Genomic DNA, 57671 nt, shown 5'->3' with positions numbered 1-57671 from the left:
GCGACTGCCAGCGGAAGGTGCGTGACGGCGTCGTGCGCTGCGTCAACGAGGGTGACCGTGCTGCCGGCGGCGATGCGGAGGGTTCCCCCGCCGGTCAGGCTGGCGAGGACCAGGGCGGGCACGCCAAAGTCATCCCGCTGCAGCTCCAGCTGGTGGATTTCCGCTGTCCGTTCACCGCCGGGCAGGAGGATGTGGCTGCCGGTGGTCAGTGATCCAGCCTGCTGCTCGCGATATTGCCGGGCCGGTGTTTCGGTCATGGGAGTCCTTAAGTTCTCTTGCGGTCCGCCCTACAGTCTACAAAGGCCGGTGCCTGAAACCGGGGACCCCCACGTCCCGGCGGGATGTCAGAAGCCGACGCCCGCGAAAGCCAGTGCCTGGCGGATGAGGCCGCCGCGGCCGCCGCTGAACTCGAGCTGGACGCCCGGGCTGAGGACTTCGTCAGGGGTCATCCAGGTCAGCTCCAGGGCGTCCTGGCGCGGTTCGCATTCGCCGGTGACCGGGATGACGTAGGCCAGGGACACGGCGTGTTGCCGCTCATCGGTGAAACCGGTCTGGGACGGTGCCGGGAAGTATTCGGCCACGGTGAAAGGCACCGGGCTGATGGGCAGCTGCGGGAACGCCAGGGGGCCCAGGTCCTTTTCCATGTGCCGCAGCAGTGCGGCGCGGATGGTTTCGCGGTAGATCACCCGGCCGGACACCAGGGACCGGACCATGGTGCCGTCGTCGTCGGCCTGCAGCAGCGTGCCCACTTCGTTGACGTAGCCCAGCGGGTCCAGCCTGACCGGGACCGCTTCCACATAGACCATGGGCAGCCGGCCCCGCGCCTCAAAGAGGTCTTCTTCGGAGAGCCAGCCGGGATTCGGGTCAGGGGTGCGCACGTTCATGGTTAAGTTCTACCCCATGGGGCGGCGCTCGGAGATCCACACCGTGGCGGGCACGCTGGCGGCGAACACGGTGGCGTCCGGGTTGGCCACGTGCAGGGTGCTGCCGAACGCTTCCTCCGTGACGCTCACCTGGAACCCTGCGGAGGCGAGCCGATCCCGCACCGGTTCCAGTCCGCCGTCGTACTCGAAACCCAGCCCTGAACGGGACGGCCCGGAGGCCGGGCGGACCATCAGGACTCCGCCGTTCTTGGCGGTGAAGTCGGCGGTTTCGTCGTCGTCCGGCACGGGCCGCGGGCGGGCGCCCACGTGGCGCAGCGTCCGGGCGGCGCCGTCGGCGTCCTGGGTGAACCAGACCGCGACGACGGCCAGCGCCTGATCGGCGTCGGCGCACTGGGCGCCGTGCCCGGCAGGGTCCGCGAGGAAGCTGAAACCGTCCGGCCCGGTAATCCGGCAGGCGTCACCGTGGTCCGCGGTGACCAGTTCTGCGGGGGCGCTGCCGTCCTCCGCCGCGGACTCATTCGTGCGCCGGGCGAATTCAGCGAGGTCGCCCACTTCCACCGCAAAGGTGGTGGTGCCGTCCATTGGATCTCCCTCGGGGACGCTGTGCAGGGCCAGCCGCCCGGACGCGGAGTCGAACACGCGGAAGCCGCCGTCCCCTTCGGTCAGGACCAGCCCCAACGCAGTGAGGAACCGTTCCCAGTGGTCGATGCGTGAGGTGAAATGCAGGGGGCGGACGCGAAGCATTTGGGGGTCCTTAAGCTCGGAATCGGGGCTATACGCCCATGATGGCACAGGGCCGCCGGGGCCGCGCCGGCGGACGTGGCTGCTGGGCTGGTGCGTTCGCGGGTGTTGTTGCCGGCCTTGTGATGTCGGAGGGCGGGGGCACAATAGGGCCATGGCTGTTGAACTCGACGAACTGCTGGTGCCTGATGCCGCTGCCTGGCGCGCCTGGCTGGAGGAGAACCACCGGAGCAGCCCGGGGGTGTGGCTGGTGCTGCATAAGAAGGGCGGCGCGGTGACGGAACTCGATTATGCCGCGGCGCTGGACGAGGCTCTGTGCTTTGGCTGGATCGACGGACAGGGCAGGAGGCGTGACGACGAAACGTCCTTCCAGCGCATGACCCGGCGGGGTCCACGGAGCCCCTGGTCCGCACGGAATGTTGGCCACATTGCCCGGCTGGAGGAAGCGGGCAGGATGACCGAGGCCGGCAGGGAGGCCGTGGAGTCTGCGAAAGCGGATGGCCGCTGGGACAAGGCCTACGGCGGTCAGGCCACGGCTGAAGTTCCCGAGGACCTGGCCGCCGCCATTGCCGCGGTTCCGGCAGCGCAGGCGATGTTCGATGTCCTGACCAGGACCAACCGTTTTGCCTTGATCTACCGGACCAACTCGGTGAAGCAGGCGGCCACTCGGGAGCGGAAGATCGCGGGATTCGTTGAGATGCTGGCCCGCGGCGAGGCACCGTATCCACAGAAGAAGCGTCCCGGGGACGCTCCGCAGCCCTAAGCGGGCCACTGACCCATGTCCCTGGAACCGCTGGTGCCAAAACGTTACGCCACTGACGTGCGGCGATGGCTGCGCAGTTGGGTTCCGGGCAGCGGACAGGTAAATTTGATGGCTTACTTGCGCTGGTGCCGTTCCCCTAACCGGGACGGCACTTGCGCGTTCAGCGACGGATTGAAACCATGCCCCGAACATCACCCCGTACTGTCCTCCCTGCGCTCGCCACGGCTGTGAAGCGCCGCCCCGTCCTCTGGGCCGCGGTGGCGGTGGCGGCCGTCGTCGTGCTGGTCCTCTCCCTGGTCCTGGCCGGGCGGGCGCGCACCGGCCCGGAAGCCACGGCCGGGCGGGTGCTGGACGGGGTGGCGGCCGCACAGGAGACGTCGAAGGACCGGTCCGGCGGTTACGCCTCGCTGTGGCTCAAGGGCAAGGACCGGACGCTGTTCGAGCGCGGGGAAGAAGTCCCGGCGGACGGCGCAGAGGATGTCCGGAGCATCGAGTGCGGAGCGGGCTGGCTGGCCGGGGCGCGGGTGGAGGGCAGGGCCTACCTGCGGAGCAGTGTGTCGGACACGGTGTCCGCGGATGCCGGCAGTGTCCGGTTGCCGGATTGCATCAGCGCGGAGGCCCGCGACGCCCTCCTTACGGACTTGGGCAACAGCAGGACTTTCCCCGCTCCCGACGCCGCCGCGCTCGCGGCCCCGGCGAAGGATCCCGGCTACCGGCCCGCCTACCACCTCACCCCGGACCAGCGCTGGATGAATGACCCCCAGCGGCCGTTCCTCAAGGACGGGCTCTGGCACTACTACTACCTCTACAACGCCGACTACCCGGAAGGGAACGGCACCGAGTGGTTCCACGCCACCAGCACAGACCTGGTGCACTGGAAAAACGAGGGCGTGGCCATCGAAAAGTTCCGCAACGGACTGGGCGACATTGAGACAGGCTCCGCGGTGGTGGACACGGAGGGGACTGCAGGGTTCGGCAAGGGCGCCGTGATCGCCGTCCTCACGCAACAGGATGCCGGCGTGCAGCGCCAGTCGCTGTTCTACTCCACGGACAACGGCTACAGCTTCAAGGGCTACGACGGCAATCCCGTCATGGACAACCCCGGCGCCGAGCACTGGCGCGACCCCCGGATCGTGTGGGACGACGCGAACAACCGTTGGCTCATGCTGCTCGCCGAGGGCCACAAGATCGGCTTCTACACCTCGCCGGACCTGAAGAAGTGGACGTACGTTTCCGCGTTCGAGCAGGACGGAATGGGCGTCCTGGAATGCCCGGACTTCTTCCAGATGGACGTGGACGGCGACCCCGCCAAGCGCACCTGGGTCCTCGCTGCAGGCGCCAACGGGGCAGGGGAAGGCCGCACCACCGGCCTGGCGTACTGGACCGGCAGCTTTGACGGGGAGGCCTTCACGCCGGAGGGCGGCCACCAGTGGCTCGACGACGGCGCGGACTTCTACGCCGCCGTCACCTGGGACGATCCCCGCCTGACGGACGGCCAGCGCAAGGCATCACGGCATGCCATCGGCTGGATGAACAACTGGGCCTATGCCCGGGACCTGCCCACGGACGGCTGGTTCGGTACGGCGTCCGTGGTGCGGGACATCCGTTTGGAGTCCGACGGCGGCCAGCCGGCTTTGGTCTCGGCACCCACCCCCGCGCTGCAGTCGCTGGAGGGGGAGGCCAGCGAGGTGCCGGCAGGGAGCCTGGGCGCCGGGAAAGCACTGCCTCTACCGGAAAGCGACGCGTTCAAAGTGGACGTTGAGCTCGAAAAGCCCGCCAACGGAGCGGGGGAAGCCCGGGTCCTCCTGCAAAATGCCGGGAAGACCTACGCCACCGTGGGCTACGACTTCAGGGCAGGCAGGGCGTTCGTGGCCCGCGACGGGGATGCTGTCGCCACCGCCGATTCCAAGGTGGACGCGGCCTACAGCCAGGTCCGGACCGGAGCCGGCGGTTCAGCGGAGGCTGCGCCGGCAGCGGCGGCCGGCAGTGACACGGTGCGCCTGACCGTGTACGTGGACCGGTCCTCGGTAGAGGTTTTCGCGGACGGGGGCCGGCAGACGCTGACGTCCCTGGTGTTCCCGCCGGCCGGTGCAAAAGAGGTCCGGCTTGCGGCGGACGGCGGTGACGTGACGGTGCGGAAGGGCACCGTCACGCCGCTGGCCTCGATCCGCTAGGACTTCCCGGGGGCAGCGCCGCCTGCCGCCGGGCCCTGATCGGCGGGAAACGCCACGCCCTCGCCCACGACGCGGAGGCAAAGTTCCATGCCCGGCCGGGCGATGGAGGCGTTCCAGTGGCGGATGGTGATGATTTCCCCGCCGCCGGGATAGCGGTGGTCGGAGCGCCCGGCCAGTTCGGGCGGGACCGCCAGCTTCAGCCGGACGGTGGTTTCCGGGCCGAAGTAGTCCGTGTCCACCACTACGCCGCGGATGTCGCCGTCCTCGGCGATCCGGATCTGCTCTGGCCGGAGCATGAGCTGGACCGGGCCCTGGGCCGGCGGCCGCCGGACGGGGATGCCGCCCAGCGAGCAGGTGGCAAGCGATCCCTCCATCCAGGCGTCCAGGATGACGGCGTCCCCCAGGAACTCCGCGGTGGCCCGGTCTGCGGGGCGGGTGTACACCACGAACGGGTTGCCGATCTGGGCCAGCTTTCCGCCGCGCATGACGGCCACCTGATCCGCGAAGGACAGTGCTTCGGCCTGGTCGTGCGTGACCAGGATGGTGGTGACCCCGGCCTCGGCGAGGACCTTTGCCACGGCCCGGCGGGTGGCGACGCGAAGCCCGGCGTCGAGCGCGGAAAACGGTTCGTCGAGGAGCATGAGTTCCGGTTCGCGGGCCAGCGCCCGGGCCAGTGCGACGCGCTGCTGCTGGCCGCCGGAGAGCTGGTGGGGCCGGCGCTTGGCCATCGCCGGGTCCAGCGACACCATTTCCAGGAGGTCGCTGACGCGGCCCGCCACGGCACGGCGGCCGCCGGACAGTTTTGCGGTGTCCAGTCCAAAAGCGATGTTCTGCCCCACCGTGAGGTGCGGGAAGAGGGCACCGTCCTGGGCCACGTAGCCGATGTGGCGCTTGTGGGCGGGAACCCAGACGCCGTCGCCGGCCACAGTGGTGCCGTTCAGGGCGATGCGGCCGGCCAGCGGGTGTTCGAACCCGGCGATGAGCCGCAGCAGCGTGGTCTTGCCGGAACCGGAGGGGCCCACAATGGCGGTGGTGCCGCCCTTGGACACGGCCAGGTTGACGCCCTTCAGGACCTCCTGCGGGCCGAAGTTCTTGGTGACATCGGTGATCTGCAGGTGCGGGTTGGTGCTGGCCGCCACCGACGGGGAGACCCGGGGCTCCGGCAACCTCGATGTGGATGGTGCTGTCACTGTCCGGCTACTTTCTTGGACTGTTGGAAGAGGAGGTAGGTCATCGGTGCCGAGAGCAGGATCATCAGCAGCGCGTAGGGGGCGGCGCCGGCGTAGTCGATCTCGCTGCTCTTGCTCCAAAATTCGGTGGCGAGGGTGCGGGTGCCGTTGGGGGACAGCAGCAGCGTGGCCGTCAGCTCATTGGCGATGGCCAGGAACACCAGGGCGGCGCCGCCGGCCGCCGCCGGTGCGGTGAGCCGGAGGGTCACCCGGATGAACGACGCCAGCGGCGGCTTGCCCAGGGACTGCGCGGCCTCGTCCAGTTCCTTGGGCGCCTGGGCGAGCCCGGCGCGGAGGCTGACCAGGGCACGCGGCAGGAACAGCAGCACGTAGGCTGCCACCAGCACGCCGGCGGTCTGGTACACGCCCGGAACCAGCCGGATGCTGACCGTGACGAAGGCCAGGCCCACCACGATGCCCGGCAACGAGCTGGTGATGTAGTTGGACAGTTCCAGGGACTTGCTGAACCAGCCGGGATGCCGGACCGCCAGGTAAGCCATGGGGAAGGCCACCACGATAGTGGCCGCCGCGCCGGCAAGGCCGTAGCCCAGGGTAGCCAGGAGGGCGGGGAGGAACTCGTCGGCTGCCCACGCCGGGGCCCCGCCGAGCGCGGTCCAGCGCAGGACGAAGAACAGCGGGAGTCCCAAAGCCAGTGCCGTCAGTGCCAGCAGGAACAGCTGGGACGGCAGCTGGTAAACGTGCAGGGGCAGCCGCAGCGCCCGGCCCTGGGCGCCCGGCCCGATCCGGGCGTACCGGGCGGTGCCGCGGCTCCGGACTTCGGCCACCAGCAGGAGCAGGCAGAAGAACACCAGGACGCTGGCCAGCATGTTCCCGGCGGCGCCGTTGAAGGTGGACTGGTACTGCACCATGATCGCGGTGGTGAACGTGTCGAACCGGATCATCGCGAAGGCGCCGTATTCGGCCAGCAGGTGCAGCGAAACCAGCAGCGCGCCGCCGGTCATCGCGATGCGGAGTTGGGGGAGCACCACCCGGAAGAACGTGGCCCAGTTGCCCAGGCCCAGGGCGGCGGCGGACTGTTCGATGGCCGGGTCCAGCCGGCTCAGGGACGCCGCTGCCGGGATGTAGACCAGGGGGAAATAGGAGAGCGTGGCGATCAGGACACCGGACCACAGCCCGCCCATCGAGGGCACCGCCGAGACCCAGGCGTAGCTGTTGACGAACGCCGGGATGGCTAGCGGGGCGGCCAGGAGGACCGCCCAGATCCGGTGGCCGCGGAGGCTGGTGCGCTCCACCAGCCACGCACCCGCCACCCCCAGCAGCAGGCAAAGCGGCACCGTGATGATGGTCAGCAGCAGCGTGTTCAGCAGCAGCTCCATCACGCGCGGCCGGAAGATCAGGGCGACGGCGGTGTCCCAGCCGGTTGCCACCGTCATGTAGGCCACGTACCCCAGGGGAACGAGGGAGAACAAGGCGATCAGCACCGCCACGATGGACACTGCGGAAACGCCGAAAGGCGGGCGGGGGCGCTTGCCCCGGCCCGCCGTCGTCGTGCTCCCGCCCGAAGGGGGAGCCGATAGATCGGTGGTCACGGAATTAGAGGAGTCCTGCCTTGGTCATCAGGTCGGTGACCTTCTCGGAGTTGAGCTTCGCGGCGTCCACCGTGGGGGCCTGCAGGTCCTTGATGGGGACAAGCTTGTCGTTGGCGGGAACGTCGGAGGCGATGGCGTACTCGAAGGACGTGCCGGTCTTCAGGACCTCCTGGCCCTTCTTTCCGGTGATGAACTTCAGGAATTCCTGCGCGGCCGCAGCGTTCTTGGAGGACTTCAGCACGCCGCCGCCGGAGACGGACAGGAACGCGCCCGGGTCCTGGTTCTTGAAGTAGTACGGCGTGACGTTCTTGGAGTTCTCGCCGGTCTTCGCCTGGTCGCCGTAGTAGTAGTAGTGGTAGATCAGGGCGGCATCCACTTCACCGGCGTTGACGGCCTTCATGGCGGTGCTGTTGCCCTTGTAGGCCTTGAAGTTCTCCTTCATGCCCTGCAGCCATTCCTCGGTGGCGTCTTCGCCCTTGAGTTCCAGCAATGCCGAGACGATGGCCTGGAAGTCCGCGCCGGTGGGGGAAGCGGCCCACTTGCCCTTCCATTCCGGCTTGGCCAGGTCAAGCATCGACTTGGGGAGCTGGTCCTCGGAGATCTTGGTCTTGTCGTAGACCAGGACGGTGGAGCGGGCAGCGATGCCGGTCCACTTGCCGGTGGAGGGCTGGAATTCCGTGGGGACCTGCTCCAGGGTGGCCTTGTCCACATCGGCGAACAGGTCGGCGTTTTCCACCTGGGTCATTGCCGGGGAGTTTTCCGTGAGGAAGACATCGGCGGGGGAGGCCTGTCCTTCCTGGATGATCTGGTTGGACAGCTCGGTGTCCGACCCCTGGCGCATGGTCACCTTGATGCCGGTCTCGGCGGTGAAGGCGTCAACCCATTCCTTGGTGAGGCTTTCGTGCTGGGCGTTGTACACGGTGATTTCGCCGGATGCCCCGGCGGCGCTGCCGGATGCGGAGGACGTAGCTGCGGGCGTGGTGCTGCCGCCACAGGCGGTCAGGCCGAGGACAGCGGACGCGGCAAGGGAGATGCCGGCCAGGGCGCGGTTGCGGATCTTCATTGAGGAGCTGCTTTCTGGGAAATGTCAGGGGGACCGGTGGTGCCGGTCCGTGTGGGCCGTGGGGAAGGGCCCTCGCAAAACTGTAGGGTAGGCAACCCTAAGCAGCCACAGGGAAAGCGCTTAAGGTGACCAGCATCACAATAATTACGGAAGTATGGCGTGACTTAATTCTAGGGCGCAGTGAGCAGCGCGGCGGCTTCGATCGTCATCCAGGCCTGCAGCTGGGTGGAAAGTTCGACGGCGGCGCCCGCCGGGTAGGTGCGTGCGGCGGGTGTGTTGGCGTGCAGGGAGAAGACGCTGGCGTCCGGCATCGCCCGGGCTGATTCGCCGGGCTCCACGGTGCGGCGGCCGTCCCAGAATGCCTCTGCCGTGTCGGTGACCAGGCGGGCCGCGGTGCGGCGTGTCCCTTCGGGGAGCCGGGCGTCCCTCGCGGCCAGCGCCAGGTATCGGCACAGGATGCCGGTGAAGAGGCCGCCGTCGCCCGTTCCTTCGCAGCGGAGCACGCTGCCCTGTCCCGGTGTGGGGGTGGCGACGGTCAGCAGCCGCTCCACCCCGTCCACCACCGATGCCGCCCTGGCCAGGTTGGCGTCTCCGCCCAATTCGAGCAGCGCGCCCAGCGCCGGCCCCTGGTTGTAGGTGTAAACGGTGCGCTCCACCAGCACTTCCCCTGCCGTGCCGGCGCGCGCCCCATCGAGGTACAGGTGCTGATCCGCGTCGAACAGCGTGGCGTCCAGCCAGTCGATCAGCGCCTGGGCCTTGGCCGTCTCGCCGGTACGGGCGTAGTACAGCGCCACGGGGCCGTTGGCCGGGGTGTTCTTGAAGTCCCGCTTCTTGCTCCAGAACACGCCGCCGCCCAGGTCATCGGTTCCGGCGGCATCGAACTGCAGGGTCAGGGAACGGCGGACCCGCGCGTTGCGGCCTCGTCCCGGCCGCCGGGTTTCCTCGGCGAGCCGGTCAAGGCGGTGGGTGGCAAGGGCCAGCCAGGCCATGTCGTCGTAGTAGTTGTTGACCACTGTGAAGGCGTTGCGCAGCCGGATGCCCGTCACCAGGCGGGACGCCAGGTGGCCGGCGCTGGGATTGGCGGGGCCGTTAAACCGCGCCGCCGGAGTGGCGCCGCTTCCCAACTCCCGCCGGCCGGTGTCCACCAGGCAGTCGACGTAGTGTGCCTGCCACCAGTAGTGCCAGGGGTTGAGCAGCGCCGTGCCTTCGGCGAGAGTGCGCAGCTTCCCGCGCCAGCCATGCGTCCGCCCGCCGCCCTGCCAGGTCACCGCCGCCAGGTGCGTATTCGGCAGGAACAGCAGCTTGCGGCCGAACAGCGCGGTGACGGACCGTGCTGCATGATTGGCACGCTGCTGCCAGTCGGGAGGGGAGGCATCACTGGACGTCATGGGCCCAGCCTAGCCATGCTGCCGGTCCCGATGCTGCCTGTCCGGACCCGGGGCGTCCGGAGCGTGCAGTGCGGCGGCATTTCAGTTAACATTGACTAACTGATACGTCGCGGTCCGCCTGCGCTTTCGGGGGCCACATCAAGGAGGATGCATGGATGTCAGAGGCAGTGCAGCACTGATCACCGGGGGTGCATCGGGCCTGGGGGCTGCCACGGCCCGGGCGCTGTTCCAGGCCGGAGCGTCGGTGGTGCTGGTGGACCTCCCGTCCTCGGCCGGCGCGGAGCTGGCACAGGAACTGAACGCGTCCGTGGAAACGCACGCATCCGGCCAGTCCGCAGTCTTCGCCCCCGCGGACGTGACCAGCGAGGCTGAGGTGCGGGCCGCCGTCGCCACCGCCTCCGGGCTGGGGCCGCTGCGGATCGTGGTGAACTGCGCGGGCATCGCCACCCCCGGCAAGGTTTTGGGCCGCGACGGCGTGCTGCCGCTCGAAGCGTTCAACCGCGTGGTCCAGGTGAACCTCATCGGGACGTTCAATGTGCTGCGCCTGGCCGCCGAGGCGATGGTGGCCACGGAGCCGGCCAGCACGGAGCTCGGCGGTCCCGAGCGGGGCGTCATCATCAACACCGCCTCCGTGGCCGCCTTCGAAGGGCAGATCGGGCAACCCGCCTATGCCGCCTCCAAGGGTGCGGTAGCGGCCATGACCCTGCCCATCGCCCGTGAACTGGCGCGCTCGTTGGTCCGGGTGGTCACCATCGCGCCCGGCATCTTCGAAACGCCCATGATGGCGGGCCTGCCGCAGGAAGCCCAGGACTCGCTCGGAGCGCAGGTACCGCACCCGTCCAGGCTGGGCAGGCCCGGCGAGTACGCCAAACTGGTGCTGCACATCGTGGACAACGCCATGCTGAACGGCGAGACCATCCGCCTTGACGGCGCCATCCGGATGGGGCCCAAATGAGCGACGCCGGGCGTTCGGCCGCCGCTGGGCTGCCGGACGCAGACTTCTTCGCCGTCGAATCCCTGCTCAGCCAGGCGGAACGGAACAAGCTCGCCGAGCTCCGGGACTTCCTCGCCGCGGAGATCGCCCCTTACGCCGGGGACTGGTGGAACAGTGCCGAGTTCCCCGCCCACATCCTGCCCAAGCTCGCCGCCCTGGAGCTGAGCACCCCGTCCCAGCGCGGCTACAGCCACCTGTTCGCAGGGCTGGTTATCGCCGAAATGACCCGGGTGGACACCTCGATCGCCACGTTCTTCCTGGTGCACCATGACCTGTTCGTCCAGTCCCTGCACGCCTTCGGATCCGAGGGCCAGAAGGAACGGCTCCTCGCCGACGCCTCGGACCTCCGCATCACCGGAGCATTCGCGCTTACGGAGCCCCTGCACGGCTCCGACGTGGCCGGCGGCATGGAAACCACGGCGCGGCGGATCTCCTCCGTCACAGGCGAGGACGACGACGGCGGCGACACCTGGGTGCTCAACGGTGCCAAGCGGTGGATCGGCAACGGGACGTTCTGCGACTACATGCTCGTGTGGGCACGCGACGAAACGGCCGGGCCGGACAGCCCGGCCGGGGCGGTGCGGGGATTCATCGTGGACGCCACGCTGCCGGGCATCACCCGCAGCCGGATCGAGAACAAGATCGCCCTTCGCACGGTGCAGAACGCGGACATCGTCCTCAAGGACGTCAGGGTGGCCGAAGCCGACCGGTTCACGCAGGTCAGCAGCTTTGACGACACCAAGGAGCTCCTGCGCAGTTCACGGATCATGGTGGCCTGGCAGGCCGTGGGGCAGCAGCTTGCGGCATTCGACGTTGCCCGGCAGTACGCCGTGGAGCGGCAGCAGTTCGGCCGGCCGCTGGCCCACTTCCAGCTGATCCAGCAGCAGCTGGTGACCATGCTGGGCAACGCCGTGGCCAGCATGGGGATGCTGGTCCAGCTGGCCAGGCTGCAGGAGGAAGGCTCGGCTGACATGGCCCAGGTGGCGCTGGCCAAGTCTTACGCCAGCGCCAGGATGCGGGAAACCGTGGCGCTGGGCCGCTCCATCCTGGGCGGGAACGGCATCGTCACCGATTACCGGATGGCCAAGATCTTCGCCGACGCCGAGGCCATTTACACCTATGAGGGGTCCTACGAGATCAATACCCTGATTGTGGGGCGGGCCATCACCGGGATTTCGGCGATCGCCTGAGCCCGGCCCCGGGTGGTTGCCCGGGGCTGGGCGCCTGTGGTTGCGCCGGCCGAGACTACGCCGGGTACGGCTGCTTCTCGCCCGCCTCCACCCGGGTATCCAGGCTGTTGTTCCGGACCGGCATGGGGCAGGTTCCGTAGGGCGTGAAGGCGCTGGGATAGTTGATGGCCCGGTTGAAATCGAGGACCACCGTGAAGCTGCCGTCCGGATTCGGCCGCGGCCGGGGCGCCGAGACCTTCCGCCAGTCATCTGTTGTATCGCCGTTCGTCTCGTCATGGAACGTGACTGTCAATGCCCCGAGCTTCTCCTCCTCGGCCTGCAGCCGGAACTCGTGGGGACTGCCGGGAAGCCTGAACACCACCTCGCCCACGGTCCGGTGGACGCCGTCCACCAAAGGGTTGGCGGTGCTGATCGGGACATCAACCGGTGCTTGGTACGGCTCAAAGCGGGCCGTCACTTCCCACTCCGGGTTGTAGGGGTAGGTGGGCACGCCGTCGAATTCGGTGAACACCGGCGACTCAGCGTCCCGGGTGCGGATCGCGTACCGGCCTCCGCGCATGGCCAGTTCCACCACCGTCCGGTCGCCGGCGGGGCCGCCGAACTGCACCCACATCAGGGATTCCTCATCGGCGAGGACCGCGGTGATGGTCCCGTCCACCGTTTCGCTCGTCTCCACCAGCGTGAGGCCGTCGGAAGGCACTGCGGTGAGTACCGCCGTCGTGCGTTCCCGTGTGCCGGCGCCTTCCGCGGACCCGTTGCCCTGGGCGGACCACAAACCGGGGACGAGCTCGACGGCGGCAGGGGAGTCCTCCAGCCACTGGAAGGAGGTGAGCGTGAGCCAGCCGTGCCCGGCGGCCAGGGCCTTGTCCCGGTTGGCGCGGAAACGCTGCCAGCGCTCGAGTTTGGCGGTTGGCGCGGTGGTCCCTGCGGGTGTGGTGGTGCTCATGATTCCTTCCCATCTCGTCTGCCCGTACAACCGGTGCCGGCCCCCATTCATTCCGGGGCGTCCGCCGCGGATCCTGCCCCTTGCGGCGCCGGCCAGCGAAGGTACGCTCGTGATGCAAGAGGCAGGGATCCGGCGAGCAGGAGAAATCATGAAGATCGCAGTCTTTGGAACCGGCACCGTGGGCCGGACGCTCGCCGCGGCGTTCAGCTCCCTGGGGCATGAAGTGGTGATGGGAACCAGGGATCCTGCGGAGACTGCCCGCCGTACGGAGCCTGGCCCCATGGGCGGGCAGCCATTCAACGAGTGGCAGGCGGCGCACCAGAGCATCCGGCTGGAGACGTTCGCCGCAGCCGCGGAAGAAGGCGACATGGTGGTCAATGCCACCAACGGAGCTGCGTCGCTAGCGGCCCTTGCTGCCGCCGGGGGTGCCAATCTGGCCGGGAAGGTCCTGCTGGACGTGTCCAACCCGCTCGACTTCTCGCAGGGAATGCCGCCGGTCCTGAACCCGGTCAACACTGAAAGCCTGGGGGAGCGGATCCAGCGGTCCTTCCCGGACGCGAGGGTGGTCAAGACCCTCAACACCATGAACGCGGGACTCATGGTTGACCCGGGAAAGCTGGCGGACGGTGACCATTCCGTGTTCGTCTCAGGCGATAACAGCGAGGCCAAAGCCCAGGTCACAGGGCTGCTGCAGGCGCTGGGCCACCGGGACATCATCGACCTTGGCGATATCACGTCGGCCCGCGGGGCGGAGATGGTGCTTCCGCTGTGGCTGCGCCTCTTCGGGGCCCTGGGCACCCCGGATTTCAACTTCAAGGTGGTGCGGGGAGGGTGACACAGTCTGAGACACATTCTGCCTTCGCCGTGCCAAAGGGGTAGCATCTTCTGCTAGTAACGTGGCTCACAGTATCCAGCGCAGTGTACGAGCCAAGTCCGAAACCCTCGAAAGATTGCTTCCATGGCTCACACTGCAGCACACCCCGAATCCGATCTTGCCTCCGAACTCAGGGCAGACGTCCGCCGGGTCTCCACCCTGCTGGGCGAATCCCTGGTCCGCCAGCACGGGCCCGAACTCCTTGACCTCGTGGAGCAGGTCCGCCTCCTCACCAAGGAATCCAAGGAGGCTGCCCGCGGCGGCGCCGACGCCACCGGTCCGTGGAGCGCCCACGACGTCGTCGCCCAGGTCCGCGAACTCCTGGGCTCCCTGCCGATTGAGCAGGCAACGGACCTGGTGCGCGCCTTCGCGTTCTATTTCCACCTGGCCAACGCCGCCGAACAGGTCCACCGCGTCCGTGGCCTGCGCACCCGTGCGGAGAAGGACGGCTGGCTGGCCAAGACGGTAGCCGAGATCGCCGGCCAGGCCGGACCCGAGGTCCTGCAGGAAGTGGTCAACGGACTGGACGTCCGCCCCATCTTCACGGCCCACCCCACCGAGGCCTCCCGCCGCTCGGTGCTGGACAAGATCCGCAAGCTCTCCGACGTCCTGGCCCAGCCCACCATCGAGGGCACCACTGCACGCCGCCGCCAGGACCGGCAGCTTGCCGAAATCATCGACCAGATGTGGCAGACCGACGAACTCCGCCAGGTCCGGCCCACCCCGGTGGATGAGGCCCGGAACGCCATCTACTACCTGGGCGGTATCCTCACCGACGCCATGCCGGAGATGCTGTCCGAGCTGTCCGAACTCCTCGGCGAACACGGCGTCACCCTGGCCGCACAGGACGCCCCGGTGAAGTTCGGCTCCTGGATCGGCGGTGACCGCGACGGCAACCCCAACGTGACGGCAGCGGTCACCCGCGAGATCCTCCAGATCCAGAACCAGAACGCCATCCGCATCAGCATCGGCATGATCGACGAACTGATCTCCATCCTCTCCAACTCCACGGCCCTCGCCGGCGCGGACCAGGTGCTGCTGGACTCCATCGAAGCCGACCTGCAGAAGTTGCCCGGCCTGGACAAGCGTGTCCTGGAACTGAATGCCCAGGAGCCCTACCGGCTGAAGCTGACCTGCATCAAGGCCAAGCTGATCAACACCGGCAAGCGCGTCGTGGCGAACTCGAACCACGAGCACGGGCGCGACTACAGCAGCACGGACGAACTCCTGGCAGACCTCGACCTGCTGGAGCTGTCGCTCCGCAACCACTCGGCGTCGCTGGCTGCCGACGGTGCCCTCGCCCGGGTCCGCCGCGCCATCGCGTCCTTCGGCCTGCACCTGGCCACCCTCGACATCCGTGAGCATGCTGATCACCACCACGACGCCGTCGGGCAGCTCATGGACCGCATCGGCGGCCCCGGGCTGCACTACGCCGAACTGAGCCGCAAGGAACGCTTTGAGGTACTGGGTTCCGAGCTCGCCTCCCGCCGCCCGCTGTCCGGCCACCCGATCAAGCTCGACGGCGCTGCTGACGGCACGTACGACGTCTTCAGGGAGATCCGCCGGGCCCTGCGCATGTACGGCCCGGACGTCATCGAGACCTACATCATCTCCATGACCCGCGGCGCGGACGACGTTCTGGCTGCCGCCGTGATCGCCCGCGAGGCCGGCCTGGTCAACCTCTTCGGCGAGAAGCCCTACGCCAAGCTGGGGTTCGCGCCGCTGCTGGAAACCGTGGAGGAACTCCGCGCCTCCGCCGAAATCATCGACCAGCTCCTCTCCGACCCGTCCTACCGCGAACTGGTGCGGCTGCGCGGGGACGTCCAGGAAGTCATGCTGGGCTACTCGGACTCCAACAAGGAATCCGGCGTGATGACCAGCCAGTGGGAAATCCACAAGACCCAGCGCAAGCTGCGTGACATCGCCGCAAAGCACGGCGTCCGCGTCCGCCTGTTCCACGGCCGCGGCGGATCCGTGGGCCGCGGCGGCGGACCCACTTACGACGCCATCCTGGCCCAGCCCAACGGCGTCCTGGAAGGCGAAATCAAGTTCACCGAGCAGGGCGAAGTCATCTCTGACAAGTACTCGCTGCCTGAGCTTGCCCGTGAAAACCTGGAGCTCTCGCTGGCTGCCGTGCTCCAGGGCTCCGCGCTGCACCGCGACCCGCGGACCTCCGACGACCAGCGCGAACGCTACGCGCACGTCATGGAAACCATCTCGGACGCCGCCTTCGAGCGGTACCGCAGCCTGATCGACCACCCGGACCTGCCGGCGTACTTCATGGCCTCCACCCCGGTGGAGCAGCTCGGGTCGCTGAACATCGGCTCCCGCCCGTCCAAACGCCCCGACTCGGGTGCGGGCCTTGGCGGGCTCCGTGCCATCCCGTGGGTTTTCGGCTGGACCCAGTCACGGCAGATCGTCCCCGGCTGGTTCGGCGTGGGGTCAGGGCTCAAGGCCGCCCGCGAAGCCGGCAACTCCGAGCAGCTGGTGGAGATGATCGGGCACTGGCACTTCTTCCGCTCCGTGCTCTCCAACGTGGAGATGACGCTCGCCAAGACGGACCTGGATATTGCCGGCTACTACGTGGATACTTTGGTCCCCAAAGAGCTGCACCACATCTTCCGTGCCATCCGTGACGAATACGAACTCACGGTGGCAGAGGTGCAGAACCTCACCGGTGAGCACGTCCTCCTGGACGCCCAGCCCACGCTCAAGCGTTCCCTCGAGGTCCGCGACCAGTACCTGGACCCCATCAGCTACCTCCAGGTGGAACTGCTTCGCCGTGTCCGCGCGGAAGCCGGCGAGGGCATGAGCAACGGCGAGATCGACGAACGCCTCCAGCGGGCCATGCTCATCACGGTCAACGGTGTGGCAGCCGGCCTCCGCAACACCGGCTAGACCTCACGCGCGCTCACTCGTGGTGCTTTTCCCCGGAACGCGCGCTCACTCGTGGTGCTTAAAACCGCAACCCCCGCTCACTCTCCTGAAGAGAGTGAGCGGGGGTTCGGGTTTTAAGCCCGGGATGTGAGCGCGCGTTTCGATAAGGTTGAGGGCATGCCTTCGTTCCAGACCCGCCTGAAGATCACCGGGCTCCGGCCGGGCAACGCTCCCGAATCCGTGATGGACGCCGCCGTCGAGGCGCTGGGAACCCGCCACCACGTTGAGTCGCACCAGCTGCAGATCGCCGGCGGGGTGCCGCTGCTCAACCTGCGCTTCCTGGTGGAGGCCACCGAATACAGCGGCGAGAACCGGCAGGCGGTGGAATCGGCGGCCATGATGCGCGACGCCGTCGAACGCGTTTCGCTGACAGGTGCCCTGAGCGTGCTGCGGCGCAGCCGGGGCAAGTGGCTGCCGGTTTGAGGCTGTCCGCCTGAACCGGCCGGAGTCCGTTTAGGCCGCGGTCCAGCACAGCCCCGGTTCAGCCCAGCGGCCCGGGCTCCTCCACGGGGGAGCGGTTGCCGCGGCGGCGGGTCACGATGATTCCGACGACGGCGCCCACCACGAGGCCGAGCGCCACGCCGATGAGGGAACTCGCCCAGAATGGCAGCTTCGTTGCCGATCCCGTGAAGTAGCCGAGCCCCACCAGCCAGCAGGCCCACAGCACCGCCCCGAGGCCCGCGCACAGGCTGAAGCCCCGGACCGAAACATTGGCAATGCCGGCGGCGGCGGAGGTGGCTAGCCGGCCGCCCGGAATGAACCTGGCACCGATGATGGCCCCGTAGGTGGAGGACCTGCCGGCCTTCGCGAGGGCGACGTGGATGCCCTGATGCACCCGGCGGCCCCATTTCCAGCGGTCCAGCACATGGCTCAGGCGGCGGCGGAACAACTGGAACACCACGATGTCGCCCGTCCACGATGCAATGGCGGCGAGGGCGAGCACCAGGAAGATGTTCGCCCTGCCGTCAGCGGACAGCGCGCCGCCGGTGATGACCACCATTTCGGACGGGATGGGTGGAAAGATGGCGTCGCCAAGGACCACGGGGATGATCCAGAAATAGATCGCCTCTCCCCAGCTGTCGGCGCTGCCGAAGTCCATTGCCACAAGGTACCGCACTTTCACGGCCCGGCTGCCGGGGTCAGGCCGCAGGATTCCCGAAGTTTTCCGGCACCGTCCGCGAGCGGAGGCGGACCGTTTCGCTGAGCTCGAGGCTGCTGCGGTATTCCACCGGGCTGCCAGAGATCGGATCCACGAACCGGATGCCGCGGGCCAGCAGCTGCAGGGGTTTTGTGTAGTCGTCCGGGACCTTGTCCAGCAGCTCGGGGTAGAAGGCGTCGTTGACGATCCCGAGTCCCAGCGAGGCCATGTGGACGCGCAGCTGGTGGGTCTTGCCCGTGTGCGGTTCCAGTCGGTACCGGGCAAGGCGGGTGGGACTGTCCGGCGCCGCGGCGATGCTGCCGTCGGCACCCGCGGAGGCGCCGCCGTCGAGCATTTCCAGCCGCTCAATCCGCGTCTCCGCGTTCGGCTCGCCCTCCACCACCTCCGCCAGCAGGTAGCTGCGGGACTTGGTCATCCGGTTGCGGACCACCACGGGGAAGCCGACGGCGGGATGTCCCGGCGCGGGTTCAGCGGCCGAAACGCACTCGTACTCCTTCTGCACCTGGCGCTTCTCGAACAGCACCTGGTACTTGCCGCGCGTCTGCGGGTTGGTGGAGAACAGCAGGACGCCGGCGGTCATGCGGTCCAGCCGGTGCATGGGGATCAGATCCGGCAGGTCCAGCTGGTTCCGCAGCCGCACCAGGGCCGATTCCTGGATGTAGGTGCCGCCCGGAGTGGTGGGCAGGAAGTGGGGCTTGTCCACCACCAGCAGGTGTTCGTCCTGGTGCAGGATGCTGAGGTCCACGGGGATCCGGGTTTCCGGGGGAAGCGTGCGGTAGTACCAGATGAAGGTGTGGTCTTCGAGCCTGGTGTGCCGGCTTAGGGGCACGCCGCCCTCGCCCACGATCTCGCCGGCGTCGAACCTGTCCTCGATGCCCTGCGGATCGATGTGGCCCCAGCGGTGCATCATGTAGTCCATGGCGGTGTTCCACGGGCCCTCTTCAGGGAGCCGCAAACGGGTGGCGTTCACGCCGTCGCGCACGGGAAGGGGGGATTGCATCACCGGTCCATTCTACCGGCGCGCCCTGGACTGGCCGCCTGCGGTACCGACGATAAAAAAGTTCTTGACAAAAAAAGTTGTCGGTTGGCACACTTAACCCATGTTGGATATTGCAGTGATCGAGGACCCCGCGGCGGCCGAAGCCTCGCTGGACCCCATTCGGTCCACCATCCTCCGTGAACTGGCCGAACCTGCCTCCGCCACGCAGCTGGCGGTCCGGGTGGGGCTGCCGCGGCAGAAGGTGAACTACCACCTCAAATCGCTGGAGCGGCACGGCCTGGTGGAACTCGTGGAGGAGCGGCGCAAGGGCAACGTTACCGAGCGTATCCTTCAGGCCACGGCGGCCTCCTACCTGATCTCACCCACGGCCCTGGCTTCCGTGTCGCCTGATCCGCGGCGCTTTGCCGACAGGTTCTCGGCGTTCTGGCTCCTGGCGCTCGCGGGCCGGATGGTCCAGGAGGTGGGGAAGCTGATCGCCGGAGCTGCTACGGCCCGGCAAAAGCTCGCCACCTTCGCCATCGACGGCGAGATCACCTTCCGCACAGCGGCGGAGCGTGCCGCCTTCGCCGAAGAGCTGGGCGTCGCCGTCACGCAGCTGGTGGATAAGTACCACGACGCCGGCGCCTCATCCCGCGGGCGGCGCCACCGACTGGTGGTGGCTCTGCATCCCGTCCTCAAATCGTCCCCCGAAACCTCACACGAACCCGCAACCAAGGAGCAAGGCCATGACTGACAACCGCAACTTCGAAATCGTCTACGACACCGAGCTCCCCGGTACGCCGGAGCGGGTCTGGGAGGCTGTCACCACAGGGACTCCCGGATGGATGTTCCCCACGGACCAGTGGCCCGCCGTGAAAACCGTGGAGGAGTACCCTACCCACCTGGTGTCCCGGATGGACGGTCCGGATGGCTGGTTCAACCAGCTGGAGCACGTCCTGGAGCCGCTGGACGGCGGCCGCGCGCGCCTGCACTATGTCCACAGCGGGATCTTCGCGGACAACTGGGACGAGCAGTACGACGGCGCCAGCCGCCACACCGAGTTCTACCTGCACACCCTGGGCCAGTACCTCCAGCACTTCGACGGCAAGCCGGTGGTGTTCACTGACATCCAGGGGCCCGCCGGCTCCCAGGTGCCGGACGGCTTTGCACGGCTCCGCCGGGCGCTGGGCGTTGAGTCGGCGGTGCAGGGCAGCCCGGTGGAGGTAGAGCTCGACGGCGTGGGCCGGCTTGCGGGCGAGGTGGACTTCTCCAACGAGCACTTCCTCGGCCTGCGCACGGCGGATGCCCTCTACCGGTTCTTCGGCCGCAACGCGTGGGGCGCCCCCGTGGGCATGACGGTGCACGATTTCAGCGGCGCCGGCGATTCGGAGACCACGGCCAAGGCCTGGACCGGATTCCTGGAGCGCGTCTACGCCTAGGCCAGCTGGGCCGTTGTTCCGCCATTGCCGCTTCAGGTGCCGAGATCGCTGGAATGCTGCGGGGGCGCTGTTCCGCTACAGCGATTTGGCACCGTTCCGGCGATCTCGGCGGTTGCCATCAGGCGATGGCGACGGCGGGGGCCTGGGTGAGCGAGCGCCGCAGCTGGGGTGCGGCGTCGAGCCTGTCCTGGGCGGCCCGCAGGGCCATCACGGCGGCTTCGAGTTTGTTGGGTGGGAGGGTGAAGGGGAGGCGCAGGTACCGCTCAAAGGCACCTCCGAACCCAAATCGCGGCCCGGCGGCCAGCCGGATCCCGTGCTCAGGACCGATCACAGTCAGCGCCGTACTTATGGGGGCAGGCAACTTGCACCATACTGACAGGCCGCCGGAAGGTGGTGCCGTGTGCCAGGCAGGCAGATGCTCCCGCAGCAGGTCCAGCAGCGCGGCGCGGTTGCCCCTGAGGGTGTCCAGCAGTGCCGGCAGCGGTTCATCCAGTGCCCGCACCAGGTGGGCCGCGGCCAGCTGTTCCATGACCGGTCCGCCCAGGTCCAGGACACTCCGGGCCGCAGTGAACCGCTGGATCATCGCCTCGGAGGCGCGGATCCAGCCCGTGCGCAGGCCGCCCCAGTGGGACTTGCTGAGCGACCCCACGGAAACCACCGCACTGCTGAAGCCGGCCAGGGGAGTGGACTGGACGCCGTCGAGGTTCAACTCCCGCAGTGTCTCGTCGGCGATCAGTATGGTTCCCGCTGCGGCAGCAGCCGCTACCAGCCGGCGGCGCTGGGCATCGGGCATCATCATGCCTGTGGGGTTGTGGAAGTCGGGAACGAGGTAGGCGATCTTGGGCCGCTGCTGTGCCAGCGCTGTTTCCAGGGCCGGCAGGTCCCAGCCGGACTCGGCGAAACCGACAGGCAAGGGGCGGCAGCGGGCGGCACGGATGGCGTCCAGCGCGTTGGGGTAGCTGGGGTGTTCCACCAGGACCTTGTCCTGGCGATCGGCCAGCGTGCGGATGATGATGGTCAGCGCGTGCTGCGCCCCGGACGTGACCATGATCTGCCCGGGGCCGGTGGGAACGCCGGCCGCCGTATACCTGTCGGCAATGGCCTGGCGAAGCGGCAGGAGCCCCACGGCGTCGTACCCGAATCCCGGCAGCAGCGCCGGCAGTTCCGTCATCGCCGCCGCGAAGGCCCGGTGCACCACCTCACCGCTGGCCGGCAGCGCCGAATATGCCAGGTCGATCAGCCCTTCGGGCGCGGCCAGGCCGGGAGCCGTCAGCGCGGGAGCAGCCGAAGTTTGCGGGCTGTAGAGGGCCGGGCCGAAGGCGGTCCGCTCCGGGATGCGCGTCCTGCCGCGGCTGCCCTGTCCGCTGCTGAGAAACCCTTGCTCACGCAGCGTCGAGTAGGCCGCGGTGACAGTGGTGCGGCTGACGCCCAGCGCGGTGCACAGGGCGCGCTCGCTGGGGAGTGCTGTGTCGAGCGGTGCGCGACCGTCGAGGATCAGGAGCCGGAGTACGTCGGCCAGTTCCCTGTAGGCGGGGGCGCCGCCGTGGTGCCAGGTGCCGAGCATGCGGCCGAGTGCTGCCGCGCCAAGGGAAGGAGCCATATAGCCAGTATCTCAAACTGGCTATGTAAATCAATGCCAGTTGGATGGGAGGGTGGACCAATGATGCTCCGCAGACTCGTTCAGCTTTTCACCGGCCTTGCCATGTACGGCATCTCGCTGGCCCTCTTCATCCGCGCCGGGCTGGGCCTGGACCCCTGGGACGTTTTCCATCAGGGCGTGGCCAACCGGACAGGGTTGAGCATCGGCGTCGTGGTCATCATCGTCAGTTTCCTGGTGCTCCTGCTGTGGATTCCGCTGCGCCAGCGGCCCGGCTTCGGCACCCTCTGCAACGCCATTCTGGTAGGTGTCTTCGCCGACGTCGGACTGGCCTTGATTCCCTCCTTGTCCAACCTTGCAGGACAGCTGGGCATGCTGGCCGGCGCCGTTCTCCTGAACGGCATCGCCTCGGCATGCTACATCGGTGCCAGGTTCGGACCGGGGGCCCGTGACGGCCTGATGACCGGACTCGCGCGCTGCACAGGGTGGTCCGTCCGGTTGTCCCGCACCCTCATCGAGGTGGTAGTCCTCGCGGCAGGCTGGCTGCTGGGCGGGTCAGTTGGCGTGGGAACCGTGCTCTATGCGCTCGCGATTGGGCCGCTGGTACAGCTGCTGCTGCCCTGGTTCATGGTTCCGGCCGGCACTCCGAAAGTGGCCCGGGGGACGCCTTCGGACGTGAAACCGGATGGCGGCCCGGAAGCCGCCGGTGAAACCAGCTATTCCGGGACGGGCTGGCACTTGGGGCAAAAGTAGATGTCGCGTTCCTCTTCGCCGTTCAGTTTCCCCAGCAGTCCGCGCCGCACCGGCGTACCGCACTTGAGGCACGGGTGCTGGTCCCGTCGGTACACCCAATAGCCGGGCCTCCCGGCCATCCTGCCCACCGGCATGCCGCGGGCGTTGAGGATGGTGACGCGGCGGCCCGGGCCCAAGTTTGCTTCCAGGAGCTGCTTGGCGTCGGTCATCAGGGTGCGCAGGTCCGCCACCCCGGACACGGGTGTGGCCGGATGTATGCCGGAGAGGAAGCAGGCCTCGCAGCGGTAGATGTTCCCGATGCCGGCGAGGTTGCTCTGGTCCAGGATGGCCACGCCGATGGGAACCTCCGGCCGTGCCAGGAGCCGGCGTTCGGCTTCGTCCAGGTCCCAGTCCGGGCCCAGGAGGTCCGGACCAAGGAACCCGACGATGGAGTCCTCGTTCGCTGTGGCCACCACGTCCAGGATGCCCAGGGAGAAGCCGACGGCGTCCGCGGCGGCAGTGCGCAGCACGCACCGCGCGGTGAAGCCGGGTTTCCGCCACCTGCCACCGGGCGGGTAGACCTGCCATGTGCCTTCCATCTTCAGATGGGAGTGAATGGTGAGGGCCTTGTCCCCTGGCCCCTTCACCCGCATGAGCAGGTGCTTGCCCCGCGGCACAACCTCAGTCACCGTCCATCCGGTGAGGTTCAGTGTGGCGAAGCGCGGTACCCGGAAGTCCGAGGCGGTCAGTGTCTGGCCCGCCAGCGCCTCGTGCAGTTGCCGGGCGGCCCGCCAGACGGAATCTCCCTCAGGCACGGATCCTCAGACCTTTAGGCGTGGAGTAGGCGCCGGCAGCGCTGAGGGCAGCGGCAATGGGAGTGTCCAGAATCCCCTGGCCGTTCACTTTTTCCATAATCAGTTTGTCCACGGCTCCGCGGGTGACTACTCCCACCAGTGCTGCGCCGGCAGCATCAAGGACGGCGGGGTCGTCGGAGAACGCCAGCAGTGTCTTGCCTCCCCGCTCCACGTACAGAATCAGGGCGCCGTCCACCAGCACCACCAGGGCTCCGGCTTTGCGGCCCGGCCGGTGTCCGGTGCCGGCATCGTCCCGCAGGGCCGGCCAGGGGACGGCAGCGCCGTAGGGATTCGCGGGATCCGTGGCGGCCAGGGCAAGGGCCACGGGTTCAGGTTTGGCGATCTGGCTATCCTCCGCGTACGAGCGCAGCCGGTCCACCGTGGCGGGCACAGCGAACTGCGCCGCACCGAGGTGTTCGATGAAGTATCCGCGGCGGCACCGGCCGGCTTCCTCGAGCCTGGCCAGGACCTTGTACATCAGGCCGAAGCCGCCCAGGATCTGCTCCGCCATGACCGAACCGCGGGTCACCACCCCATACCTGTCCAGCAGGAGCTCTGCCGTAGCCCGGGCATGGATGGTGGCATCCAGTTCCGGCTGCGGAAGGGCGGACCAGCGCCCGGCAGCCATTGGGGGAGTGGCGGCTGCACCCTGGGAACCGTACCGCCCGCCGGCCAGGCCCGCCGAGCCCATCAGCCCGGTGCCGTGGGAGCGGCCCAGCCTGTTCAGCCGTGGAGCCCTGGACCGGGGAGCCTTCGCCACCTGCCGGTGTGCCGTATGGCCGCCCGCGATCAGCGACCGGACGGGCGCGAAGGTGTCACCGGTGATCCGTCCCGCCCAGGCGAGATCCCAGAGGGCGGACACCACTTCCTGGTCGCTGAGCACCGAGTCCATGCCCCCTGCCACCTCCGTGAGCTGGCGGAAGAAGTATCCGCCGCCGTTGTTCCGGAGATGGTCGAGGAGCCGCAGGCCGGCATCGCCCGGTTCGTAGTCCGGTGCAGGGTTCAGCGTCAGTTCCGCTGAGTCGGCCAGGTGCAGGCTGATCCAGCCGTCATTTCCGGGCAGGGCACCGGCTCCGGACCAGAGGACTTCGCCGGCCGCCATGAGCTCGTCCAGCATGGCGGGCTGGTAGTTGGACACCCTGCCGGCCAGGATCAGGGGTTCCCAGGCCGATGCCGGGATGGGGACGCCGGACAGCTGGTCGATTGCCGTGACGATGCCGTCCAGCCCCCGGAGTGCCGGCTGCCCCCGCCCGCCGCCGGGGATCCGGACGTTTTGCCAGGCAGGGAGGAATCGCCCGTAAGCGGCGGCGTCCACGGGCTCCACTTCGGCGCGCAGTGCGGCCAGGGACCGCCGCCGGAGCTTCCGCAGCACCTCGGAGTCACACCATTCGCTGACGGCCGCGTGCACGGTTTCGCGATGGATCTCTCCCTGCCGTCCGTCCCTGTCCGGCAGCCCGTCGTCGTCCGTGCCAGTTGGCGCGGACTCCGGCCCGGCTGCGGCGGGTGTTGCGTGCGGCCGGAATTCGCCTTCCACCACGCGGCCGTCGTCGGCAAGGCGTTTCAGGGCGGTGACCACCACAGCGACGCCCAGTCCCAGCCGGGCGGCGGCTTCAGCAGCGGTGAAAGGCCCGTGGGTGCGGGCGTAGCGGGACACGAGGTCGCCCAGCGGGTCCGCCACAGGCTCGATGAACGCCAACGGCACCCCCATGGGCAAGGGAACACCGATGGCATCACGAAGGCGGGCCGCGTCCTCCACGGCAGCGAACCGTTCGGCGCCGCCCACGTTGACCTTGATGGCGCGGTTGGCCCGTTGCAGCGCCACGAGGTGGGCGGTGGCTTCCTCAACAGTGGCTGAGGCGGTATGGACCGGCGTCGTTTCAGCAGGCTCAGGCACAGGGCCGTCGGCAAAATCGGCGTCGGCCTGGGTTGCAGGGGTCCCGGCGGCCCCAGCTACCGGGGTATCGCCGCGCTCCCCGCCCGTTGCAGGCTCAGCCCCGGCTGCCGGCTCCAACCGGGCGGCGGCCTCATTCGGGTCCAGCGGGCCAAGAAGCCGCAGGAGGTCGGCCACGCCCTCAAGTCCCCGCACCCGGCGGTCCGGCACCAGCCGCTGCAGTTCAAGTTCGGTGGCGTCGATGACCTTGGCGTCCAGGAGCTCGCGCAGCTCCACCCGGCCCAAAAGCTCGTTCAGGAGTGTGGAGTCCAAAGCCAGCGCGGCGGCGCGCCGCTCCGCCAGCGGGGAATCGCCCTCGTACAGGAACTGGGCGACATAGCCGAAGAGCAGGGACTTGGCGAACGGCGAAGGCTGCTGCGTGGTGGTCTGCACCACCCGCAGTTCGCGGCGTTCAACGGCGGCCGCAATGTCCTTCAGCGCCGGTAGGTCGTAGACGTCCTGGAGGCATTCCCGGACTGTCTCCAGGACGATGGGGAACGTGGGGTATTTCCGTGCCACATCCAGCAGCTGGGCGGACCGCTGCCGCTGCTGCCACAGGGGCTGCCGCTTGCCGGGGGTCTGCCGCGGCAGCAACAGGGCACGGGCCGCGCACTCGCGGAACCGTGACGCAAACAGGGCACTGCCGCCCACCTCGGCCGTGACGATTTGCTCCAGTTCCTCCGGGTCGAAGAGGAACAGCTCGGCGCCCGGGGGCTCGTCCTCCATCATCGGCACCCGCAGCACAATGCCGTCATCGGCCGCCATGGCAGAGCCGTCCAGGCCGTACCGCTGGTGGAGCCGCTGGCCCACGGCCAGGGCCCACGGTGCATGGACCGGCATGCCGAAGGGGCTGTGCAGGATCACGCGCCAGTCGCCGAGTTCGTCGTGGAACCGTTCCACCACCAGGGTGGTGTCACTGGGGACCACCTCCGTGGCCTGCTTCTGTTCGGAGAGGTACTGGATGAGGTTGTTGGCGGCGAAGGCGTCCAGCCCGCTGGCCTGGCAGCGTTCGGCGGCTGGTCCGGCGTCGGAGGCTGACAGCTCGCGCACGAAGGCGCCGAGGGCGCGGCCCAGGTCCACCGGCCGGCCCAGTGAATCACCCTTCCAGAAGGGCAGCTTGCCGGGCTGGCCAAAGGCAGGGGAGACCAGCACTCGGTCGTGCGTGATGTCCTCGATCTTCCAGCTGGTGGCACCGAGCGCGAAGACGTCACCCACGCGGGATTCGTACACCATCTCCTCGTCCAGCTCGCCCACGCGCCGGCCACCCTTGGGGGCCGGAGCCGGTTTGCCGTCCTCCGACGGGGAAGCCGAGCCCTCCATTTCCGTGCCGATGATGTAGACGCCGAACAGGCCGCGGTCCGGGATGGTTCCGCCGGAGGTGACGGCGAGCCGCTGGGCGCCGGGCCTGCCTTCGATGGTCCCTTCGTTGCGGTCCCAGATGATCCGTGGCCGGAGTTCGGCGAATTCGTCTGAAGGGTAGCGGCCCGCCAGAAGGTCCAGGGTGGCCTCGAACGCGGAGCGGGGGAGCGAAGCGAAAGGGGCCGACCGGCGGACCGTTGCGAACCATCCCTCGACGTCGATGCTGCCCAGGGCAGTGGCGGCCACCGTCTGCTGCGCCAGGATGTCCAGCGGGTTGGCCGGGATGCTGAGGCGTTCGATTTTTCCGTCCAGCATGCGTTCCACGGTGATGGCCGTGTGCACCAGGTCCGCCCGGTGCTTGGGGAACAGGACGCCCTGCGAAATTTCGCCTACCTGGTGCCCGGCACGCCCCACACGCTGGAGGCCGCTGGCCACCGATGGCGGCGACTCCACCTGGACCACCAGGTCAACCGCGCCCATGTCGATGCCGAGTTCCAGTGAGGACGTGGCCACCACGCACCGCAGCCGCCCGGATTTGAGGTCGTCCTCAATGAGCGCGCGCTGGTCCTTGGACACCGAGCCATGGTGGGCGCGGGCCAGCACGGGGTCGGCCCCTGCGGAGCTTCCGGCCTGCGCCATCATGTGGGCGGGAGTGGCAGTAGAGGCAGGAACGCCCGACGCCGGCGCGGAGCCACCGCCTGGTGCGCCGAACACCCCCGCGCCTTCCTCCAGGGGGCCGTCCCAGCCGCCGCCGGCGGCCATGAGCTGGCGTTCGGCATAGATTTCGTTGAGGCGCGCTGTCAGCCGTTCCGACAGCCTGCGGGAGTTGGCGAAGACGATGGTGGACTGGTTGGCCAGCACCAGGTCAACGATCTTTTCCTCCACATGTGGCCAGATGGACGCCTGCGGCTGCAGCCCGGAGGCCGGGCCGGAGTCGAACGCGCCCGCTGCACCCTGGAGATCGGACATGTCCTCCACCGGTACCGACACCGTAAGGTCCCAGTTCTTCTTCGACGGTGGAGCCACGATTTCGACGGGAGCGGTCCCGGCAAGGAACTGGGCCACGAGTTCCTTGGGCTCCACAGTTGCGGAAAGTCCGATCCGCTGTGCAGGTTTGGGCAGCAGCGCGTCCAGGCGTTCCAGTGAAACGGCCAGGTGGGCTCCGCGCTTGGTGCCGGCAACGGCGTGGACTTCATCGATGATGATGGTGTCCACCTCGGTGAGTGTCTCCCTGGCCCGGGACGTGAGCATGAGGAACAGGGACTCGGGCGTGGTGATGAGGATGTCCGGCGGGTTGCTCAGCAGCGCCCGGCGGTCCGCCGTGGTGGTGTCCCCGGACCGGACGCCCACGGTGATCAGCGGGGCGGGCAGTCCCAGCCGCTTGGCCGTCTGCGTGATGCCGATCAGCGGGGAACGCAGGTTCCGTTCGACGTCCACGCCGAGGGCCTTCAGCGGCGAAATGTACAGCACCTTGGTTTTCCGCTTGGGCGCCCGGGGCCGGCGGGCTTTTGCCGGGGCCTTGGTTCCTTTTGTGCCGGCCACGGCGGCGGGTACGGCTGCTTCCGCCGGGGCTTCAGTGTCTGCGGCGGGCGCAGCGGAGAGGAGCCGGTCCAGTGCCCACAGGAATGCGGCGAGGGTTTTGCCGGATCCGGTGGGTGCCACCACCAGGGCATGCGAGCCCGACGAAATGGCGTTCCAGGCGCCGTCCTGGGCGGGGGTGGGTTCGGTGAAAGCGCCCATGAACCAGTCGCGGGTGGGCCGGGTGAACTGGCCCATTGGCGCTGTGGCCACGGCGCCCCGGCCGTCCGTGGAGGGCTCTTCCTGGTTCATGCCTCCATCATGCCCCACCCCACCGACACAGCGGACGGAGCCCGGTCCGGCAGATGCCGGGCCGCTTGCTTTTTGGTGTCCTGCAGGCCCGGCGTCAGGCAGGCTGGAAAGCGCCGATGGTCAGCAGTTTGATGTCTGCGTTGCTGCAGGCGGTGGTGGGCTGGGCCAGGAAAAGGGACTCGGTGTCTTCCGGCGGGTAGATCCGGTAGCCGGCCGCGTCAACAGGTGAGCAGTCGGTGTAATTGCCCGCTTGCGTGTACCGCAGCTGGGCCCAGCCCGTCTGGCCGGGTGCCAGCAGGACGTCCGTAACAGGCACGGATTCGTCCCGGGTGGCCGCCGCGCCAATGGGGCCGCCTGCCGCGTCAGCCGCGAGGGACACTCCGGGGAAGCCCTTGAGGATGCAGGGCTCGCTGCCGGTGTTGGTGAGGTTGAGCTTCATGAAGACGCTCCCCGCGGCGCCGCCGCCGGACGCGTCGGTCGCGGCGGAAAGGCCTGCCGCCTTGCACAGTCCGGGCCCTGCCGGCGCGGTGGTGGCAGGGGCGGCGGACGACGGCGGCGCGGCCGTTGTGGCCGGGGGTGCGGACTGCGAGGGGCTGGCGGAGCCCGTCCCCGGCCCGGCCGGGGTGGTGGTCGTTTGGCTTTGCGGCTGGCCGAGACCGCACGATGCAAGCAGCAGGACGGCCGCCACGCCAGCCGTCGACAAGGTTATCCCCTGGAGTGTTTTCTGAGACCTCATGCCACCACCTTCGCGGCAGTCCGGGGCGGCGTCAACGATGCCACGTGGTCCCACGGCAATTTGATGCCCGGATCGTGATGATCCGGGCATCAAGCCGGGACTACTTGGTGCTGTCGGCTGCCTTCCGGCGCGCACCGTTCCGGAGCAGTGCGAGCCCGCCGAGTACCAGTCCGGCCACGCCGGCGCCGAGGCCGGCCCAGCTGCGGGCATCGGCGCCGCTGTCCGTCACGGACGCTGCCTGTTCCGTGTGGGTTGCCGCAGCTGCGGTGGCGCCGTGCCCGTCCGACGATGCGGCCTCGGTGATGGTGATGGAGGGGGCCGGCGCCTTCAGTGAGTGCGGGTCCTGGCCGTCCTTGGCGATTTCCGACCAGTCCGTCTGGCCAACCTCGCATGTCTGCATCGTGGGGAAGTTCAGCGTGGTTCCTGCGGCATCGGGAAGCTTGACGGACAGGACCAGCGTGTCACGGAGTTCGTGCGCCAGGGGCGTTTTGGCCGTGTAGACGATCTGGCTGGTCCGCTTGGTGATGGAGCTGCCGTCGGCGAGTTTTTTCGGCTCTGCGAGCTGTTCGGTCACCTTTTCCGCGGTCCAGTTGGGGTTCACGGTGGGCTGGGCGTCGTTGAGCTCCGTTGGCAGGGTGATGGCCACTTTGGTGGTGGCGGATTCCTCGCAGCCGTGGGGGATGGCGAAAGTCAGCAGCGCGTAGGAATTGGCTGAGGTCTTGTCCGGGGTCACGCCCACATGGGCGGACGCGGCGCCGGCGCCGGCCAGGATCAGCGCGGCGGTGCCTCCGGCTGCAGCGGCTGTGGTCAGGGTACGGCGAAGGGTCAGGGAATTCATGGGGTTGCCTTTCTGGCGCACGCCGTTCGCGGCGTGCAAAGTTTTTTGGGAAGGCCCGGGCCGGCGTGCAGTGCGGGGGGCGGGTCAGAAGGAAAGCGCGACGGCGGAAGGCGGGCCGCGTCGGCTGTCCTGCCGCAGGTTCCGCCAGGGGCGGAGGGGCGCGGCGGCCGGGGGAAGGGCTGCGGGCATGGGCGCAGCGTCGTTGAATGCCAGGGGTGCGGGAACGCCGGCGAGGGGCCGCAGCCAGCCTGCCAGCGCCCAGAGCGCTGCTTCGCCCTTGGCCAGAAGCAGTGCACATCCAAGGGTTGCCAGCGCGTGCGCGGCCAGCATGAGGGAACCCGATGACGGGTCAGCTGGTCCCATGTGCCCGGCCAGGGCCAGCAGGTCCGGCGGGAGCGACGGCACTCCGTGCTGGTGGCCTGCATAGGCTGCCACGGGTCCTGACGGCTGTGAGGGCACGCTGAAAGTGGCGAACAGTTCGTGGAGCGCCACCTGCCCGCCGCCCATCAGCCCGGCCATGGCAGGGAAGGAGAGCTTGAGCCTGGTGGCAGCGGTGCTGGCGAGACCCGTGAGAGCCAGGATGGCCAGGAGGATCCCGGGAACGGGCAGTTGCCCGCCGCCGGCCACGTGGGCGCCCGCCGCCAGGGTCAGGATGCCGGTTGCAAGTGCCGAGGCGCGCAGGAGGTGGAAAGGTGTGCGGTGTGCCGGCACTGACTCTCCCCTCCCGGTGCGGTGGCGCGTACTGCGGCAGGAAAAACTAGCTGCTCCTGCCCGCCCGATTCTACCGGGGAACCGGGGACGTTACGGTGCCGGCCTGACGGTATGTGGAAACCCGCAGCGGTCAGTTGGAGGGGGAAGCTCGTCAGGCCCCGGCTAGCAGCTCCGCCAGGACGTCCGCAGCGCTCTGGTGCCGGATGAGCCGCGCAGACTGCCCTGCCCACAGGGACATGAGGTCCGTATTTCCGGCAGCGGCGGCCGTTGGGCGGAACCGGCCGGTCAGCCAGTTCTGGACGGGGAACGGGGCGATGGCCGGCGGCGCCAGTTCCGAGGTAACCCGGTTGGGGATTCCGCGTGCCAGCCGGCCGCTCAGCGCGCGGGTCAGGACCGTAGTGCCCGCGGCCGGGCTGTGCAGCAACTCCCGGTAGGCCGGCGCGGCGGCCGATTCACTGGTGGCCAGGAAGGCCGTGCCAACCTGGACACCATCAGCGCCCAGGGCCAGGGCAGCGGAAAACCCGCGGCGGTCAGCAATGCCGCCCGCCGCGATGACGGGGATGCTGACCGCATCGGCCACCTGGGGGACCAGGGAGAACGTGCCCACCAGGGATTCCTCGGCGGGGCGCAGGAAGGACACACGGTGGCCGCCGGACTCCATGCCACTGGCCACCACGGCATCCACGCCGCCTGCCTCAAGGGCCAGGGCCTCCTCCACAGTGGTGGCGGTGCCGGCCACTTTGATGCCGCGCCGGTGCGCTTCTTCCACTATTTCCGGTGCGGGGACGCCAAAGACGAAGCTGACGACGGCGGGGGCAGCCTCCAGGGTTGCCTCCACCTGCTCGCCGTAATCGGCCATGAAGCGCGCCGGCATGTCCGGCAGTTCGAGGCCAAGCTCCTCGAAATAGGGCTGGAGGGCGCGGACATAGCTGTCGAACTCGGTCCGGGGCAGCTCCGTCGTTTCGCTTCCGGTGGGCACCCACAGATTAAGGGCGAACGGCTTGGCCGTGGCGGCACGAAGCTCCGCCGCCGTCTGAAGGATCGCGGCGCCGTCGTACCCGTACAGGCCGTACGAACCCAGCCCGCCGCCGTCGGACACCGCTGCCGCGAGCGCCACGGAAGACACACCGCCGAAGGGGCCAAGCACCACCGGTACCTCAATGCCGAGTACGTCCGTGAGCCTGTTGCGGCGTGAAGCGGCGTGGTCCTGCTGGGGCATGGCATTCTCCTGACGGATCCGGTGGTTTGCTGCTGCTGCCACCAGTCTTGCAGGGCCGGGCTGTGCTCCCAAGTCCCGGCCCGCTCCCGCTGCGTTCGCGTGAAGGGAAGGGCCGGTCACACCCGCGCCGCCCGGCGATAGACTGCATTTCATCAGCGCAGGCGATCTAAGGAGAAGTTCATGGACTACACCGGAAGCCAGTCAGAAAAGGTTGTTCCGGCTGGTGAACTTGGCCGCAGCCACATCGGCCAGACCATCACCTTCCAGCCCAACGAGTTCACCGTGGTGTTTGGAAAGCTTGCCGGGATCGCGCGGACGGAAGCCATGGTTTACCTGTCACTGCAGGGCGTCGGAAACGGCACGCACCTGAAGGACGAGTACGACCTCCCGGCCACGCATGACGTGTATGTGCCGGTGGATGTCATCAGCAACGCGGAATCCACCATCAAGGACCTCTTCGGCAAAGTCCAGGAGAACCTTCGCGGCGGCGGCCACAGGGGCGGCGAGGACCGCACCGACAAGCTGTAGCCGTACTTACGGACGGTGGCTCTATCCAGCTGGAGCCACCGTCCGGCCACTGTTCAGCAGCGGGCGATAGGAGCGGGCAATGCCCCTTTATCTCTCAAAATTCAGTTACACCCCCGAGACGTGGTCACGGCTGACGCGGAATCCGGAAGACCGGCGGAAAGCAGCCCAGGCCTATATCGAATCCGTGGGCGGCAAGCTCCATGGTTTTTGGTACGGCTTCGGCGCCCATGACGGCTACAACCTGTGGGAGGCCCCGGACAACGTTTCCATGGCCGCGGTGGCACTGGCCATCAGCGGAGGAGGTGCGCTGAGCTCCTTCGAAACCACAGTGCTGCTCACGGTGGAGGAAACCATGGAAGCCCTCAAAGTGGCCGCGGAGATTTCCTACCGGCCGCCTGGTAACCCGACCTGACGCCACGCTGGCCCGCGGTCCCGGAGTTTTGCCGTTCACGGCCTTACGCCTGCGGAAGAAGGACCACTCCAGTGGCGGCCTGAAGGTACGGGGCCGGATCGGGGTCGTCACCGGCGGCCCACTCGAGCCATGCCTGGAACGTGGCACCGATAAAGGCCGCGCACGCATACCGTGCCGTAGCGGCAGGAACCCCAGCCGCCTCGAGGTGCGCGAGGGTTCGCCCGCGCTGGGAGCCGAGGGCTTCGTAGCTTCGGTTGAGCAGTTCCCGGTGCGCACCGATCAGGCGGAGGCGCGCCCGGGTGACCGCCAGGTCGGGCAGGGCGGCGGCGCCGGCAATCACCGCCCGGCGCAGTCCGTCCAACGGATCGTCACCTGCCGACGGCAGGGGGCCTGCTCCCAGCGCCAGCATCGACGCTTCGATGGCGGGTTCGGTGCCGCCCCACACCAGGTCCGCTTTGGTGGCGAAGTAGCGGTACAGGCTTTTCCGGCCTATGCCGGCAGCCCGGGCGATGTCCTCCATGGAGGTTTCCTCGTACCCGTTCCGGGCGAAGAGTTCCACGGCCACCCGTGCCACGGCCTCGGGATCGATGGTGGCAGGGCGTCCCGTGGACTTGGTTGCTGGCTCTACCGTCGGCATGCCAACAGTATTCACCCTGGACACCCTTCCATAATGACACTCTGTGTCATAAGCTGGCGGCAACAGCCTGATCAATCGAAAGGAACACCATGGGCAACGACGCCGCATGGCAGGAAAATGCCACTCCCGGCCGCTTCTCCAGCAGGACCGTGATCGTCACCGGGGCCGGTTCAGGCATCGGCCAGGCCACCGCACTGCGGATTGCCAGGGAGGGCGGACGGGTCATTGCCGCGGACATCAGCAAGCAGCGGCTGGACGACCTTGTGGCAGAGAACGCCGGCCTGGACTTGGTCCCGGTTGCCGGGGACATTTCCACCGAAGAGACAGTGGCCGCCGTCATTGCCGCTGCCGGCGGACGGGTGGACGCACTGGCCAACATCGCGGGGATCATGGACAACTTCGCCCCCATCCACGAGGTGGACGACGAACTCTGGGACCGGGTGTTCCGCATCAACGTCACCGCGCTGATGCGCCTCACCCGGGCAGTGGTTCCGCTGATGCTGGAGTCAGGCGCGGGATCTGTGGTCAACGTCGCCTCCGAGGCCGGCCTGCGTGGATCCGCGGCCGGCGCCGCCTACACAGCCTCGAAGCATGCCGTGGTGGGCCTGACCAAGAACTCCGCCGTCATGTACGGCCCCCGCGGGCTCCGCTTCAACGCGGTTGCACCGGGCGCCACCATCACCAACATCGAAGCCAACTGGGGCTCGGAACTGGCAGCAGGCCGGCTGGGCCCGCTGATGCAGGCCAACATCCCCGCACCCGCCACCGCTGCACAGCTGGCCGCATCCATCACGTTCCTGCTCAGCGAGGACGGCACCAATGTCAACGGCGCCATCCTCGCGTCCGACGGCGGCTGGTCGGCGCTGTAAGGCAGCACTGTAAGGCGGCGCGGACCCAGGTGCCCGGGCACCAAAGGGGAAGCGTACGACGGCGGGGAGTCCCGTCGTCGTACTTCCTCTTTTGTAGGTGAGTTGGCCGCCCCTCGCGGAATAGAACCCAGAACTTGAATGTTCAACTAAGTATGGACTTCGGCATCTTTACCTTCGGTGAGCTCTCGCGCAATGACACAACCGGACAGGTGCTATCGCCACAGCAACGGCTGGCGGAAATCATCCAGCTGGCCAAGCTGGCGGACCAGGCAGGCCTCAGCTTCCTGGGCCTGGGCGAACATCACCGCCATGACTTCGCCCTGTCGGCGCCCGAGATGGTGCTGGCCGCCATTGCCCGGGAAACCACCAACCTTCGGCTGGGCACCGCCGTTACCGTCCTCTCGACGCAGGATCCCGTGCGGCTCTTCGAGCAGTTCGCCACCCTGGACCTGCTGTCCGGGGGCCGCGCGGAGATCATCGCCGGGCGCGGCGCGTTCATCGAGTCCTACCCGCTGTTCGGCTACGACACCGCCGACTATGACGCGCTCTTCGATGAGAAGCTGCGGATGCTCCTCGAACTGCGGGACAACGCCAGCCTCACCTGGCGGGGCACGCTGACCCAGACCATCCCCGGCATGGATATTGCGCCGCGGCCCCTGCAGGAGAAACTGCCGGTCTGGGTGGGGGTCGGCGGAACACCGGCGAGCTTCGCCCGCGCCGGCCGGCTGGGCCTGCCGCTGTTCGTTGCCCTGCTGTCAGGCCCCGAACGGTTCCGCCGCCTGGTGGAGCTTTACCGGCACACGGCGGCGGAATCCGGACATGACGCCGCCGCGCTTCCGGTGGGCGCTGGCGGGCACTTCTACGTGGCTCCCACTTCGCAGCAGGCCCGCGACACTTTCTATCCCTATTACCGCGCCTACTTCGAACAGAACATGCCGCGTCCCGTGGACCACTTTCCCCGGTCCACCTTCGATGACTGGTCCGAGCCGGGCGGCGGGCTGCTGGTGGGAAGCACGCAGCAGGTGGTCGAAAAGATCCTCGCCATCCACGAGGCCCTGGGCACCAGCCGCTACATGGCACAGATCGGGCTCGGCGGCCTGCCCTTTGCCGAGACGGCCCGGTCCATCGAGCTCCTCGCCACTGAAATCATGCCCGCGGTCAATCGGGAGCTCGGGCCCTCAGCTGCTGCTTAACGCCAAGGATTGCTAGGCTCCCCGGATGGGTCAAGGGCTGCGGGCAGGGCAAGTTGACGGTCGCTGGGACGGCGGGCTGCTGCGCGCCGAACAGTCCGCCCTCGTTGCATCGTGGCTGCGTTCCCCGAAGCTCCTTGCAGATTTTTCCTGGGCGCTCGCGGACACGAAGGTCCTCCGCGTCCAGGGGCCCGACGGGCAGTTCATCGTTAAGGCCGGGGGACCGGATAACCACCACCTCGGCCGCGAGCTGGCGGCCCATCGGGCCTACACGGGCCCGCTGGTGGAGTGCGGGCGGGCAGGCCGCCTGCTCCTCGCGGATTCCGGCGCCAACCTGCTGGTCATGGAGTACCTTGAGGGCCACCTGGTTGAGGGCACGCAAGCCGAGCAGGAACCAGGCACCTACGCCCAGGCCGGTGAGCTGCTGAGGCTGTTCCATAACCAGGGGCGCCGCATCGATGGCCGCTATGAACTCCAGGCCACAGCGAAGTCACTGGCGTGGCTGGACCGTGCGCACCGGATTGATCCCGCCGTCGAGCGGGAAGCCCGGGGGCGCCTGGCGGAATACCGGCCGGAACCCGTCACGGTGGTTCCCACCCACGGGGACTGGCAGCCGCGGAACTGGCTCATCCATTCCGGCGAAGTCCGGGTCATCGACTTTGGCCGGTTCGAGTTCCGACCGGCTGCTACGGACCTGTGCAGGCTGGCGGTGCAGCAGTGGCGGCAACAGCCTGCCTTGGAACAAGCCTTCCTGGAGGGCTACGGTACGGATCCCCGATCGGACGTCGTGTGGCGCATCGACCTGCTCCGGGAAGCCGTCGGAACCGCGGTGTGGGCTTTCCAGGTGGGGGACGAAGAGTTCGAACACCAGGGCCACCGGATGCTCACGGAGGCGCTGGCGCGGTGGTGAGCGGCGGCAGCAGCCCGGCCTCATTTCCGACACGCTTTGGAGATTCCGACTCGCATATTCGATGTCGCACCGGAGATACGGGGTGCGCCATCGAGTATGCGCAGCGAAACCGGGTATGCGCAGTGAAACAAGGACGCTGCCGTCAGTGTGCCGGCGCCGCAGCGGTGGAAGCGCGCACTGTCAGGTGTGTGGGCATCACCGAGCGGGTGCGCGTGCCGCCGCCGCGAAGGGGATCCAGCTGTGCCAGCAGCATGGTCACCGCCACCCTGCCAGCCTGCTCGATGGGGGAGGACATGGTGGTCAGGGGCGGGTTGCAGAAATCGGCCCCGAAGATGTCATCGCAGCCCACGATGCTCATGTCTTCAGGTACCCGGACGCCCCGTTCGCGCAGCCGTTGCAGCATGCCGATGGCGATCAGGTCATTGAACACGATGCAGGCCGTCGCACCGCTGTGGACTGCCGTGTCCGCTGCCGCGGCGCCGGACTGGGTCTTCGGGGCGAACGGCCCCAGCCTGACCACGTCGATGCCGCGCTCCTTGCCGGCTTCGGCCAGGGCATCCCACCGGCGGGCGTTCGACTGGGACGAGACAGGGCCGGAGATGTATGCCACCCGGGTATGGCCCAGTGAGATCAGGTGGTCCAGGGCCTGGCCGGTGGCTGCGGGGGTGTCGATGATAACCGCGGGAACGCCGGGCACATCCCGGTTGATGGCCACCAGAGGCATGGCTGCGGAGGCTGCCAGCAGAGCCTCGTCCGTCAAGCGGGAAGCACCCACAATCAGGCCGTCGGCACTCTTGCGGAGCTGCTGGATGGCGCTGGCCTCCACCTCGTCAGATTCTTCCGTATCAACCAGGAGCTGCGTGTACCCGGCGGCTTTGAGCTGGAGCTGCGTTCCGCGGATGAGGTCGAAGTAGAACGGATTGGTGATGTCCGGGACCAGGACGCCCACGGCGCCTGTTTTTCCCGAGCTCAGGGCCTTGGCCTGCGAGTTCGGTGTGTAGTTGAGCTCGACGGCGGCGGCCTGGATCCGCTCGCGCGTCCGGATATTGACCCGCTCCGGTGTGGACAGTGCCCGTGACACCGTGGACGGGGCTACGCCGCACACGGCAGCGATGTCGTGGATGGTTGCGGGGCGGCCCACGGAAACTGGCGGCAGTGCCATGGCGTTCCTCTCTGAACGGACTGGCGTGAGCGCGGTTGTGACCGGAGACACTGCGCTGAAAGCCCTAGGATGTCACGGATCGCACCTTGTGGCAACCGGTTGTCAGTGAATTGCAACGCGGCTAATGTGGCAGGGGAGATGTGACACCAGCCACGGCATGCCCCCGGCCAAAGACGCGCCCCGCATGCCAGCACCAAGGAGAAACCGTGAGCGAAACTGCAACCTGGCCCCTGTCCGGATTCGGCGACGAAATCGATCCCGATCCGCACGTGCAGGCCGCCGTGCTGCTGGCACTGGGTGCCAGCCACATCGAGGTCCGGAGCGCGTGGGGAACGAACGTCTCCGAACTCACGGCCGAGCAGGTGCGGGAGCTGAAGGCCATTTTGGACGAGCGGGGACTGAAGGTTTCGGCCGTCGCCAGCCCCATCGGCAAAGTGGACGTCAGCCTTCCCGTGGAACATGAGGTGGAGCGCCTGCGCCAGATCATTTCCGTTGCCAAGGGCCTGGACACCCCCTACGTCCGGATTTTCTCCTTCTACCGCGCCGAGGCCCAAAGCGCCGAGGACATCCGCGACGACGTCCTGGTCCGCATGGCCGCACTGGCAGCGGAAGCCGAGGCGGCCGGCGTCGTGCTCCTGCACGAAAACGAAAAGGACATCTACGGCGACACCCCCGAGCGCGTCCTGGACATCATGGAAACCGTTGCTTCCCCGGCGCTCCGCGTCGCGTGGGACAACGCCAACTTCGTGCAGGTGGGCGTCAAGCCGTACACCGCGGGCTACGCCATGCTCCGCCCCTACCTCGAATACTTCCAGGTCAAGGACGCGCTGTTCAGCACCGGCGAGGTGGTCCCCTCCGGCCACGGCGACGGCGAACTGGACGCCACGGTGGCCGCCCTCAAGGCGGACGGCTTCAGCGGCTTCGCCTCCCTGGAGCCGCACCTCGCCAGCGCCCACGAACTGGGCGGCTTTTCCGGCCCGGTAGCATTCGGCATCGCTGCCCGCGCCTTCGCCGCGCTCGCCGATAAGCACGGGGTTTCGTTCTCGTGACGGCCAAGGCGGCCGTCATCGGGTGCGGCGACGTTTCCTCCGTCCACTTCGAGGCCATTGCCAAGCTCGACGACGCCGTGCTGGCCGGGGTATGCGACCCCGACCCCCAGCGGCTCGCCGCAGCCGTGGAGACTTTCGGCGTCCCGGGCTTCAGTGACCACCTCAGCCTGATCGAGCAGATCCGGCCTGACGTGGTGCACATCTGCACGCCGCACAATCAGCATGCCTCCATTGCGGCGGACTGCCTGGAAAGAGGCGTGAACGTCATCGTGGAGAAGCCGCTGGCCCACACGCTGGCAGAGGGCCGGCGTCTGGTGGCAGCAGCCGAAGCGAACCACGCAAAAATCGCTGTCTGTTTCCAGAACCGGTACAACGCCACGTCCCAGGCAATGCACCAGCTTCTGGCAACCGGTGACCTTGGGGCTGTGGTGGGTGCCTCAGCCACAGTCATGTGGCAGCGCACGGCGGACTACTACCGCAACCGGCCCTGGCGCGGAACCTGGGAAGGCGGCGGCGGCGGCCTCCTCATGAATCAGGCCATCCACACCCTGGACTTGCTGCAATGGCTGGCGGGGGATATCACGGCCGTCAGCGGAAACGCATCCACCCGCTTCCTGGGCGGCGACATCGAGGTGGAGGACACTGCGGAATTCGTGGCGGAGCATGCCAGCGGTGCCCGCAGCGCCTTCTACGCCACCCTGGCGAACCCGTACAACGCCCCGGTGACCCTGGACGTCGTCACCGAAAAGGCTGTCCTGAACCTGCGGGGCGACCTGACGGTGACGTATGCCGACGGGCGCGTGGACGTGGTGCCCGAACGCAGGAGCGCCTCCGGCGGGCGCGACTACTGGGGTGTGTCGCACGAGCTGCTGATCGCCGATTTCTACGCCCGCCTCGGTGAGGCAGAACCGTTCTGGATCAGCCCTGCCGAAGCGGAGAAATCGCTGCGGATCATTAAGGACATCTACCGCCAGAGCTACCCCGACAGGGTTGAAAGCGTTTCCTGACAGACGGCTGCAAAACAAAAGTGCAACTTTTCTGACAACCGGTTGCCAAAGATGGCAACGATGCGTACTGTGGGTTTCACAAGCGGTGTGGCGCACGCCACACACCTTCACCAAAAGCACTACTCCACTCATCCAAGGAGCCAACAATGAAGTTAGGTCCCAAGGCGGCAGCGGCCGCCCTCGTACTGAGCGCCTCACTGGCCCTCACTGCCTGCGGTGGCGGCGGTTCCGCCACCGGCTCCGGGAACGGTGGCGCAGCCACCACGTCGCTCACCATCGCCGAACTCGGAGACCTGCCGTCATTCGACCCGGTAGACGCCCACATCGGCCACACCATGCCGTACTACCAGGCCGTATACGACACACTGCTGATCCGCGAAGCGGACGGCACCATCAGCCCCATGCTGGCTGCCGAGAAGTCCTGGAACGCGGACAACACCGTCCTGACGCTGAAGCTTCGCACCGACGCCAAGTTTACGGACGGAACGCCCGTGGACGCCGCCGCCGTCAAGGCCAACCTGGACCACTTCCAGCAGGCCAAGGGCCGCGACGTATACCAGGTGGCCTCCATGGCATCGGTTGCCGTGGTTGACCCCAGCACGGTTGCCATCACGCTCAGCACCCCGGACCCGGCCTTCGAGTACTACCTCACGCAGGCCGCAGGCTTCGTCGCCAGCCCCAAGGCCATCGGCACCCCCGGCATCAAGACCGACCCCGTGGGCAGCGGCCCCTACAAGCTGGACACTGCCAGCAGCGTCAAGGGCTCGCAGTACGTCTACACCAAGAACCCGGACTACTGGAACAAGGACCTGCAGAAGTTCGAAAAGGTCACCATCAAGTCACTCCCGGACATCACCGCCCGGACCAACGCCCTGGTCTCCGGCCAGATCGACGGCGCCCTCCTGGACCCGAAGACGGGCAAGCAGGCCGAGGGTGCAGGCCTGGTGCTTACCAAGAGTGAAGTGGACTGGCACGGCATCCTGCTTTACGACCGTGACGGCAAGATCAACCCGGAAATGGCCAACGTGAAGGTCCGCCAGGCCATCAACTACGCCTTTGACCGCAAGACCATCCTGGACCAGCAGTTCCTGGGCCAGGGCACCCCCACCAGCCAGGTCTTCGGCCCGGACAGCGGTGCGTTCGTGGCGGACCTGGACAACAGGTACTCCTACGATCCTGCCAAGGCCAAGCAGCTCCTGGCGGAAGCAGGCTACCCCGATGGCTTCACCCTGAAGATCCCCACCATGGCAGGCTTTGAGGCACTGAACGCCGTGTACTCCCAGCAGCTGTCCGATATCGGCATCAAGGTCCAGCTCGAGTCGGTCCCGCAGGCCAACTACGTGGGCGACATGGCTGCCGGCAAGTTCGCCGCCGCCACCTTCCAGCTCTACCAGGGCGAGCCGTGGGTGGCCATCAACCAGATGATCTCCACCTCGGCCCTGTACAACCCGTTCAAGTCCACCAACCCGGAGATCGCCGCTTTGGTGGAAGAGGTTCACGTGGGTGGTGAAAACAGCTCCGAACTGGCCAAGAAGGTGAACACCTACGTCACCGAGAACGCCTGGTTCGCGCCGCTGTTCCGGCTGAACCAGATGTACTACACCAGCAAGAAGATCACCGTGGAACCGCAGCTGCAGCAGGCTGTCCCGTCCATCTACAACTACGCTCCGGCGAAGTAGCAATCCGGTGTGGGGCCGGTCCGCCGGCCCCACACCGCCCTAAGACTTAATCACCACAACGGCCAACGCCCAACGGAGCGCATTATGGTTCAGTTCATCATCCGGAAGATTGCTGCGGGGCTTGTCGTCCTGTGTGCGATTTCCTTCCTGACCTACTTCCTGCTGTATTTCTCCAGCAGCAACATTGCCCGCAACATCCTGGGGGAGTACGCAAGCCAGGAGCAGGTGGCTCAGAAGGAAACGGAGCTGGGCCTGGACCAGCCGCTGCCCGTACGGTTCCTGGACTGGGCCGGACACTCCATCACCGGCGACTTCGGCCGCTCATGGTTCACCGGCGAACCCGTGGCCACCGCCATCGCCACCCGGCTTCCGATCACCCTTACCCTGGTGATCGCCGCCATCCTGCTCATCGCCGTCCTCGCCACAGTGCTGGGCATGGCCGCAGCCGTCAAGCGCGGCTGGATCGACAGGGTGGTCCAGACCGGTGCCATCGTCGGCGACGCCATTCCCGGGTTCGTCCTGGCCATCATCCTGGTCACGCTGTTCGCCATCCAGCTCAAGCTCTTTCCGGCCACGTCCAGCATCGCTCCGGACGCCGGAGCTTCAGCATGGGCCGCTTCCCTGACGCTTCCCGCCATCGCGCTGGTCATCAACGGCGTCACCGGCGGCGCCCAGCAGGTCCGTAGCGCCGTCATCAAGCAGCTCGAGCGGGACTACGTCCGCACGTTGCGCAGCCGTGGCATCCCGGAACGCGAAATCCTGTTCAAGCACGTCCTCCGGAGCGCCGCGCCCACCGGGCTGACAGTCCTCAGCCTGCAGTTCATCGGCATGCTGGGCGGCGTGGTGATCATCGAGCAGATCTTCGCCCTGCCCGGCATCGGCAACCTCGCCGTCCTGTCCACCACCATGGGCGACATCCCCCTGGTCATGGGCGTCGTCCTCTATACCGTCGTCATCGTCATCATCGTCAACCTGCTGGTGGACCTCATCAACGGCTGGCTGAACCCCAAGGTGCGTGTCTCATGAGCCAGCTTGTCGAGCTCACCGGCCAGACCGGCGTCGTTGTCCGGTCCCACGTCATCCACAAAGTCCTCCGCAACCCCATGGGCCTGATTGCGCTGGCCATCCTGGGGGTCCTCGTCACCATGGCTGTCCTCGCCGACGTCCTGGCACCCTTCGACGAAAACTTCGCGGATATCGCCTCCACCCTCGCCGCCCCGGACGCCAACCACCTGCTGGGCACTGACAGCGTCGGCCGCGACGTCTGGAGCCGCCTCGCCTTCGGCGCCCGCACCACGCTGCTCTCGGCACTGCTTTGCGCCGCCGTCGCCATCGGCATCGGCCTCCCCGCAGGCCTGGTGGCCGGCTACTACGGTGGAAAATTCGACGGCATCGCCGGCTGGTTCGTCAACATCCTCATGAGCCTGCCCGGCATCATCGTCCTGCTCACGGTGCGGGCCGCCTTCGGCCCCTCCGTGTGGATCTCGATGATTGCCTTCGGCATCCTCCTCAGCCCCGGCTATTTCCGGCTCACCCGGACTTCTGTCCAGTCGGTGCGCAACGAGCTGTACGTCGACGCCGCCCGCGTTGCCGGCCTCAGCGACCGCAGCATCATCAGCCGCCACATCTTCTCCGTGGTCCGCGCGCCCATCATCATCCAGACCGCCATGGTCTGCGGCGTTGCCATCAGCGTCCAGTCCGGCCTCGAATTCCTCGGCCTCGGCGACCCCACCGTTGCCACCTGGGGCGTCATGCTCAGCGAGGGCTTCAAGAACGTCTACCTGACCCCCACGCTCCTGCTCTGGCCGGCGGTGGCCATCGGCCTCGCGGTCGGTGCCCTGGTCCTGCTGGGCAACGCGGTCCGCGACGCGCTGGAGGACGGCGAGAAGATCAAGCAGCGGAAGCGCAAGGCCGCAGCTTCGGCTTCTGCCACGGAACGCACGACGCCGGCACCCGCCAAGGTGCGCCAGGCACGCGGCGCCGTGGCCGCCGTCGAAAGCGGCACCGAACATCACCTGGTGAAGGTCACCAACCTCGGCGTGGGCTACCCGCAGGCGGACGGTTCCATCAAGAAAGTGGTGGACGACGTCTCCTTCCACGTGGACCGCGGCGAGATCCTCGGCATCGTAGGCGAATCCGGTTCCGGCAAGTCCCAGACCGCCTTTTCCATCCTGGGACTGCTGCCCGGCACCGCCCGGATCGTGGCAGGCTCCATCCAGTTCGACGGCAATTACACCGTTGCCCCGGGCGAGGAAAAGGTCAGCCAGGAGCGGCTCACCAAACTGCGCGGCAAGCGGATTTCCTACATTCCGCAGGAGCCCATGTCCAACCTGGATCCCGCCTTCACCATCGGCTACCAGCTGGTGACGCCCATGGTGCGCGTGCTCGGCATCTCCAAGGCCGAGGCCACCAAGCGCGCCATGAAACTGCTCTCCGACGTCGGCATCGCCAACCCGGAGCGGACCTTCCAGGCCTACCCGCACGAAGTCTCCGGCGGCATGGCCCAGCGCGTGCTGATCGCCGGGGCCATCAGCTGCGAACCGGACCTGATCATCGCCGACGAACCCACCACCGCCCTCGACGTGACCGTCCAGGCAGACGTCCTGGACCTCATCCGGGACCTGCAGCGCCGCCTTAACGTGGGCGTCATCCGGGTAACGCACAACTTCGGCGTCGTCTCGGACCTCTGCGACCGCGTGGTGGTCATGCAAAACGGCCGCCTCGTGGAGGAAGGTCCCGTCCGGACCATCCTGCGCGAACCGAAAGACCCGTACACGCAGATGCTGCTGTCCTCCATGCTCGAAGGCAAGGAACCCATGACCATGCTCGTCTCCGCGCCCGCCAAGGAGGCCGTCAAATGACCAGCACCGATGCCGCGTTCAAGGATTTGCTCCGGGTGGAAAAACTCGCTGTGGAGTACCCCGGGAAGGGGTTCCGCGCCAAGCCGTTCCGTGCCCTGTCGGACATCAACATCAGCATCGGCCAGGGTGAGACCCTTGGCCTGGTGGGGGAGTCCGGCTCGGGCAAGACCACGCTGGGCCGTGCAGTCCTCGGCCTGGCGCCGGTCACAGGGGGGAAGGTCATCTTCGAGGGCAACGACATCAGCCAGGCCACCCGCAAGGAGCGGCGGAAACTCAGCCGGGACCTGCAGGTGGTCTTCCAGGACCCCTACACGTCCCTGAACCCCGCCCTGGAAATCGGCGACATCCTGGCCGAACCGCTCAGCGTGCAGGGCAAGTCACCGGCGGAGGCCAAGAAACGGGTCCGCGAACTCCTGGACCAGGTGGGGCTCCCCGCCGACGCCATCAGCCGCCTGCCCCGCGAGTTCAGCGGCGGCCAGCGCCAGCGCGTGGCCATCGCCCGCGCACTCGCCCTCTCACCCAAGCTGATCGTCTGCGACGAACCGGTCAGCGCCCTGGACCTGTCCACCCAGGCGGTGGTGCTGGACCTGTTCCTGCAGATCCAACGTGATACCGGTGTGTCCTACCTTTTCGTCTCGCATGACCTGGACGTGGTCCGGCACATCAGCCACCGCGTAGCCGTGATGTACCGCGGCGGGATCGTGGAGCAGGGCCCCGCCGACGTCGTGACCCGGAACCCCGAGCACCCCTACACCCAGCGGCTGCTGCTCGCGTCCCCGGTCCCGGACCCGGACCGCCAGGAACAGCGCCGAGCCGACAGGCACCGCCTGCTCGAACAGCAGCGGCAGCAGAACGAACAGGCAGCCGTCCTCGCCTGAGCGGGGATTCGGTTGCAGGCTAACGAGAAGAACAACGGAGGAATGACGTGGCCAAAATAGGCGTACAAGCCATGATGCTCAAGGACAGCTTCGCGGACATCGGAGCGTTCGAGACACTGCGCAAGGTCAGCGCAATCGGCTACAACGCGGTGGAGATCTCACAGATCCCCATGACGCCGGAGAACGTGGCCGAACTGGACCGGTCCCGCAGCGAACTCGGCATGGACATCGCGGCGCTGTCCGTCAATGTCGAAGGCCGGAAGGGCATGCACGTGGAGTCGCTGGCGGAGAACTTCGACAAGATCGTGGACGACGCCAAGCGCCTGGACACCTCGCTGCTGCGGATCGGCATGTTGCCCTTTCCCGCCATGAAGTCCATCGAGGCTGTGGTGGACTTTGCCAGGCAAGCGAACGGGTATGCGGAACGGCTCCAAGAGCACGGCATCAGCCTGTACTACCACAACCACCACATCGAGTTCGCGAAGTTTGACGGCAAGTACATGCTGGACATCATCGCGGACAACTCGCCGGCCATGGGCATGGAAATCGATGTCCACTGGGTCCAGCGCGGCGGCCTCGACCCGGTCCGCACGCTGGAAAAGTACGCCGGACGCACAGCCATGGTGCACTTGAAGGACTACCGGATCGGACAGATGCCGGAATCATCGTTCGGGCTGCTGGAGAAGGGTGATTTCCCCGGCTTCATGGCGGAATTCAAGAACGTGGTCCAGTTCGCCGAGGTGGGCGAGGGCAACCTGGACTTCCCCTCCATCGTTCCCGCCGCCGTCGAGGCCGGTGCCCAGTACCTGCTGGTGGAACAGGACGAGCTGTACGGCCGCACCGTGTGGGACGCCCTCCAGACCTCCTACGACAACCTGGCCGCCATGGGCCACGCGGACCTCTTCTAATTTTCGATCGAACAAACGGAGTACAACCACATGAGCAAGAAAGTACGCCTCGGCATCATCGGCCTGGGCCAGCAGGGCGGCGCCTACGCCAAGTTCATCACCGACGGACTGGTGCCGAACATGGAAATCGCGGCCATTTGCGACACGGACCCCGCCAAAAAGGAACTCGCCGCGTCAACCTACCCGGGCGTCCCCTTCCACGATGACTACATCGCCATGCTCGACAGCGGTGACGTGGACGCCGTCGTCACCTGCGTCCCGCACTACCTCCACCCCGAAATGGGCATCGCAGCGCTGCAGCGCAACATCCACGCCCTGGTGGAAAAGCCCGCCGGCGTTTACACCAAGCAGGTCAAGGAACTGAACGAATTCGCGGCGTCCAAGCCGGAACTCTCCTTCGCCATCATGTTCAACCAGCGCAACAACCCGCTGTACCGCAAGATCAAGGAGATCGTGGACAACGGCGAGATCGGTGCCATCCGCCGGACCAACTGGATCATCACCACCTGGTGGCGTCCGCAGGGCTACTACAACTCCAGCGCCTGGCGGGCCACCTGGGGCGGCGAGGGCGGCGGCGTCCTGGTCAACCAGGCTCCCCACCAGCTGGACCTGTGGCAGTGGATCTGCGGTGTGCCCAAGTCCGTTTACGCCAAGGTGGCCTACGGCTTCCGCCGGGACATCGCCGTCGAGGACGAGGTCACCGCGGTGGTTGACTACGGCGACGGCGCCACCGGCGTGTTCGTCACCGCCACGCACGACCTCACCGGCACCGACCGCTTCGAGATCCTGGGCGACCAGGGCAAGATCGTGGTCGAAGGCTCCAAGACCGCCACTGTCACGCGCCTGGACAAGCCCGAGCGTGAACTCAGCGACGGCATGGGCATGGATGATGTCCGCAAGCTCTTCATGGGCCAGCTGAAGCCCGAGGAGTATTACACCACCGAGGTTATCGAGTTCGAATCCGTCTGGGGCGGCCAGCACGCCGGCGTCCTGGAAAACTTCGCCGCCAACATCCTGGACGGCACGCCGCTGCTTGCCCCTGGTTCGGACGGCATCAACGGTGTCCGCCTTGCCAACGCCATCCACCTCTCCAGCTGGACCGGCACCGAAGTGGGCCTGGACTTCGACGAGGACGTGTTCCTTGCCGAGCTGAACAAGCGGATCGCCGCCGAAGGCCAGTTCCCCGAGCGGAGCTGACCGGCCTGGATGGCCAGTGGTTGCACCCTGCAACAGCAGGGCAACCGCTGGCCATTTCCGGTCCTTCCCTCGTTAGGATGGGGCAGTGAGCGAATCCAGGACGCAGGACCTTTCCGATTCATCCGCCGAAGCCCGGAAACCGGTCCGCAGCGGAAAATCGAGCGCCACCATCTACGACATTGCCAAGCTGGCGGGCGTGAACCCCTCCACGGTTTCCCGTGCCCTCAGCAAGCCTGGCCGGGTCAGCGCCAAGACCCAGAAGCTGATCGAGGACGCCGCAGCCCAGCTCGAGTACCGGGTCAACCCCTTCGCCCGCGCCCTGCCCACCGGCCGCACCAACACCTTGGCCCTCATCGTCGCCGACATCACCAACCCCACGTTCTTCGGCATCATCCGCGGCGCTGAATCCACGGCCACTGCCCGCGACTACACTCTGATGCTCGCCGAGTCGGCCGAATCCGCGGACACCGAACTGACGGCGGCGCGCCGCATGCTGACCACGGTGGACGGTCTCATCCTGGCCAGCCCCCGCATGGACGATGCCCGCATCCGCGAACTGGCCCGGAAGAAGCCCGTGGTGGTGATCAACCGCCAGGTGGACGGCGTCCCTTCGGTGGTTCCGGATGTGAACAAGGGCATTGGCGAAGCCGTGCGGAACCTTGCCGCCAACGGCCACCGGAAGGTTGCCTACGTGGCCGGGCCGCCGCAGTCCTGGATGACCACCCGCCGCTGGGAAGGCGTTAAGGCTGCGTGCGAGTGGTCCCACCTGGAGTGCGTCCAGCTTCCTTCCTCCAAGCCAACGGTCGACGGCGGCAGGCAGGTTGCGCGCGACGTCGTCGCCAGCGGTGCCACGGCAGTGATGACGTACAACGACCTCCTGGCCATTGGCCTGATGCAGGAGCTGCAGGCCGCGGGCGTGCAGGTTCCGGACCGGATCAGCATTGTGGGCTTTGACGATATTTTCGGTGCGGACTTCACCACTCCGGCGCTGACCACCATCAGGTCGCCGATGACGGCCTGCGGCACCGAGGCGGCAACCTTGCTGCTGGAGGTGCTGCACGGCGCGGAGGAAGTGTCCCCGGCGCTGCAGGTGGAAACCGAGCTGGTGCTGCGTGGTTCCAGCGGCAGGCTCCTGGCATCGGGCCACCCCGCCTGAGATCCTGCGCCACCTAAATGGCAATTTTTGGCAACCGGTTGACAAACGCCGGTTGCCAAAACGATCATTGATCTATGTCACAGTCCATTGCTTCCCACCCCGACCGGCTCCTGCCCGCTGACCCCGGAACGCGGAGCATCGCCCGCGGCCTGCTGGAACGCGTCCAGGACCTGCCCATCATTTCCCCCCACGGCCACGTTGACGCCGCCGTCATCGAACACAACACCGCCTTTCCTGACCCTGCAGCGCTGCTGGTCAGCCCGGACCACTACGTCACGCGCCTGATCCACGCCAGCGGTGTTGACCAGGACCTGTTGCGGCCCCAGTCGGGTGCCCAGGGCGACCCCAGTGCGGTTCCGGATGCCCGCACCGTATGGCGCGAGTTCTGCAAGGCCTGGCCACTGTTCGAGGGCACTGCCTCCGGCTACTGGCTGCGTACGCAGTTCCAGAGCGTCTTCGGCCTCCAGGAAGAACCGGACGCCGGTGACCCGGATTCCAGCTACGACGCCATCTCCGCCCGCCTCCAGGAACCCGGCTTCCGGCCCCGCGAGCTTTTCAAGGACTTCAACATCGAGGTGCTCGCCACCACCGATGACCCGCTGGACACCCTGTCCAGCCACCAGGCCATCGCCGCGGATCCGTCCTTCCACGGCCGGGTCCTGCCCACGTTCCGCCCGGACCAGTACCTAAACATCGCGCACCCGCAGTGGCAGGACAACGTGGAGCGCCTCATCGCCGCAGCGGGCGACGGCGGCACAGGCTACGGCGCATACATCACCGCCCTCGAGAACCGCCGCCGCTACTTCGTGGACAACGGCGCCGTCTCCGCGGACCACGGCGTCCGCACGCCGCGCACCCTCAAGCTCAGCGATTCCGAAGCGTCCCGCCTGTTCGACGTTGCCCGCTCCGGCAACGCCACGGCGCAGGACCGCGAAGACTTCGAAGCGCACATGATGTACCAGATGGCCCGGATGTCCGTGGAGGACGGCCTGGTGATGACCATCCACCCCGGCTCCTTCCGCAACCACCACGATCCAACGTTCGGGAAATTTGGCGCGGACAGCGGCCATGACATCCCCTTCGCCATCGACTACACCGAGGCGGTCCGGCCGCTGCTGCAGGATTTCGGCACTGCCAAGGACTTCCACCTGGTGCTGTTCACCATGGACGAGACGGTCTTCTCCCGGGAACTGGCGCCCCTGGCCGGGTTCTATCCGTCAGTGTTCCTGGGCGCACCGTGGTGGTTCCTCGATGCCCCGGACGCCATGCTCCGCTTCCGCTCCGCCGTCACCGAGACGGCCGGGTTCTCCCGCTCGTCCGGTTTCATCGATGACACGCGCGCCTTCTGCTCCATTCCCGCCCGGCATGACGCCTCGCGCCGGATCGAGGCCTCCTTCCTGGCCCGCCTGGTGGCCGAGCATCGGGTCACTGAGGAGCGCGCCCACGAGCTCATCGTCGACATCGTTGACGTCTCCCCACGAAGGGTCTTCAAGCTGTGACTATCGAAAAGACTGCCGCCGGACCGTCCGACGCCGGCGCTACCCATCGCGGGGCCGCGGCACCTGCCGTCCCGCAGCTCAGCCGGGCCTTGCGGCCCGCGCCCAAGGCACCTGTCCGGATCGTCCACCTGGGGCTTGGCGCCTTCCACCGTTCGCACCAGGCCTGGTACACGCAGCACGCCGGGGATGCCGCCGAGTGGGGGATCGCAGCGTTCACCGGACGCCGCCCGGACGCGGCGGAGGCCCTGTCACAGCAGGATGGCCTGTACACGGTGGTCGAGCGGGGGGACTCCGGTGACACCTTCGAGGTCGTTGGCAGCATCGTCGAAGCGGTGAACGGGGCCGACGCCGGCCGCCTCGCCGCGCTGATCGCCGCCGCCGGCACCGCCGTCGTCACGCTGACCATCACCGAGGCCGCCTATGGACTCGGTGCCGACGGCCAGCTGGACCGGAAAGCCCCGGGCGTCGCCGCAGACCTCCAGGAACTCGCAGCCGGGCCCGCCGGCCGGCCGGCCACTCCGGTGGGCCGCCTGGTCCGGGCACTCGCCGCCCGCAAGGCTGCCGGCGCCGGACCGCTCGCCGTCGTCTGCTGCGACAACCTCTCCAACAACGGCACCGTGGCCCGCACCGCGGTAGTGGGCATGGCGGAGGCCTGGGATCCGGAGCTGGCTGCCTGGATAGCTGAGAACACCAGCTTCGTCAGCACTTCAGTGGACCGCATCACGCCGCGGACCACGGATGCCGACGTCGAGTCCGTCAAGGCCGCATGCGGCTACTTCGATAACTCACCGGTGGTGGCCGAGCCGTTCCGCAACTGGGTGCTCAGCGGTGACTTTCCGGCCGGACGCCCGCGCTGGGAGGACGCCGGGGCCGTCTTCGTCGACGAGATCGAACCGTACGAGAACCGCAAGCTCTGGCTGCTCAATGGCGCCCACTCGCTGCTGGCCTACGCCGGCCAGCTCCGCGGGCACGCAACCGTTGCCGAAGCCCTGGCAGACCCGGTGTGCCTGGCCGCCGTCGAACGTTTCTGGAACGAAGCGGAGGCCAACCTCACGGGCGCGGCAGCCCACGGTGCAGATCTCCAAATTCCGGCCTACCGGGAGCAGCTCCTGGCGCGGTTTCGCAATGCGCGGATTGCGCATCACCTCACCCAGATCGCCATGGACGGCAGCACCAAGCTGCGGATGCGTGCCGTTCCCGTCCTGACGGCAGAGCGCGACGGCGGGAGGTCCGGTGAGGGCGCGGCCGCCATGATCGCGGCGTGGGTTGCGTTCTGCATCGACGCAACAGAAGGCGGCCGGACTGTCCAGGACCCGCTGTCAGATGACATTGCGGCTGCCTGCGCGCTGGCCGGAGCAGACCGGGTGCGTGCCCTGTTGGCCCTGCTGAGCGTCCCGCTCTCACGGGATGGCGCCGTAGTGGAACTGGTAGCCGGACTCGCAGGAAGCTTCGCCCGCCAAGGGGCATAGGTCGCCCTCGGCCTGCCCGTCGGTCCGACGGCCGCGCCCACCTGCCTTAGGGAACTGCCCGGACGCACCGCGCGTCCGGGCAGTTTTGCGTGCGCTGGCCCGCGTCATTTCCGCGATGCGAAATGGATCAGGAAACCCGTAGCGCGCAGCAAATTCTGCAGGGCAAAAACCAGATGGCAACCGCTTGCCATTTGCTTGCCAAGTGACTAGGATTACAACCAGACTTATTCAATGTGCTGCCTCGCGGCAGTGGGTAAAGGAGCCCCTCGTGAAGAAGCTGAACCGGCTCAGCATCGTCGGCTATGGCGCCGGCGATGCCGCCAACAACCTGGCATTCACCACTGCCACCATGTTCCTGCTGGTCTACTACACGGATGTTGCCGGGATTTCGGCGGCAGCCGCAGGAACGCTGCTGCTGGCCGTCAGGATCTTCGATGCCTTCGCGGACGTCTTCGCCGGACGGATCGTGGACAGGACCTTCAGCAAGCGGTTCGGCAAGTTCCGCCCGTTCATTATGTTCGGTTCCATCCCGCTGCTCCTGCTCAGCGTTGCCACGTTCTCCGTGCCGCAGATCGGCGAAACCGGCACCCTCCTCTACGCCTACGTCACCTACGCCGCCCTGGGCCTGGCCTACAGCCTGGTGAACATCCCCTACGGCTCGTTGGCCGGCGCCATGACGCAGGATCCGGGGGAGCGGGCCAAGCTCGGTTCCGCCCGCATGATCGGCGCGGCGCTGGTGGGCTCGTCCCTGGGTATCTTCGTCGCCCCGCTGATCAAGCCCGGCGCCAACCTGCAGGCAACTTTCACCGGCATCACCCTCGCTTTCGTGGTGATAGGTGCCGCGCTGTACTTCTTCACCGTCTTCACGGCCAAGGAGCGCGTCCACCGTTCGGTCCCCAACGTATCCCTCAAGCAGAGCGTGGACACCCTCAAAAGCAACAAACCGCTACTGATGCTGTGCCTGAGCTCCTTCCTGTTCCTCACCGGTTACCTGGCCCTGACCTCGGTCCAGCTGTACTACCTGCGCGACGTGCTGGGCCGGCTGGACCTGTACCCGGTCCTCTCCATCGTGCAGCTGGTCCTCACCTTCGTGCTGGCGGCCATCATGCCGCGGCTGGTCCGCACCATCGGCAAGAAGAACGTCTACATCTACGCCTCGGTTGTCACGATCGTTGGCGGCATCATCATCTTCCTCGCCCCGGCCAGCCAGACCTGGATCGGCTTCGGCGGCCTCGTTGTCAGCCTGGTAGGCGTCATGGCCGTCAACATCGTGGTGTGGGCCCTTGAAGCGGACACCGTGGAGTACGGCGAATGGAAGACCGGTGTCCGCACCGAGGGCATCACCTACGCGCTCTTCTCCTTCACCCGCAAGACCGGGCAGGCGGTGGGCGGCGCCCTCGCGGCCTACGCTTTGGCCCTGGGCGGCTATAAATCCGGGGCTGCCCAGACCGCCGAGGCCGCGTTCGGAATCCAGGTTGCAGCGGGCGCAATCCCGGCCGTCCTCACCCTCCTGGCCGTGCTGGTGATGTCCCGCTACAAGCTCACCGACGACATGCATGCAGGCATTCTTCGGGACATCAAGGCCCGCCGCGCGGAGCCAGAAGGCACATCGGATGCCGGCTCCGTCCAGCAGGCTGCAGCCCCCGCCGCAGCGGCGCCCGCAGCGCACAGAAGCTAGCCCCGCCGCACCGGCACCAGCCCCATCAGTACCAGTTCGCCAAACCCGGCCCACCAACCCAGGGCCACCAGACCAGCCCGCAGGCCAGCCCCGCTCGAAAGGACCAGCTGTGAAAATCATTGCCGCCGAAGTGTTCGTCACCAGCCCGTCGCGTAACTTCGTGACCCTCCGGATCACCACCGAGGACGGTGTGACAGGCATTGGTGACGCCACCCTGAACGGCCGTGAACTCGCCGTCGCCGCGTACCTGAAAGAGCACGTGGCCCAGTTGCTGATCGGCAAGGACCCGCACCGGATCGAAGACACCTGGCAGTTCCTGTACAGGTCCTCCTACTGGCGTCGGGGCCCCGTGACCATGGCGGCCATCGCCGCCGTGGACATGGCGCTGTGGGACATCAAGGGCAAGGTGGCCGGCATGCCGGTCTACCAGCTCCTGGGTGGTGCGTCGCGCAACGGGCTGCGTGCCTACGGCCACGCCTCTGGCGCGGACATTCCATCCCTGTTTGACTCCGTGCGCGAGCACCTGGAGTTGGGTTACAAGTCCATCCGGATCCAGACCGCCGTCCCGGGCATCAAGGCCGTGTACGGTGTCGCCGCCCAGGCGCAGGCCTCCGGCGAACGCTACGACTACGAGCCCGCCGGCCGCGGCGCGTTCCCCGTGGAGGAGGACTGGGACACCCGCGCGTACCTGCGCCACCTGCCCAGTGTGTTCGAGGCCGTCCGGAACGAGTTTGGCCCGGAAATCCCGCTGCTGCATGACGGCCACCACCGGATGACGCCCATCCAGGCCGCGAAGCTTGGTAAGGCCCTGGAACCGTACGATCTGTTCTGGCTCGAGGACTGCACCCCTGCCGAGAACCAGGAAGCCCTGCGCCTGGTTCGCCAGCACACCACCACGCCGCTGGCCATCGGTGAAATCTTCAACACCGTGTACGACTACCAGACCATCATCAAGGAACAGCTGATCGACTACGTCCGCGCAGCCTCCACCCACTTCGGCGGTATCTCCCCGCTGAAGAAGGTGATGGACTTCGCCGCCCAGTACCAGATCAAGTCCGGCTTCCACGGCCCCACCGATATCTCCCCGGTGGGCTTCGCCGCCCAGCTGCACGTGGGCCTGGCCATCCACAACTACGGCATCCAGGAGTACATGCAGCACTCGGACAAGACCAACGAGGTCTTCCACCAGTCCATGACCTTCAAGGACGGCTACCTGCACCCGGGCGACGAGCCGGGCATCGGCGTCGAGTTCAACGAGGAAGCCGCCGCGGCATTCCCCTACCAGCAGGCCTACCTGCCGTACAACCGCCTGGTTGACGGCACCGTGCATGACTGGTGAACGCGGGCATGACTGGTGAGGCAGCAGCAATGACTAAGCATCGCATTATCGTCATGGGTGTTTCCGGTTGCGGAAAGACCACCATCGGCGACCTCGTGGCCCGCGAGCTGGGCGTCCCGTTCCTCGACGGCGACTCGCTCCACCCCGTGGAGAACGTCGCCAAGATGGCCGCGGGAACCCCGCTCACGGACGACGACCGCTGGCCCTGGCTGGCCACGGTGGGTTCGGAGCTGGCCAAGGCCGGCGACGGGGGACTGGTCCTGGCCTGCTCCGCACTGCGCCGCAGCTACCGCGACGCCATCCGAGAGCAGGCGCCGGACACGGTGTTCCTGCACCTGCACGGCAGCAAGGATGTCCTCGCCCGCCGGCTCGAAGGCCGTTCCGGGCACTTCATGCCCACCACGCTGCTGGACTCCCAGCTCGCCACGCTGGAACCGCTGGAAGCGGACGAAGCCGGCTTCGTCGTCGACATCTCAGCACCCGTTGACGAAGTGGTGGCATCGGCACTCGCCAACATTGCCGCCGTCGTACGTCCTTCCTCCGGTAGCGCAGGCACGCGGCCGCGGCAGTTCGACGTCGACCTGGCGGCCGCGCCGTTCAATCTCGACGGCGACGCGGTGGCCTGGGTGGAAGAAACCATCAGCTCGATGACGCTCGAGGAAAAGATCGGGCAGCTTTTCATCAATCACAACAACGGCTACGCGCCCGAGTACCTCGACGGTGTGCTGGAGAACTACCACGTGGGCGGCATGCGATACCGCCCGGGGCCATCCGCCGCCGTGCAGGAGCACATCCGGTACGCGCAGTCGAAGTCCCGCGTGCCGCTGCTGATCGCCTCCAACCCGGAAATGGGCGGGGCAGGAAGTTGCGACGATGGCACGTTCGTTTCCACGCACCTCCAGGCTGGCTCCCACCCGGACAAGAACATTGCGCGCCAGATGGGCCAGGTGGCCGGCGTCGAGACTGCGGCCCTGGGCTGCAACTGGGCGTTCGCGCCGATCGTGGACATCCATTACAACTGGCGGAACACGGTCATCTCCACGCGCTCGTTCGGCAACACCCCGGAGATCGTGGTGGAGCGGGCGAAGGAGTACTTCGACGGGATCAGCGAATCGCCCACCGTCTGCGCCATGAAACACTTCCCGGGCGACGGCGTGGACGAACGCGACCAGCACGTGGTCACGTCCTACAACACGTTCTCCTACGAGGAGTGGGACCGGACATACGGGCACGTGTACCGCGAGATGATCGGGCACGGCGTGCAGTCCATCATGGTGGGCCACATTGGAGCGCCGGAGGTGTCGCGGCACTTCCGTCCGGGGCTGTCCGATGCCGAAATCCTGCCCGCGACGCTTGCGCCGGAACTGCTGCAGGACCTGTTGCGCGGCGAACTCGGCTTCAACGGGCTTGTCCTCACCGATGCCTCGCTGATGGTGGGCCTCACCCAGGCGCAGAAGCGCAAGGACCTGGTGCCGGCAACCATCGCGGCCGGCTGCGACATGTTCCTGTTCTTCCGGAACCCTGCGGAGGACTTCCAGTTCATGCTGGACGGCTACAAGTCCGGCGTGATCACGGAGCAGCGGCTGCAGGACGCGCTGCGGCGGATCCTTGGGCTGAAGGCCTCGCTGGGGCTGCACCGCAAATCCTTGGAGGAGCTGGTGCCGCCGGCTTCGGCACTCTCGGTCATAGGTTCTGACACGCACCGTGCCATCGCCGCCGAGGTGGCCGACAAGACCGTCACGCTGGTCAAGGACACCGCCGGGAACCTGCCCATCACGCCCGAAACGCATCCCCGGATCCGGCTCTACGGCATCTCCGGCGGGGCCGATTTCACCCGGGCCGATCCGCTGGCGTACCTGGAAACGGTCAAGGAGGAGCTGGTCGCCGCCGGCTTCGAGGTGGACCTGTTCCGGACTGCCGAGCAGCGCGAGGCCACGGGGGAGACCGGGGTGAACTTTATGTCCGTCCTGGCTGAAGAGGCCACCGCCGACTACGCGGACCGGTATGACGCTGCCTTCGTGTTCGCCAACGTCAAGGGCTTCGCGCAGGAGGCAGCTATCAGGATCAAATGGTCCTCACCGATGGCGGCCGAAATTCCGTGGTACGCCACGGAGGTCCCCACGGTGTTCGTCTCGTTGAACCAGCCGAACCACCTCATTGACGTGCCGATGGTGAAGACCGCCATCCATGCGCACGCCGGCTCGCGTGAGGCCATCAGGGCTGCCGTGGCGAAGATCCAGGGCAAATCCGAATTCCAAGGCACGTTCAACGACAACGTGTTCTGCGATTCCTTCGACACCCGGCTGTAACAGCCGCCGGGCTCAGAGCGCCGGGCGCGGGGAGACCCCCTGCGTCCGGTGCTTTGTTTTGTGTCCGCTGGGCAGCCAGGTGGGCCCCGCGGCGGGCTATGTTCAGGCCGACAAATTGGGGGCTGCGGTGAATCCAGAAACGCAGAAGGCCCCCGTTCCTCGAGAGGAACGGGGGCCTTCTAAGTGGCGGTGACGGTGGGATTTGAACCCACGTTGGCTTTTACACCAAACAACATTTCGAGTGTTGCACCTTCGGCCGCTCGGACACGTCACCAACCTCAATAGGGTACCGGAGCAAGGCTCACATCCCCAAAACGACGCCTTGGCGAACGCTCGGAGAAGGGCCGTCGACGGTCTAACGGGTTCACTGTGAATGTCAGACCCTCGCGCGATGATGCCTTTATGGGAAACGCAGTGGTTGGGGCAGCGGCGATGGAGGGTCTTCGGGTCTCTATCGCCGGCCTCGACGCGCTCTTCCTGAGGGACGCGCAGGTGGATTGCGCTCAAGATCCTGACGCCGAAGGCGAAGCTTCAGTGGTTGATGTGTTGGAGCGGAAGTCTGAGCTTCGGCTGCAGCGGCTGGCGTTCTGGAAGCAGTTGGAAGCCGAGATCGCGGCGGGCAAGGCACGGGATACCGCGGAGTTCGCGGAATTCCAGGAGGCGATGACGCCGCCGGATGCCACAGGGTCGGAGCGGGCGTTCGTTGAGATGTCCACGACGGCGGAGCTCGCCGGAGTCCTGACGCTTAGCCCGGGCGCKGCGGCAGCATTCATCAGCCAGTCCCGGAAAATCTGTGCGATGCCGGCGGTCGCGGCTGC

The 57671-nt window shown here is 67.4% G+C and carries 48 protein-coding genes, 1 tRNA gene and 1 pseudogene (1 of these 50 running past the window's edge); 30 read left to right on the top strand and 20 right to left on the bottom strand.

What is annotated here, in order from left to right; genetic code table 11:
* From AC1DBN_RS10305 to AC1DBN_RS10295, 3 genes are all read right to left on the bottom strand, one after another.
* Positions 1-257 carry the beginning of a DUF6707 family protein gene (locus tag AC1DBN_RS10305; RefSeq protein WP_091718096.1) on the bottom strand. The gene continues 805 nt to the left of window position 1, outside the view, so only the first 257 of its 1062 coding nucleotides appear in the window; it begins with the start codon at positions 255-257; the stop codon falls past the left edge of the window.
* An 87-nt stretch (positions 258-344) separates the two neighbouring features.
* A complete protein-coding gene (locus AC1DBN_RS10300; RefSeq protein WP_015935952.1) occupies positions 345-884 on the bottom strand; it encodes an NUDIX hydrolase family protein in 540 nt (179 codons plus the stop codon).
* Between the two features lie 9 nt (positions 885-893).
* Complete coding sequence (locus AC1DBN_RS10295; RefSeq protein WP_091718098.1) at positions 894-1628, bottom strand: VOC family protein; 735 nt, start codon at positions 1626-1628, stop codon at positions 894-896.
* 151 nt (positions 1629-1779) lie between these two features.
* Between AC1DBN_RS10295 and AC1DBN_RS10290 the strand changes: the two genes are divergently transcribed.
* Both AC1DBN_RS10290 and AC1DBN_RS10285 read left to right on the top strand, forming a co-directional pair.
* Complete coding sequence (locus AC1DBN_RS10290) at positions 1780-2388, top strand: YdeI/OmpD-associated family protein (RefSeq protein WP_091718100.1); 609 nt, start codon at positions 1780-1782, stop codon at positions 2386-2388.
* Positions 2389-2567: 179 nt separating this feature from the next.
* Entirely contained in the window at positions 2568-4562 is a 1995-nt protein-coding gene (locus tag AC1DBN_RS10285) for a glycoside hydrolase family 32 protein (RefSeq protein WP_091718102.1), read from the top strand.
* Here AC1DBN_RS10285 and AC1DBN_RS10280 read toward each other — a convergent pair.
* The 4 genes from AC1DBN_RS10280 to AC1DBN_RS10265 form a co-directional block, all read right to left on the bottom strand.
* A complete protein-coding gene (locus tag AC1DBN_RS10280) occupies positions 4559-5752 on the bottom strand; it encodes an ABC transporter ATP-binding protein (protein ID WP_172829905.1) in 1194 nt (397 codons plus the stop codon). The genes AC1DBN_RS10285 and AC1DBN_RS10280 overlap by 4 nt on opposite strands.
* Positions 5749-7341: an ABC transporter permease gene (locus AC1DBN_RS10275; protein WP_172829906.1), complete on the bottom strand. Its 1593-nt coding sequence runs from the start codon at positions 7339-7341 to the stop codon at positions 5749-5751. The genes AC1DBN_RS10280 and AC1DBN_RS10275 overlap by 4 nt, the downstream gene beginning before the upstream one ends.
* A 4-nt stretch (positions 7342-7345) precedes the next feature.
* Positions 7346-8404 carry an iron ABC transporter substrate-binding protein gene (locus AC1DBN_RS10270; RefSeq protein ID WP_314215940.1) on the bottom strand — a complete coding sequence of 353 codons (1059 nt, stop codon included), beginning with the start codon at positions 8402-8404 and terminating at the stop codon, positions 7346-7348.
* A gap of 170 nt (positions 8405-8574) precedes the next feature.
* Entirely contained in the window at positions 8575-9792 is a 1218-nt protein-coding gene (locus AC1DBN_RS10265; RefSeq protein ID WP_091718110.1) for a glycoside hydrolase family 76 protein, read from the bottom strand.
* Between the two features lie 151 nt (positions 9793-9943).
* Here AC1DBN_RS10265 and AC1DBN_RS10260 point away from each other — a divergent pair, with 151 nt between their 5' ends.
* A complete protein-coding gene (locus AC1DBN_RS10260; protein WP_314215942.1) occupies positions 9944-10747 on the top strand; it encodes an SDR family NAD(P)-dependent oxidoreductase in 804 nt (267 codons plus the stop codon).
* Positions 10744-11976 (top strand): acyl-CoA dehydrogenase family protein, encoded by a 1233-nt coding sequence (locus tag AC1DBN_RS10255; RefSeq protein ID WP_314215944.1) that lies wholly within the window; start codon positions 10744-10746, stop codon positions 11974-11976. The genes AC1DBN_RS10260 and AC1DBN_RS10255 overlap by 4 nt, the downstream gene beginning before the upstream one ends.
* Positions 11977-12031: 55 nt before the next feature.
* Here AC1DBN_RS10255 and AC1DBN_RS10250 read toward each other — a convergent pair whose 3' ends face one another.
* On the bottom strand, positions 12032-12922 hold the full coding sequence (locus AC1DBN_RS10250) for a DUF1684 domain-containing protein (protein ID WP_477723125.1): 891 nt from the start codon (positions 12920-12922) through the stop codon (positions 12032-12034).
* A 148-nt stretch (positions 12923-13070) separates the two neighbouring features.
* On the opposite strand from AC1DBN_RS10250, the gene AC1DBN_RS10245 reads away from it, so the two are divergent.
* The 3 genes from AC1DBN_RS10245 (at position 13071) to AC1DBN_RS10235 (ending at position 17156) form a co-directional block, all read left to right on the top strand.
* Positions 13071-13757 (top strand): NADPH-dependent F420 reductase, encoded by a 687-nt coding sequence (locus AC1DBN_RS10245; protein WP_477723124.1) that lies wholly within the window; start codon positions 13071-13073, stop codon positions 13755-13757.
* Between the two features lie 123 nt (positions 13758-13880).
* Positions 13881-16694 carry a phosphoenolpyruvate carboxylase gene (gene ppc / locus AC1DBN_RS10240; protein WP_477723123.1) on the top strand — a complete coding sequence of 938 codons (2814 nt, stop codon included), beginning with the start codon at positions 13881-13883 and terminating at the stop codon, positions 16692-16694.
* A 156-nt stretch (positions 16695-16850) separates the two neighbouring features.
* Positions 16851-17156, top strand: a complete 306-nt coding sequence (locus tag AC1DBN_RS10235) for a hypothetical protein (RefSeq protein WP_477723122.1) — start codon at positions 16851-16853, stop codon at positions 17154-17156.
* Between the two features lie 58 nt (positions 17157-17214).
* Here AC1DBN_RS10235 and AC1DBN_RS10230 read toward each other — a convergent pair whose 3' ends face one another.
* Both AC1DBN_RS10230 and AC1DBN_RS10225 read right to left on the bottom strand, forming a co-directional pair.
* Positions 17215-17832 (bottom strand): DedA family protein, encoded by a 618-nt coding sequence (locus tag AC1DBN_RS10230; RefSeq protein WP_477723121.1) that lies wholly within the window; start codon positions 17830-17832, stop codon positions 17215-17217.
* Between the two features lie 40 nt (positions 17833-17872).
* Positions 17873-18892 (bottom strand): RluA family pseudouridine synthase, encoded by a 1020-nt coding sequence (locus AC1DBN_RS10225; protein ID WP_314215989.1) that lies wholly within the window; start codon positions 18890-18892, stop codon positions 17873-17875.
* A gap of 100 nt (positions 18893-18992) precedes the next feature.
* Between AC1DBN_RS10225 and AC1DBN_RS10220 the strand changes: the two genes are divergently transcribed.
* Positions 18993-19625, top strand: coding sequence for an ArsR/SmtB family transcription factor (locus AC1DBN_RS10220; RefSeq protein ID WP_314215950.1), 633 nt, complete (start codon positions 18993-18995; stop codon positions 19623-19625).
* Complete coding sequence (locus AC1DBN_RS10215) at positions 19618-20310, top strand: SRPBCC family protein (RefSeq protein ID WP_314215952.1); 693 nt, start codon at positions 19618-19620, stop codon at positions 20308-20310. Before AC1DBN_RS10220 ends, AC1DBN_RS10215 begins: the two co-directional genes overlap by 8 nt.
* A 118-nt stretch (positions 20311-20428) precedes the next feature.
* Here the strand turns inward: AC1DBN_RS10215 and yczR are convergent, their stop codons facing one another.
* Positions 20429-21910, bottom strand: coding sequence for a MocR-like transcription factor YczR (yczR, locus tag AC1DBN_RS10210; RefSeq protein ID WP_477723120.1), 1482 nt, complete (start codon positions 21908-21910; stop codon positions 20429-20431).
* A 60-nt stretch (positions 21911-21970) separates the two neighbouring features.
* Between yczR and yczE the strand changes: the two genes are divergently transcribed.
* Positions 21971-22660 carry a membrane protein YczE gene (gene yczE, locus AC1DBN_RS10205; protein WP_314215956.1) on the top strand — a complete coding sequence of 230 codons (690 nt, stop codon included), beginning with the start codon at positions 21971-21973 and terminating at the stop codon, positions 22658-22660.
* On the opposite strand, the gene AC1DBN_RS10200 is transcribed toward yczE, so the two are convergent.
* The 6 genes from AC1DBN_RS10200 to AC1DBN_RS10175 form a co-directional block, all read right to left on the bottom strand.
* Positions 22624-23454 carry an Fpg/Nei family DNA glycosylase gene (locus AC1DBN_RS10200; RefSeq protein ID WP_477723119.1) on the bottom strand — a complete coding sequence of 277 codons (831 nt, stop codon included), beginning with the start codon at positions 23452-23454 and terminating at the stop codon, positions 22624-22626. The two genes, yczE and AC1DBN_RS10200, sit on opposite strands and share 37 nt — an antisense overlap.
* A complete protein-coding gene (locus tag AC1DBN_RS10195; protein WP_477723198.1) occupies positions 23447-28558 on the bottom strand; it encodes an Lhr family helicase in 5112 nt (1703 codons plus the stop codon). The genes AC1DBN_RS10200 and AC1DBN_RS10195 overlap by 8 nt, the downstream gene beginning before the upstream one ends.
* Before the next feature lie 148 nt (positions 28559-28706).
* The gene (locus AC1DBN_RS10190; protein WP_477723118.1) at positions 28707-29348 is read right to left on the bottom strand and encodes a DUF4232 domain-containing protein; all 642 of its coding nucleotides are present in this window, start codon (positions 29346-29348) and stop codon (positions 28707-28709) included.
* A gap of 100 nt (positions 29349-29448) precedes the next feature.
* Entirely contained in the window at positions 29449-30186 is a 738-nt protein-coding gene (locus AC1DBN_RS10185; protein ID WP_477723117.1) for a YcnI family copper-binding membrane protein, read from the bottom strand.
* An 84-nt stretch (positions 30187-30270) separates the two neighbouring features.
* Positions 30271-30897: a hypothetical protein gene (locus AC1DBN_RS10180; RefSeq protein ID WP_477723116.1), complete on the bottom strand. Its 627-nt coding sequence runs from the start codon at positions 30895-30897 to the stop codon at positions 30271-30273.
* Positions 30898-31048: 151 nt separating this feature from the next.
* A complete protein-coding gene (locus tag AC1DBN_RS10175; RefSeq protein ID WP_091718141.1) occupies positions 31049-32116 on the bottom strand; it encodes an NAD(P)H-dependent flavin oxidoreductase in 1068 nt (355 codons plus the stop codon).
* Positions 32117-32296: 180 nt separating this feature from the next.
* Between AC1DBN_RS10175 and AC1DBN_RS10170 the strand changes: the two genes are divergently transcribed.
* Both AC1DBN_RS10170 and AC1DBN_RS10165 read left to right on the top strand, forming a co-directional pair.
* Complete coding sequence (locus AC1DBN_RS10170; RefSeq protein ID WP_091718143.1) at positions 32297-32644, top strand: hypothetical protein; 348 nt, start codon at positions 32297-32299, stop codon at positions 32642-32644.
* A gap of 79 nt (positions 32645-32723) precedes the next feature.
* Positions 32724-33056 carry a GYD domain-containing protein gene (locus AC1DBN_RS10165; RefSeq protein WP_091718145.1) on the top strand — a complete coding sequence of 111 codons (333 nt, stop codon included), beginning with the start codon at positions 32724-32726 and terminating at the stop codon, positions 33054-33056.
* 43 nt (positions 33057-33099) lie between these two features.
* On the opposite strand, the gene AC1DBN_RS10160 is transcribed toward AC1DBN_RS10165, so the two are convergent.
* Positions 33100-33693 carry a TetR family transcriptional regulator gene (locus AC1DBN_RS10160; RefSeq protein WP_091718148.1) on the bottom strand — a complete coding sequence of 198 codons (594 nt, stop codon included), beginning with the start codon at positions 33691-33693 and terminating at the stop codon, positions 33100-33102.
* Between the two features lie 89 nt (positions 33694-33782).
* On the opposite strand from AC1DBN_RS10160, the gene AC1DBN_RS10155 reads away from it, so the two are divergent.
* The 3 genes from AC1DBN_RS10155 to AC1DBN_RS10145 all read left to right on the top strand — a co-directional run bounded on the left by AC1DBN_RS10155 (position 33783) and on the right by AC1DBN_RS10145 (position 36662).
* Positions 33783-34562 (top strand): SDR family NAD(P)-dependent oxidoreductase, encoded by a 780-nt coding sequence (locus AC1DBN_RS10155; RefSeq protein ID WP_091718150.1) that lies wholly within the window; start codon positions 33783-33785, stop codon positions 34560-34562.
* A 134-nt stretch (positions 34563-34696) separates the two neighbouring features.
* Positions 34697-35755: an LLM class flavin-dependent oxidoreductase gene (locus AC1DBN_RS10150; protein ID WP_477723115.1), complete on the top strand. Its 1059-nt coding sequence runs from the start codon at positions 34697-34699 to the stop codon at positions 35753-35755.
* A 25-nt stretch (positions 35756-35780) separates the two neighbouring features.
* Positions 35781-36662, top strand: coding sequence for a phosphotransferase (locus tag AC1DBN_RS10145; RefSeq protein WP_091718154.1), 882 nt, complete (start codon positions 35781-35783; stop codon positions 36660-36662).
* 142 nt (positions 36663-36804) lie between these two features.
* On the opposite strand, the gene AC1DBN_RS10140 is transcribed toward AC1DBN_RS10145, so the two are convergent.
* Positions 36805-37824: a LacI family DNA-binding transcriptional regulator gene (locus tag AC1DBN_RS10140; protein ID WP_314215963.1), complete on the bottom strand. Its 1020-nt coding sequence runs from the start codon at positions 37822-37824 to the stop codon at positions 36805-36807.
* Positions 37825-38030: 206 nt separating this feature from the next.
* On the opposite strand from AC1DBN_RS10140, the gene AC1DBN_RS10135 reads away from it, so the two are divergent.
* The 14 genes from AC1DBN_RS10135 (at position 38031) to AC1DBN_RS10070 (ending at position 56853) form a co-directional block, all read left to right on the top strand.
* Positions 38031-38873, top strand: coding sequence for a sugar phosphate isomerase/epimerase family protein (locus tag AC1DBN_RS10135; RefSeq protein WP_477723114.1), 843 nt, complete (start codon positions 38031-38033; stop codon positions 38871-38873).
* Positions 38870-39880 (top strand): Gfo/Idh/MocA family protein, encoded by a 1011-nt coding sequence (locus tag AC1DBN_RS10130; protein WP_477723113.1) that lies wholly within the window; start codon positions 38870-38872, stop codon positions 39878-39880. Before AC1DBN_RS10135 ends, AC1DBN_RS10130 begins: the two co-directional genes overlap by 4 nt.
* Positions 39881-40026: 146 nt before the next feature.
* Complete coding sequence (locus tag AC1DBN_RS10125) at positions 40027-41559, top strand: ABC transporter substrate-binding protein (protein ID WP_314215968.1); 1533 nt, start codon at positions 40027-40029, stop codon at positions 41557-41559.
* 84 nt (positions 41560-41643) lie between these two features.
* A complete protein-coding gene (locus AC1DBN_RS10120) occupies positions 41644-42585 on the top strand; it encodes an ABC transporter permease (protein ID WP_091718164.1) in 942 nt (313 codons plus the stop codon).
* Positions 42582-44420 carry a dipeptide/oligopeptide/nickel ABC transporter permease/ATP-binding protein gene (locus tag AC1DBN_RS10115; RefSeq protein ID WP_477723112.1) on the top strand — a complete coding sequence of 613 codons (1839 nt, stop codon included), beginning with the start codon at positions 42582-42584 and terminating at the stop codon, positions 44418-44420. The genes AC1DBN_RS10120 and AC1DBN_RS10115 overlap by 4 nt, the downstream gene beginning before the upstream one ends.
* On the top strand, positions 44417-45298 hold the full coding sequence (locus AC1DBN_RS10110; RefSeq protein WP_091718167.1) for an ATP-binding cassette domain-containing protein: 882 nt from the start codon (positions 44417-44419) through the stop codon (positions 45296-45298). The genes AC1DBN_RS10115 and AC1DBN_RS10110 overlap by 4 nt, the downstream gene beginning before the upstream one ends.
* A gap of 47 nt (positions 45299-45345) precedes the next feature.
* Entirely contained in the window at positions 45346-46206 is an 861-nt protein-coding gene (locus AC1DBN_RS10105; RefSeq protein WP_477723111.1) for a sugar phosphate isomerase/epimerase family protein, read from the top strand.
* 30 nt (positions 46207-46236) lie between these two features.
* Positions 46237-47403 carry a Gfo/Idh/MocA family protein gene (locus tag AC1DBN_RS10100; protein ID WP_261620881.1) on the top strand — a complete coding sequence of 389 codons (1167 nt, stop codon included), beginning with the start codon at positions 46237-46239 and terminating at the stop codon, positions 47401-47403.
* 85 nt (positions 47404-47488) lie between these two features.
* Complete coding sequence (locus AC1DBN_RS10095) at positions 47489-48559, top strand: LacI family DNA-binding transcriptional regulator (protein WP_477723110.1); 1071 nt, start codon at positions 47489-47491, stop codon at positions 48557-48559.
* 74 nt (positions 48560-48633) lie between these two features.
* On the top strand, positions 48634-50058 hold the full coding sequence (gene uxaC, locus AC1DBN_RS10090) for a glucuronate isomerase (RefSeq protein ID WP_477723109.1): 1425 nt from the start codon (positions 48634-48636) through the stop codon (positions 50056-50058).
* A gap of 89 nt (positions 50059-50147) precedes the next feature.
* Positions 50148-51527 carry a mannitol dehydrogenase family protein gene (locus tag AC1DBN_RS10085; protein ID WP_477723197.1) on the top strand — a complete coding sequence of 460 codons (1380 nt, stop codon included), beginning with the start codon at positions 50148-50150 and terminating at the stop codon, positions 51525-51527.
* A gap of 268 nt (positions 51528-51795) precedes the next feature.
* A complete protein-coding gene (gene uidB / locus AC1DBN_RS10080; protein ID WP_091718177.1) occupies positions 51796-53205 on the top strand; it encodes a glucuronide transporter in 1410 nt (469 codons plus the stop codon).
* Positions 53206-53314: 109 nt separating this feature from the next.
* The gene (gene manD / locus AC1DBN_RS10075) at positions 53315-54544 is read left to right on the top strand and encodes a D-mannonate dehydratase ManD (RefSeq protein ID WP_056076642.1); all 1230 of its coding nucleotides are present in this window, start codon (positions 53315-53317) and stop codon (positions 54542-54544) included.
* Between the two features lie 29 nt (positions 54545-54573).
* Positions 54574-56853, top strand: coding sequence for a gluconokinase, GntK/IdnK-type (locus AC1DBN_RS10070; protein WP_477723108.1), 2280 nt, complete (start codon positions 54574-54576; stop codon positions 56851-56853).
* A 184-nt stretch (positions 56854-57037) separates the two neighbouring features.
* Here the strand turns inward: AC1DBN_RS10070 and AC1DBN_RS10065 are convergent.
* Positions 57038-57127, bottom strand: a tRNA-Ser gene (locus AC1DBN_RS10065).
* A 128-nt stretch (positions 57128-57255) separates the two neighbouring features.
* On the opposite strand from AC1DBN_RS10065, the pseudogene AC1DBN_RS10060 reads away from it, so the two are divergent.
* Positions 57256-57671, top strand: a pseudogene (locus AC1DBN_RS10060) (HNH endonuclease signature motif containing protein); the annotation flags it as partial.

It is taken from the genome of Pseudarthrobacter sp. 10T415 (assembly GCF_056394175.1).
Note: the sequence above shows the minus strand (reverse complement) of the source record. Positions and strands in the feature narration are given on the sequence as shown.

Coding starts and splice junctions, on each gene's coding strand:
- AC1DBN_RS10260 (WP_314215942.1), top strand. CDS start 9,944: ATGGATGTCAGAGGCAGTGCAGCACTGATCACCGGGGGTGCATCGGGC.
- AC1DBN_RS10120 (WP_091718164.1), top strand. CDS start 41,644: ATGGTTCAGTTCATCATCCGGAAGATTGCTGCGGGGCTTGTCGTCCTG.
- AC1DBN_RS10070 (WP_477723108.1), top strand. CDS start 54,574: ATGACTAAGCATCGCATTATCGTCATGGGTGTTTCCGGTTGCGGAAAG.
- AC1DBN_RS10250 (WP_477723125.1), bottom strand. CDS start 12,922: ATGAGCACCACCACACCCGCAGGGACCACCGCGCCAACCGCCAAACTC.
- AC1DBN_RS10165 (WP_091718145.1), top strand. CDS start 32,724: ATGCCCCTTTATCTCTCAAAATTCAGTTACACCCCCGAGACGTGGTCA.
- ppc (WP_477723123.1), top strand. CDS start 13,881: ATGGCTCACACTGCAGCACACCCCGAATCCGATCTTGCCTCCGAACTC.
- AC1DBN_RS10285 (WP_091718102.1), top strand. CDS start 2,568: ATGCCCCGAACATCACCCCGTACTGTCCTCCCTGCGCTCGCCACGGCT.
- AC1DBN_RS10290 (WP_091718100.1), top strand. CDS start 1,780: ATGGCTGTTGAACTCGACGAACTGCTGGTGCCTGATGCCGCTGCCTGG.
- AC1DBN_RS10125 (WP_314215968.1), top strand. CDS start 40,027: ATGAAGTTAGGTCCCAAGGCGGCAGCGGCCGCCCTCGTACTGAGCGCC.
- AC1DBN_RS10155 (WP_091718150.1), top strand. CDS start 33,783: ATGGGCAACGACGCCGCATGGCAGGAAAATGCCACTCCCGGCCGCTTC.
- AC1DBN_RS10195 (WP_477723198.1), bottom strand. CDS start 28,558: ATGGGCCAGTTCACCCGGCCCACCCGCGACTGGTTCATGGGCGCTTTC.
- AC1DBN_RS10230 (WP_477723121.1), bottom strand. CDS start 17,832: ATGGACTTCGGCAGCGCCGACAGCTGGGGAGAGGCGATCTATTTCTGG.
- uxaC (WP_477723109.1), top strand. CDS start 48,634: ATGTCACAGTCCATTGCTTCCCACCCCGACCGGCTCCTGCCCGCTGAC.
- yczR (WP_477723120.1), bottom strand. CDS start 21,910: ATGGCTCCTTCCCTTGGCGCGGCAGCACTCGGCCGCATGCTCGGCACC.
- AC1DBN_RS10190 (WP_477723118.1), bottom strand. CDS start 29,348: ATGAGGTCTCAGAAAACACTCCAGGGGATAACCTTGTCGACGGCTGGC.
- AC1DBN_RS10145 (WP_091718154.1), top strand. CDS start 35,781: ATGGGTCAAGGGCTGCGGGCAGGGCAAGTTGACGGTCGCTGGGACGGC.
- AC1DBN_RS10185 (WP_477723117.1), bottom strand. CDS start 30,186: ATGAATTCCCTGACCCTTCGCCGTACCCTGACCACAGCCGCTGCAGCC.
- AC1DBN_RS10215 (WP_314215952.1), top strand. CDS start 19,618: ATGACTGACAACCGCAACTTCGAAATCGTCTACGACACCGAGCTCCCC.
- AC1DBN_RS10115 (WP_477723112.1), top strand. CDS start 42,582: ATGAGCCAGCTTGTCGAGCTCACCGGCCAGACCGGCGTCGTTGTCCGG.
- AC1DBN_RS10170 (WP_091718143.1), top strand. CDS start 32,297: ATGGACTACACCGGAAGCCAGTCAGAAAAGGTTGTTCCGGCTGGTGAA.
- AC1DBN_RS10265 (WP_091718110.1), bottom strand. CDS start 9,792: ATGACGTCCAGTGATGCCTCCCCTCCCGACTGGCAGCAGCGTGCCAAT.
- AC1DBN_RS10235 (WP_477723122.1), top strand. CDS start 16,851: ATGCCTTCGTTCCAGACCCGCCTGAAGATCACCGGGCTCCGGCCGGGC.
- AC1DBN_RS10100 (WP_261620881.1), top strand. CDS start 46,237: ATGAGCAAGAAAGTACGCCTCGGCATCATCGGCCTGGGCCAGCAGGGC.
- AC1DBN_RS10140 (WP_314215963.1), bottom strand. CDS start 37,824: ATGGCACTGCCGCCAGTTTCCGTGGGCCGCCCCGCAACCATCCACGAC.
- AC1DBN_RS10245 (WP_477723124.1), top strand. CDS start 13,071: ATGAAGATCGCAGTCTTTGGAACCGGCACCGTGGGCCGGACGCTCGCC.
- AC1DBN_RS10225 (WP_314215989.1), bottom strand. CDS start 18,892: ATGCAATCCCCCCTTCCCGTGCGCGACGGCGTGAACGCCACCCGTTTG.
- AC1DBN_RS10300 (WP_015935952.1), bottom strand. CDS start 884: ATGAACGTGCGCACCCCTGACCCGAATCCCGGCTGGCTCTCCGAAGAA.
- yczE (WP_314215956.1), top strand. CDS start 21,971: ATGATGCTCCGCAGACTCGTTCAGCTTTTCACCGGCCTTGCCATGTAC.
- AC1DBN_RS10270 (WP_314215940.1), bottom strand. CDS start 8,404: ATGAAGATCCGCAACCGCGCCCTGGCCGGCATCTCCCTTGCCGCGTCC.
- AC1DBN_RS10255 (WP_314215944.1), top strand. CDS start 10,744: ATGAGCGACGCCGGGCGTTCGGCCGCCGCTGGGCTGCCGGACGCAGAC.
- AC1DBN_RS10295 (WP_091718098.1), bottom strand. CDS start 1,628: ATGCTTCGCGTCCGCCCCCTGCATTTCACCTCACGCATCGACCACTGG.
- AC1DBN_RS10175 (WP_091718141.1), bottom strand. CDS start 32,116: ATGCCCCAGCAGGACCACGCCGCTTCACGCCGCAACAGGCTCACGGAC.
- AC1DBN_RS10160 (WP_091718148.1), bottom strand. CDS start 33,693: ATGCCGACGGTAGAGCCAGCAACCAAGTCCACGGGACGCCCTGCCACC.
- AC1DBN_RS10220 (WP_314215950.1), top strand. CDS start 18,993: ATGTTGGATATTGCAGTGATCGAGGACCCCGCGGCGGCCGAAGCCTCG.
- AC1DBN_RS10110 (WP_091718167.1), top strand. CDS start 44,417: ATGACCAGCACCGATGCCGCGTTCAAGGATTTGCTCCGGGTGGAAAAA.